48 protein-coding genes and 1 tRNA gene (2 of these 49 only partly in view) are annotated in these 57,671 nt (G+C 42.4%); 26 read left to right on the top strand and 23 right to left on the bottom strand.

Features of this window, described 5'->3' with window-relative positions; translation table 11 throughout:
* Both C7S20_RS03700 and atpD read right to left on the bottom strand, forming a co-directional pair.
* Nucleotides 1-278 carry the 5' portion of a F0F1 ATP synthase subunit epsilon gene (locus C7S20_RS03700; protein ID WP_162496973.1) on the bottom strand. It extends 139 nt beyond the left edge of the window, so 278 of the gene's 417 nt are visible here — the first part of the coding sequence; the start codon lies at nt 276-278; its stop codon lies beyond the left edge, outside the window.
* The gene (atpD, locus tag C7S20_RS03695; protein ID WP_107011211.1) at nt 253-1,761 is read right to left on the bottom strand and encodes a F0F1 ATP synthase subunit beta; all 1,509 of its coding nucleotides are present in this window, start codon (nt 1,759-1,761) and stop codon (nt 253-255) included. Before atpD ends, C7S20_RS03700 begins: the two co-directional genes overlap by 26 nt.
* 386 nt (nt 1,762-2,147) lie before the next feature.
* Here atpD and C7S20_RS03690 point away from each other — a divergent pair, with 386 nt between their 5' ends.
* The 8 genes from C7S20_RS03690 (at nt 2,148) to C7S20_RS03655 (ending at nt 12,798) form a co-directional block, all read left to right on the top strand.
* Complete coding sequence (locus C7S20_RS03690) at nt 2,148-3,167, top strand: hypothetical protein (protein WP_159039863.1); 1,020 nt, start codon at nt 2,148-2,150, stop codon at nt 3,165-3,167.
* 130 nt (nt 3,168-3,297) lie between these two features.
* Nucleotides 3,298-5,802, top strand: a complete 2,505-nt coding sequence (topA, locus tag C7S20_RS03685) for a type I DNA topoisomerase (protein ID WP_107011209.1) — start codon at nt 3,298-3,300, stop codon at nt 5,800-5,802.
* Between the two features lie 3 nt (nt 5,803-5,805).
* Complete coding sequence (locus C7S20_RS03680) at nt 5,806-6,966, top strand: formimidoylglutamase (protein WP_107011208.1); 1,161 nt, start codon at nt 5,806-5,808, stop codon at nt 6,964-6,966.
* 114 nt (nt 6,967-7,080) lie between these two features.
* Nucleotides 7,081-8,445, top strand: a complete 1,365-nt coding sequence (porK, locus tag C7S20_RS03675) for a T9SS ring complex lipoprotein PorK/GldK (RefSeq protein ID WP_107011207.1) — start codon at nt 7,081-7,083, stop codon at nt 8,443-8,445.
* Between the two features lie 67 nt (nt 8,446-8,512).
* Complete coding sequence (gene porL / locus C7S20_RS03670) at nt 8,513-9,172, top strand: type IX secretion system motor protein PorL/GldL (RefSeq protein WP_107011206.1); 660 nt, start codon at nt 8,513-8,515, stop codon at nt 9,170-9,172.
* Nucleotides 9,173-9,203: 31 nt separating this feature from the next.
* Nucleotides 9,204-10,745 (top strand): type IX secretion system motor protein PorM/GldM, encoded by a 1,542-nt coding sequence (porM, locus tag C7S20_RS03665; RefSeq protein ID WP_107011205.1) that lies wholly within the window; start codon nt 9,204-9,206, stop codon nt 10,743-10,745.
* Between the two features lie 11 nt (nt 10,746-10,756).
* A complete protein-coding gene (gene porN / locus C7S20_RS03660) occupies nt 10,757-11,650 on the top strand; it encodes a type IX secretion system ring subunit PorN/GldN (RefSeq protein WP_107011204.1) in 894 nt (297 codons plus the stop codon).
* Nucleotides 11,651-11,742: 92 nt separating this feature from the next.
* Complete coding sequence (locus C7S20_RS03655; protein WP_107011203.1) at nt 11,743-12,798, top strand: NAD(P)/FAD-dependent oxidoreductase; 1,056 nt, start codon at nt 11,743-11,745, stop codon at nt 12,796-12,798.
* Here C7S20_RS03655 and C7S20_RS03650 read toward each other — a convergent pair.
* Nucleotides 12,786-13,187, bottom strand: coding sequence for a DUF983 domain-containing protein (locus tag C7S20_RS03650; protein WP_107011202.1), 402 nt, complete (start codon nt 13,185-13,187; stop codon nt 12,786-12,788). The two genes, C7S20_RS03655 and C7S20_RS03650, sit on opposite strands and share 13 nt — an antisense overlap.
* 66 nt (nt 13,188-13,253) lie before the next feature.
* On the opposite strand from C7S20_RS03650, the gene C7S20_RS03645 reads away from it, so the two are divergent.
* The 7 genes from C7S20_RS03645 to C7S20_RS03615 all read left to right on the top strand — a co-directional run bounded on the left by C7S20_RS03645 (nt 13,254) and on the right by C7S20_RS03615 (nt 21,710).
* Complete coding sequence (locus C7S20_RS03645) at nt 13,254-15,161, top strand: ABC-F family ATP-binding cassette domain-containing protein (RefSeq protein ID WP_107011201.1); 1,908 nt, start codon at nt 13,254-13,256, stop codon at nt 15,159-15,161.
* 61 nt (nt 15,162-15,222) lie between these two features.
* The gene (locus C7S20_RS03640) at nt 15,223-16,359 is read left to right on the top strand and encodes an efflux RND transporter periplasmic adaptor subunit (protein ID WP_107011200.1); all 1,137 of its coding nucleotides are present in this window, start codon (nt 15,223-15,225) and stop codon (nt 16,357-16,359) included.
* 2 nt (nt 16,360-16,361) lie between these two features.
* On the top strand, nt 16,362-19,568 hold the full coding sequence (locus tag C7S20_RS03635) for an efflux RND transporter permease subunit (protein WP_107011199.1): 3,207 nt from the start codon (nt 16,362-16,364) through the stop codon (nt 19,566-19,568).
* Complete coding sequence (locus tag C7S20_RS03630; protein ID WP_423738326.1) at nt 19,546-20,883, top strand: TolC family protein; 1,338 nt, start codon at nt 19,546-19,548, stop codon at nt 20,881-20,883. The genes C7S20_RS03635 and C7S20_RS03630 overlap by 23 nt, the downstream gene beginning before the upstream one ends.
* Nucleotides 20,884-20,885: 2 nt before the next feature.
* On the top strand, nt 20,886-21,068 hold the full coding sequence (locus C7S20_RS03625; protein WP_107011197.1) for a CPXCG motif-containing cysteine-rich protein: 183 nt from the start codon (nt 20,886-20,888) through the stop codon (nt 21,066-21,068).
* Nucleotides 21,069-21,129: 61 nt separating this feature from the next.
* A complete protein-coding gene (locus C7S20_RS03620) occupies nt 21,130-21,483 on the top strand; it encodes a SpoIIAA family protein (protein WP_107011196.1) in 354 nt (117 codons plus the stop codon).
* Nucleotides 21,484-21,637: 154 nt separating this feature from the next.
* Nucleotides 21,638-21,710 (top strand) — tRNA-Met (locus C7S20_RS03615).
* Between the two features lie 193 nt (nt 21,711-21,903).
* On the opposite strand, the gene C7S20_RS03610 is transcribed toward C7S20_RS03615, so the two are convergent.
* The gene (locus tag C7S20_RS03610) at nt 21,904-23,097 is read right to left on the bottom strand and encodes an acetate/propionate family kinase (RefSeq protein WP_107011195.1); all 1,194 of its coding nucleotides are present in this window, start codon (nt 23,095-23,097) and stop codon (nt 21,904-21,906) included.
* Between the two features lie 317 nt (nt 23,098-23,414).
* Entirely contained in the window at nt 23,415-25,508 is a 2,094-nt protein-coding gene (gene pta / locus C7S20_RS03605; protein ID WP_107011194.1) for a phosphate acetyltransferase, read from the bottom strand.
* Between the two features lie 866 nt (nt 25,509-26,374).
* On the opposite strand from pta, the gene C7S20_RS03600 reads away from it, so the two are divergent.
* The 5 genes from C7S20_RS03600 to C7S20_RS03580 all read left to right on the top strand — a co-directional run bounded on the left by C7S20_RS03600 (nt 26,375) and on the right by C7S20_RS03580 (nt 34,068).
* Nucleotides 26,375-28,087, top strand: coding sequence for a serine hydrolase domain-containing protein (locus tag C7S20_RS03600; RefSeq protein ID WP_107011193.1), 1,713 nt, complete (start codon nt 26,375-26,377; stop codon nt 28,085-28,087).
* Between the two features lie 10 nt (nt 28,088-28,097).
* Nucleotides 28,098-29,798, top strand: a complete 1,701-nt coding sequence (locus tag C7S20_RS03595; protein ID WP_107011192.1) for a serine hydrolase domain-containing protein — start codon at nt 28,098-28,100, stop codon at nt 29,796-29,798.
* Nucleotides 29,799-29,848: 50 nt separating this feature from the next.
* Complete coding sequence (locus C7S20_RS03590; protein ID WP_107011191.1) at nt 29,849-31,147, top strand: hypothetical protein; 1,299 nt, start codon at nt 29,849-29,851, stop codon at nt 31,145-31,147.
* A gap of 23 nt (nt 31,148-31,170) precedes the next feature.
* A complete protein-coding gene (locus C7S20_RS03585) occupies nt 31,171-32,292 on the top strand; it encodes a hypothetical protein (RefSeq protein ID WP_107011190.1) in 1,122 nt (373 codons plus the stop codon).
* A 249-nt stretch (nt 32,293-32,541) separates the two neighbouring features.
* Complete coding sequence (locus tag C7S20_RS03580) at nt 32,542-34,068, top strand: lipase maturation factor family protein (RefSeq protein WP_107011189.1); 1,527 nt, start codon at nt 32,542-32,544, stop codon at nt 34,066-34,068.
* Nucleotides 34,069-34,110: 42 nt separating this feature from the next.
* On the opposite strand, the gene C7S20_RS03575 is transcribed toward C7S20_RS03580, so the two are convergent.
* Nucleotides 34,111-35,394 (bottom strand): chloride channel protein, encoded by a 1,284-nt coding sequence (locus C7S20_RS03575; RefSeq protein ID WP_107011188.1) that lies wholly within the window; start codon nt 35,392-35,394, stop codon nt 34,111-34,113.
* 452 nt (nt 35,395-35,846) lie between these two features.
* Between C7S20_RS03575 and C7S20_RS03570 the strand changes: the two genes are divergently transcribed.
* The 4 genes from C7S20_RS03570 to C7S20_RS03555 all read left to right on the top strand — a co-directional run bounded on the left by C7S20_RS03570 (nt 35,847) and on the right by C7S20_RS03555 (nt 39,690).
* Nucleotides 35,847-37,085, top strand: a complete 1,239-nt coding sequence (locus C7S20_RS03570) for a hypothetical protein (protein WP_107011187.1) — start codon at nt 35,847-35,849, stop codon at nt 37,083-37,085.
* A gap of 38 nt (nt 37,086-37,123) precedes the next feature.
* A complete protein-coding gene (locus C7S20_RS03565) occupies nt 37,124-37,303 on the top strand; it encodes a hypothetical protein (RefSeq protein ID WP_107011186.1) in 180 nt (59 codons plus the stop codon).
* Nucleotides 37,288-38,298 carry a hypothetical protein gene (locus C7S20_RS03560; RefSeq protein WP_107011185.1) on the top strand — a complete coding sequence of 337 codons (1,011 nt, stop codon included), beginning with the start codon at nt 37,288-37,290 and terminating at the stop codon, nt 38,296-38,298. The genes C7S20_RS03565 and C7S20_RS03560 overlap by 16 nt, the downstream gene beginning before the upstream one ends.
* Before the next feature lie 147 nt (nt 38,299-38,445).
* Nucleotides 38,446-39,690: a hypothetical protein gene (locus C7S20_RS03555; protein ID WP_107011184.1), complete on the top strand. Its 1,245-nt coding sequence runs from the start codon at nt 38,446-38,448 to the stop codon at nt 39,688-39,690.
* A gap of 63 nt (nt 39,691-39,753) precedes the next feature.
* On the opposite strand, the gene C7S20_RS03550 is transcribed toward C7S20_RS03555, so the two are convergent.
* The 17 genes from C7S20_RS03550 to C7S20_RS03470 form a co-directional block, all read right to left on the bottom strand.
* Entirely contained in the window at nt 39,754-40,482 is a 729-nt protein-coding gene (locus C7S20_RS03550; protein ID WP_107011183.1) for a rubrerythrin family protein, read from the bottom strand.
* Between the two features lie 37 nt (nt 40,483-40,519).
* Nucleotides 40,520-40,981, bottom strand: a complete 462-nt coding sequence (locus C7S20_RS03545; RefSeq protein WP_107011182.1) for a DUF2231 domain-containing protein — start codon at nt 40,979-40,981, stop codon at nt 40,520-40,522.
* 199 nt (nt 40,982-41,180) lie between these two features.
* Nucleotides 41,181-42,194 carry an LLM class flavin-dependent oxidoreductase gene (locus tag C7S20_RS03540; protein WP_107011181.1) on the bottom strand — a complete coding sequence of 338 codons (1,014 nt, stop codon included), beginning with the start codon at nt 42,192-42,194 and terminating at the stop codon, nt 41,181-41,183.
* A 105-nt stretch (nt 42,195-42,299) separates the two neighbouring features.
* Nucleotides 42,300-42,623 (bottom strand): hypothetical protein, encoded by a 324-nt coding sequence (locus C7S20_RS03535; protein WP_107011180.1) that lies wholly within the window; start codon nt 42,621-42,623, stop codon nt 42,300-42,302.
* A 6-nt stretch (nt 42,624-42,629) separates the two neighbouring features.
* Nucleotides 42,630-44,057 (bottom strand): NADH-quinone oxidoreductase subunit N, encoded by a 1,428-nt coding sequence (locus C7S20_RS03530; RefSeq protein ID WP_107011179.1) that lies wholly within the window; start codon nt 44,055-44,057, stop codon nt 42,630-42,632.
* Between the two features lie 18 nt (nt 44,058-44,075).
* A complete protein-coding gene (locus C7S20_RS03525) occupies nt 44,076-45,563 on the bottom strand; it encodes a complex I subunit 4 family protein (RefSeq protein WP_107011178.1) in 1,488 nt (495 codons plus the stop codon).
* Nucleotides 45,564-45,571: 8 nt separating this feature from the next.
* Nucleotides 45,572-47,491, bottom strand: coding sequence for an NADH-quinone oxidoreductase subunit L (gene nuoL / locus C7S20_RS03520; RefSeq protein WP_107011177.1), 1,920 nt, complete (start codon nt 47,489-47,491; stop codon nt 45,572-45,574).
* Between the two features lie 12 nt (nt 47,492-47,503).
* Nucleotides 47,504-47,821, bottom strand: coding sequence for an NADH-quinone oxidoreductase subunit NuoK (nuoK, locus tag C7S20_RS03515; RefSeq protein WP_107011176.1), 318 nt, complete (start codon nt 47,819-47,821; stop codon nt 47,504-47,506).
* Between the two features lie 31 nt (nt 47,822-47,852).
* The gene (locus C7S20_RS03510; RefSeq protein ID WP_107011175.1) at nt 47,853-48,470 is read right to left on the bottom strand and encodes an NADH-quinone oxidoreductase subunit J family protein; all 618 of its coding nucleotides are present in this window, start codon (nt 48,468-48,470) and stop codon (nt 47,853-47,855) included.
* A 4-nt stretch (nt 48,471-48,474) separates the two neighbouring features.
* Nucleotides 48,475-48,951, bottom strand: coding sequence for a 4Fe-4S dicluster domain-containing protein (locus tag C7S20_RS03505; RefSeq protein ID WP_107011174.1), 477 nt, complete (start codon nt 48,949-48,951; stop codon nt 48,475-48,477).
* A gap of 4 nt (nt 48,952-48,955) precedes the next feature.
* Complete coding sequence (nuoH, locus tag C7S20_RS03500; protein ID WP_107011173.1) at nt 48,956-50,008, bottom strand: NADH-quinone oxidoreductase subunit NuoH; 1,053 nt, start codon at nt 50,006-50,008, stop codon at nt 48,956-48,958.
* 10 nt (nt 50,009-50,018) lie between these two features.
* Nucleotides 50,019-51,140, bottom strand: a complete 1,122-nt coding sequence (locus tag C7S20_RS03495; protein WP_107011172.1) for an NADH-quinone oxidoreductase subunit D — start codon at nt 51,138-51,140, stop codon at nt 50,019-50,021.
* A 6-nt stretch (nt 51,141-51,146) separates the two neighbouring features.
* On the bottom strand, nt 51,147-51,623 hold the full coding sequence (locus tag C7S20_RS03490; protein ID WP_107011171.1) for an NADH-quinone oxidoreductase subunit C: 477 nt from the start codon (nt 51,621-51,623) through the stop codon (nt 51,147-51,149).
* Nucleotides 51,624-51,634: 11 nt separating this feature from the next.
* Nucleotides 51,635-52,198, bottom strand: a complete 564-nt coding sequence (locus tag C7S20_RS03485) for an NADH-quinone oxidoreductase subunit B (protein WP_107011170.1) — start codon at nt 52,196-52,198, stop codon at nt 51,635-51,637.
* A complete protein-coding gene (locus C7S20_RS03480; protein ID WP_107011169.1) occupies nt 52,189-52,539 on the bottom strand; it encodes an NADH-quinone oxidoreductase subunit A in 351 nt (116 codons plus the stop codon). Before C7S20_RS03480 ends, C7S20_RS03485 begins: the two co-directional genes overlap by 10 nt.
* Nucleotides 52,540-52,613: 74 nt before the next feature.
* Nucleotides 52,614-53,630 (bottom strand): 2-oxoacid:ferredoxin oxidoreductase subunit beta, encoded by a 1,017-nt coding sequence (locus tag C7S20_RS03475; protein ID WP_107011168.1) that lies wholly within the window; start codon nt 53,628-53,630, stop codon nt 52,614-52,616.
* 3 nt (nt 53,631-53,633) lie between these two features.
* A complete protein-coding gene (locus C7S20_RS03470) occupies nt 53,634-55,490 on the bottom strand; it encodes a 2-oxoacid:acceptor oxidoreductase subunit alpha (RefSeq protein ID WP_107011167.1) in 1,857 nt (618 codons plus the stop codon).
* Between the two features lie 223 nt (nt 55,491-55,713).
* Here C7S20_RS03470 and C7S20_RS03465 point away from each other — a divergent pair, with 223 nt between their 5' ends.
* Together C7S20_RS03465 and nifJ are read left to right on the top strand one after the other, a co-directional pair.
* A complete protein-coding gene (locus C7S20_RS03465) occupies nt 55,714-56,064 on the top strand; it encodes a 4Fe-4S binding protein (RefSeq protein WP_107011166.1) in 351 nt (116 codons plus the stop codon).
* Between the two features lie 29 nt (nt 56,065-56,093).
* A protein-coding gene (nifJ, locus tag C7S20_RS03460) for a pyruvate:ferredoxin (flavodoxin) oxidoreductase (RefSeq protein ID WP_107011165.1) crosses the window boundary here: on the top strand, nt 56,094-57,671 show its start. It continues 1,953 nt past the right edge of the window; 1,578 of the gene's 3,531 nt are visible here — the first part of the coding sequence; the start codon lies at nt 56,094-56,096; the stop codon falls past the right edge of the window.

Genomic DNA, 57,671 nt, shown 5'->3' with positions numbered 1-57,671 from the left:
CCAAGATCTACGCCTCCAATAGCATGCCTGGCGGAAACCATAACTTCCAAACCCGATTTTACCAGTATTCCTATATCAACCGCGACATAGGTGGTTTTACCTCCTGCCGTTTCATAGCTGAAGATCCCCGGTTCCAGTTCTGCCACACAGTCCAGCCGTTGCGGTAAAAATCCGTAGTGGCCTTCGGAAGTTTCAGCTACAATACGTTTTACATCCCTGACCTCGGCAAAGATCCGTGAGGGCAAAAGGATCTTAAGATGCATTAACTGGGTGTCCATCTTTCTTTTCTTTTTCAGGCGTTTTTTCCTTGTTTTTCTCTTCTTTCTTTTCCCCTTTTTCTTCGGAAGCAGACTCTCCTTTTTGAACTTCGCCTGCCTTGGTTTTGGCCTCTTCAATATTTCCTATCATATAGAAGGCGCTTTCAGGAAGATCCTTGAATTCGTCATTTAATATCCGTTCACAGCCATCGAGAGCGTTGTCCAGACTCACCGCCTTTCCTTCAATTCCGCTGAATTGTTCCGTAGCGAAAAACGGCTGCGTAAAGAAACGTTCCAGTTTTCGGGCGCGGTTCACCACATTTCTGTCATGAGCGGAAAGCTGTTCCAGTCCAAGCATGGCAATGATATCTTTAAGTTCTTTATACTGTGCCAGCGTCTGCCTTATTTCCTGTGCCAGCTGGTAATGTCTTTCCCCGATTATCCCCGGAGTTGCCATTTTTGAATCAGATTGCAGCAGATCGATCGCCGGGTATAATCCTTCTCCCGCTTTTTTTCGGGAAAGCACGATCGAAGCCGATAAATGTGAAAACGTGTGGACCGCGGCCGGATCGGTAAGATCATCGGCGGGCACATAAACCGCCTGGATGGAAGTAATAGCTCCGGTTTCAGTATTGGCAATGCGTTCTTCAAGTTTTGATAGTTCGGTGCCCATTGTGGGCTGGTAACCTAGCCGGGAGGGCATTTGGCCCATTAAGCCGGAAACTTCCATTCCTGCCTGGATGAACCTGAAGATATTATCGATAAGCAGTAACACATCACGGTTCTCATCATCCCTGAAATATTCGGCCATGGTCAGCGCGGCATGGCCCACACGGAACCTCGCTCCGGGCGGCTCGTTCATCTGCCCGAAAAGCATCACCATATTTTTGAGCAAACCGGCTTCCTTCATTCCGTAGTAAAGTTCATGGCCTTCACGGCAACGTTCGCCAATGCCGCAAAACATACTTATGCCTTTGCTGTTTTCCACCATATTATGGATGAGTTCGGTTAGTAAAACCGTCTTTCCCACCCCGGCACCACCAAAAAGTCCGGCCTTTCCACCGCGTTCCAAAGGGATCAGTACATCTATAGCCTTGATCCCGGTAACGAAAATTTCAGATTTTGTAGAACGCTTCTGAAGTGGAGGGGGAGTATTATGAATTTTGCGTTGTTCGGCATTTTTTATGGGCTCGCCGTGGTCGATGGTATTTCCGAAGACGTCAAACATACGTCCCACAATTTCTTTTCCCACCGGCACGCGCAATTCATTTCCGCGGCTTTCCACCTTCATTCCGCGGGCAAGACCCTGAGTTGGATTCAAAGCGATACCACGAACACGATGCACATCCAGCTGGGTGAGTATTTCGATGGAAATCTCATTTTCTTTTCCCGCATGCAGCAGATTGGAGATGGGAGGTATGTTATGATCGAAAAAAATATCGACGATCCCTCCCCTTACGGAAATAATCCTTCCATAGTTAATATTTTGAACATCGCCCTTCATCGCATCTGGCACTTCAATAAAAGTTCTTTGTTAATTCCGAAGAAAGACAGAATGACCGTTCCGGCAGAAACATTTAAGCAGTAAAGAAAATCCAACACGGAAAGACCGCAGCCAGATCTGTTTATTTATCATCGATCTATTGAAAAAATTTAGATGATAACACAGGAACAAAAACACTGATGAAGTTACGAGGAAGCAGAGAGAAAAACGCTGATATTTATCAGTCTTAAGCAAGAAAAATAGAGGGTTTCATTAAACCCGAATTAAACTATTTAGGAGGTTCTATATGTTAATAATAGTTCAAAAATTGGTATTTGGCAGTAAAAAATTCTTTCATTCGTTCGATTTTAGATAATATTGATATTAAATCAGGTAACACCAGCGAAATGAAGTTTTCTTTAATCGGAATTTTATGCGGAATACTCCTTATTACCAGTATTTCTTGCAGCTCTGATGAAAATCCTAATGGGGATATAAAACTTGCCAGCAAAGCCTATCTTTTTGCAACAACCGTAAATGGCATCGTAAAGCGTTATGACATCAATGACGGCAGTAATAAACCCAGTATTAATATTTCATCTACTTCAGCGAGCAAAATAATTGCTGAGGGAATAGCTTCATTTGCTGTACTTTCCCTTGAGCCCGGGCGTATAGAATCTTATGAAAATCTTTCTATTCCGGATAAAACGGGTTCTATTGATGCCAATACTGATTTCACAAGCACCGTCACTTTTCAACATCCTACCGACCTTGAAAAAAGCGAAGGATTTTATGTGGTTTCTGATACCACTGATTTTGACGGAGATCTGCAAACTGAGGAAGGGAGAATCCTTATTTTCAAAAAGTCTGAAACAGGTTTTGAAATACGGAATATGGTGCTGACTGATTTTAAAGTAGTGGGAATGGAATTCGTGGGAGAAGATCTTTATGTGATCAAATCTCATTCAAATAAGGTGGCCGTTTTTCGAAATTTCCTGGATTCCTACCAGGTTTTTTCCAGGGCGGTGGCAGAAAAAACGGTGCGCATAGAAGGAGCCTTGCAATTGAGCAGCCTTGATTTTGAGAATGGAACCATGTTTCTTGCCGATATGGGAGACCCCGGTATTAATGGAGATGGTGCGATTCACAGCATTACCGGTTTTGAATCGAAATTCGTCAATACTCCGGGGAGCAATATTATTCCTGCTGTGGGCCAGTTGGTGATTTCAGGGAATAATACCCAGTTAGGAAATCCCGTAGATATAAAATATGATGCTTCCTATAATGCCGTTTTTGTTGCGGAAGCCGCTAGTGCAGGCGGAAGGATCATTGCCTTTAATCGAGCAGATTCTGTTGAAGGGAATATTTCTCCCGATCTTAGTTATAAGCTTTCCGGAGTCACTTCTGTAGATTTTTACACTGAATAAAAATTTTTAAAAAGCTTTAAAATCCCTTTATTTTCAATGGGTTGCAAGCATTTTGAACCTTGATTTCTTTTTGGCCTGCCCATGAGATTAAAAATTTGACATACTTTTGCAACGACAAACTCAAAAATTTATGGCAAAAAATTTAGTGATAGTAGAGTCCCCGGCGAAGGCAAAAACCATCGAAAAATTCCTGGGCAGCGACTACAAAGTGGCTTCCAGCTTCGGGCATATTGCCGATTTGCCTACCAAGGAGATCGGTGTGGATACCGAAGGGGATTTTACGCCTAAATATATCGTTTCGAAAGATAAAAAGGATGTGGTAAAGAAGCTGAAAAGTCTTGCCAAAGCAGCAGAAACTGTATGGCTGGCGAGTGATGAAGACCGTGAGGGGGAGGCTATTGCATGGCATCTTTCTGAAGAATTGAAGCTGAAAAATGATAAAACCAAACGAATCGTTTTTCATGAAATTACCAAACCCGCGATCTTAAAGGCTATTGAAAATCCACGAAGTATAGATTATAATCTTGTAAATGCTCAGCAGGCCCGTCGGGTACTTGACAGGCTGGTTGGTTATGAACTATCTCCTGTTCTATGGCGTAAAGTCAAGGGAGGTCTTTCAGCAGGAAGGGTTCAGTCTGTTGCTGTGAGGCTTATTGTGGAAAGAGAGCGTGAAATTCAGGATTTTGAAGCTCAGGCTTCTTACAGGATCGACGCAGAATTCGCTACCGAAGACGGCAAATCTTTTAAAGCCCGTATTCCCAAAAATTTTGATACGAAAGAGGAGGCGGAACAATTCCTGAAAGATAATATTGGTGCGAACTTTAAGGTGGCTGAACTCACTACCAAACCGGCGAAAAAGAATCCGGCGCCACCATTTACCACTTCCACCCTTCAGCAGGAAGCGGCCCGAAAACTCTATTTTTCGGTGGGTAAAACCATGACGCTGGCTCAGCGATTGTACGAAGCGGGGCATATTACCTATATGAGAACCGACAGCGTGAATTTATCTGATGAAGCACGCGAGGGAGCTAAAAAGGAAATTTCAAAGGCATACGGCGATAAATATTCAAAGCCGCGTCAGTTTAAAGGTAAAGCAAAGGGCGCGCAGGAAGCTCACGAGGCGATACGACCTACCAGTTTTCAAAAACACAGTATCTCTGCGGAAAGGGATCAGCAAAGGTTATATGAACTAATTTGGAAAAGGGCCATTGCTTCCCAGATGAGCGATGCTCAGTTGGAGCGAACTAATGTTAAAATAGATGCCGATAAACATGATAATCAGTTCACTGCTAACGGAGAGGTACTGAAATTCGATGGTTTCCTGAAGGTTTATCTGGAAGGAAGCGATGAGGAAGACGAAGAGCAAAGCGGAATGCTTCCGGCATTAAAAGAAAATCAGGCACTGCTAAACAATTATATTACGGCAACTGAAAGGTTTACGAGGCCGCCTTACCGTTATACCGAGGCTTCCCTTGTTAAAAAACTGGAAGAATTAGGCATCGGCAGGCCATCAACTTATGCGCCGACCATTTCTACGATCCAGACAAGAAATTATATCGAAAAAGGATCTATTGAAGGTAGCGAGCGCAATTATGTTCAGTTTAAACTGAAAAATAATAAGCTTTCTGAGAAAACCTTAACCGAAACCGTGGGAAGCGACAAGGGAAAATTGGTTCCTACAGCTACCGGAATGGTGGTCAATGATTTTCTCGTGAACCACTTTTCAAATATCCTGGATTATAATTTCACTGCCCGGGTCGAGGAAAGTTTTGATAATATCGCTGAAGGGAATCAGGAATGGAAGGTGATGATGAAAGATTTTTATAAAGATTTTCATCCGCATGTTCAGGATGTTGCCAGGAATGCCGATCGGGAAGTAGGCGAGCGGATACTTGGGGAAGACCCTGAAACAGGTAAACCGGTGAGCGTGCGTTTGGGGAAATTTGGTCCCATGGTGCAAATTGGAAGCGTCGAAGATGAGGATAAACCTAAATTTGCCAGTCTGAGCCCGGACCAGAATTTGGAAACCATTACTTATGAAGACGCCATGGCACTTTTTGAACTTCCTAAAAAGCTGGGGGAATATAAAGGCGAAGCAGTTGAGGTGAACAACGGCCGTTATGGCCCTTATGTAAGGTTTGGAAAAAAATTCGTTTCGCTCGAAAAAGGAGAAGATCCTTTAAATGTTGATTTTGACCGTGCAATGGAGCTTATTAAAGAGAAAGAAAAAGCCGATGCCCCGATCGCGGAATACAAAAATAAACCCGTACAGAAAGGTGTGGGAAGATTCGGGCCATTTTTGAAATGGAACAATATGTTCATCAATGTGAACAAAAAATATGATTTTGATAACCTTTCTAATGCCGACATTGAAGAATTGATCGAAGACAAGCTGAAAAAGGAACGGGAAAAGATCATACATAACTGGGAAGAAGAAGGTATTCGAGTGGAAAAAGCACGTTGGGGACGTTTCAATGTCATCAAGGGAAAAACGAAAGTCGAACTTCCAAAAACTACAAAAGCTGGGGAATTGACGCTGGATGAGGTGAAAGATATTCTTGAAAAAAGCGGAAAAGGCGGGAAAAAGACAGGTCGGAAAAAAAGTGCTAAAAAGAAAACCACGAAAAAGAAATAGGCTATGGAGATCGATTTTCTAAGTCCGATAAGCCAGGACTTAATAGATGAGGTTAAGCAATTAAATCCTCAATCCATAGGGGCTCAATTAAGATTACATACCGAAAGGTCGGGTTTACCCGAGCTGGAAGGAGTTCAAATTGCCATTTTTGGGGTCACCGAAAACCGCCGCTCGCTTAGAAAAAATGAAACTCCTGCTTTCGATGAACTGCGAAGGGCTTTTTATAAATTATTTCCGGGAAATTGGAAATTAGATATGGCTGATCTGGGAGACGTGGAAGCCGGCGCTACCGTTGAGGATACTTATTTCGCTGTTCAGACTATCGTTGAAAGCCTTATAAAAAAAGATATTTTGCCCATTGTTTTAGGTGGAAGTCAGGATCTTGTTTATGCACAATATCGCGCTTATGATAAACTGGATCAGATGGTTAACCTGGTGAATATCGATTCTAAATTTGATCTTGGCGATGCCGATAAGCCGATTAACAGTCAAAGTTATGTAGGAAAAATCGTAGTAGATAAACCTTATAATTTATTTAATTATTCGGCCATAGGATATCAAACTTATTTTAATTCTCAGGAAGAAATCGAGTTGATGGAAAGGCTGTTTTTTGAAGCCTATAGACTTGGAGAGGTAACATCAGATTTATCTTTGATGGAACCCATTTTCAGAAATGCCAATCTGGTGGGGCTGGATTTGGGATCGATAGATTCGGCTTCTTTTCAGAATGCTTATTTCCAGACCCCTAATGGTTTTAATGGAAGGGAGATTTGTGCATTAGCCAGATACGCCGGAATTAGTGATAAAGTTTCTTCTTTTGGAATCTACGAATACCAGTTGGGGCTTGGAACTCTGGCGAATACCCTGGTAGCAGAGATCATGTGGTATTTTATCGAAGGAATGAATTATCGCACAAATGAAAATACTATTTCTGCAAAAAAAGAGTTTATTAAGTATCAGGTGCCGATTGATGATGAGATTCTGGTCTTTTTTAAAAGTCCTGTGAGTGGTCGCTGGTGGATAGAAATTCCTTTTTTAGATCACGTAAATACTAAATTAAAAAGGCATACGTTATTACCATGCAGCGAGGACGATTATCTTGAAGCCTGTAATCAGGTAATCCCTGAAAGATGGTATAAAGCCAAACGAAAAAACGAAGTTTAAAAAATATTCAGGCAATTTTTTGGTTTAGGGTATTTTTATCTTAAATATTGTTTTTTAAAAAATATTTAGATAGGTTTACTGCCTTAAATCAAAATGTCTTAACCTAAGAGAACTATGAAGAAGTATATTTCGCTCATTGCTGTTCTGGCCTTGCTTTCGAGTTGTGGTCGAGGCGATCGTGGACAGCTAGTAGGTGCGGAGGGGAAGAAGTGGAATCCGGAGAAGCCTTATGGTATGACATTGATTCCGGGCGGTTCTTTCATCATGGGTAAATCTGATGATGATATAGCCGGCCAAAATAATGCGCCGCCAAAAACAGTTTCGGTACGTTCATTTTATATGGATGAAACCGAAATCACCAATGCGAAATATCGCCAGTTTGTGAATTATGTGAGAGACTCTATTGTACGGGTTAATCTTGCAATTATGGCGGAAATGCAGGGTGCTACCCCCGGGGATGATGGAATAGGTGAATATGCTTTTGCTGATGCAGATCCCGAAAATCTTACCCCTTATCAGGAATATATGCTGAATAGCTACGGTCAGGGAGGTCCTACCGATGATTATGAAAACAGAAAATTAAATACCGATATAGATATAATTTGGGATACTTCTGAATACCCAGATGTTTATTATGCCGAAGTGATGGATTCGATGTATATTCCTCTTGATCAGGTGTACAACGGCCAACGCACTATAGATGTTAAAAAACTGAAATTCAAGTATTCTTATATGGATATTCAGGCTGCTGCTAAAAAGAAAGGTGATAGAAGTGATTTTATTCGTACTGAAGTAGTACCAGTTTATCCAGATACCACCGTTTGGATCAAAGACTTTAATTATTCCTACAATGAGCCTATGCACAACGATTATTTCTGGCACAGCGCTTACGATGATTATCCGGTAGTAGGGGTTTCATGGAAGCAGGCAAGGGCTTTTACCCAATGGCGAACAAAATATCATAATGATTATCGCAGGAAAAAGGGAGAAGCTCAGGTTCCTACTTATCGTCTCCCTACCGAAGGTGAATGGGAATATGCTGCCCGTGGCGGCCTTGAAGGAGCTTCATACCCATGGGGTGGGCCTTATACCAAGAATGACCGGGGTTGTTTTATGGCCAATTTTAAACCTCTGCGGGGAGATTATGCAGCCGATCAGGCGCTTTATACCGTAGAAGCCAAATCTTACGATCCCAATGATTACGGGCTTTACAATATGGCGGGGAATGTTTCGGAATGGGTGGATTCTTCATACGACCCAAGCTCTTATGAGTTTATGTCAACAATGAACCCAACGGTAAATAATCCTGATGACGCACGTAAAGTGGTACGAGGTGGATCCTGGAAAGATGTCGCATATTTCCTTCAGGTAAGCTCAAGGGATTATGAATATGCCGATTCGGCCAGAAGCTATATCGGTTTCAGAACCGTGCAGGATTATCTGGGTACAGACGTTACGCTGAATCAGTCTAACCGGTAATTAAAAAGAATTAAAATCAGAACTTAAACCTATATTAAATCATTTAAGAAAATCTAAATCAAAAGTTATGGCAAAATCAAGAGCATCAAAAAAGGTGACCAACATGGTGTATGGTCTTGGAGCGTCTGTGGTTATTCTGGGCGCCCTGTTTAAAATCATGCACTGGCCGGGTGGTAACGCAATGTTGATTATTGGTCTGTGTGTTGAGGCATTAGTTTTCGCATATTCGGCCTTTGAACCAGTAGACGATGAACTGGACTGGTCATTGGTATATCCCGAACTTGCCGGAGGTGAACCTACATCAAGAAAAAAGAATGCACTCGCAGAGGCTCAGGAGGCAGAAGGCTTGCTTTCTAAAAAACTTGACGAGATGTTAAAAGAGGCACGAATAGACGCTGGTCTAATGAGCTCTCTTGGAGAAAGTATCAGAAATTTTGAAGGAGCAGCTAAAGGAATAGCCCCAACCGTAGATTCTATGGCTTCTCAGAAAAAATACAGCGAAGAACTTAGTGTGGCTGCAGCGCAGATGGAAACCCTGAACAATATTTACAAAGCTCAGGTAGAATCGGCTTCACGTCAGGCTGAAATCAATAATGAGGTTGCCGAAAATGCAGGCAAACTTAAAGCGCAGATGGATTCACTTGCTGAAAATATGGCTAATCTTAATAATGTTTACGGCGGAATGCTTACTGCAATGAACGGAAGGCCTGCAAATGCAAGAGTCTAATTATTAACTAAATTAAAAGCATTAATTAGACATGGCATCTGGAAAACAATCGCCACGGCAGAAGATGATCAACCTGATGTATCTGGTTTTCATCGCTATGATGGCACTAAATATGTCCAAGGAGGTACTCACGGCCTTCGGGATCATGAACGAAAAGCTCGACAAGACGGCTTCGACCTATACCGAAAGAAATTCGGCATTGATGGCTGGACTTGCAACCAAAGCAGAAGAACAACCTGGAAAGTATACTTCTATTAAGAAAGATGCCGACAGGATCCATGAATTATCCACCGACCTCGCGCAGTATATCGAAGGGATCAAAAAGGAGCTTATTACTTCTGTAGAAGATCCTACAGATTATGAGGAAATGGATAAATCAAATGTGATGGACGAAATGTTCTTCGCCAGCGGAAGGATCTCTCCCAAAGGAGAAGAATTTCTGAACAAAATCCAACAATACAGAGAGGGTGTATCTGAAATTTTAAACAGCAGGTATAACACTATTGCGCAAAAAGTGAATGTGCAACAGGAATTTGCGACCGAACCTCAAAACGTTGAGGGCGCTAAAATACCATGGTTACAATATAAATTCGAAGGCTTTCCTTTAATTGCTTCTATCACTCAACTTACTCAAATTCAGGCCGATGTAAAAAGTACCGAAAGTGAAATACTTTCTTCCATGTTCTCCGGCCAGTTGCAAAGTGATGTATCCCTTACCAATTACCAGGCTATTGTAGTGCCTGATAAAACCGCTTTTTTCTCTGGAGAAAACTTTAAAGGAAAAGTTGTTCTTGGAAGGGTTGACAAAACGCTTCAGTTCGAGAATGTTATCATAAACGGAAAAAAAGTGGAGAGCACTGAAGCTGGCCAGGTAATGCTGAATTTTCCTGCCGGAAATGTAGGTGAGCAAAAAATTACCGGAGAACTTCAGTTTCAGGAAGGTGACTCTATCGTCAAAATTCCTGTGAGCAGTTCTTACGCTGTAATTCCCAAACCTAATTCTGCGGTAATTTCCGCTGATAAAATGAATGTGGTATATCGCGGGGTGCAGAACCCTATGACTATCTCCATTCCGGGAGTGGGAAATGTTTCAGCTAATGCGCCGGGGCTCAGGCCTGCATCTGGAGCTGGAAGTTATGTAATGGACGTTACCACGCTTCAGGCAAGAGAAGTTACCATTAATGTTAGTGGAAAACTTCCCGGCGGTGAAACGGTTTCCGACAGTAAAACTTTCCGTGTAAAAGATATTCCGAGACCCGTGGGAACCATTCGTGGTGAGGACGGTTCGGTTTCTATGCAACGTAATAGCCTTGAAATAGCCAACGTAGGAGCTACATTACCAGACTTTGACTTTGATCTTAAATTGAATGTAACCGGATTTAAATTTAAAGTTCCCGGTCAACCCACGATTATTGTGAATGGTAGCCGACTGGATGACAGAGCCAAATCTGCTTTAAGACGTGCTGGTCGTGGAGAATCTGTACAGATTTACGATATTGAAGCTCAGCTTGCAGGAAATTCAAGTTATAAACTTAAAAAAGTGGCTCCTGTAGTTATTGAACTTACAAATTAAAATTTAGAACAATGAGCTGGAAAGGATTTTTAGTAAATGGTTTTATGATGATGACGATAGCCGCCTCTTTCGGTCAGGCTAATATCCTTAATGCCGATTCGCCTGAGGAAATTGGTAAGAAATCTGAAGCTCAGGCGCGGGTGGACCGCGAAGATAAACCTCTTGAATATGGTTATGTGGGAGATCGTGATATACTCTGGTCTAAAGGAACCTGGGAGATCATTGATCTTGATGAAAGAGTTAATTTTCCTTTATACTACCCCATAGATACCAACAATATTGGCCAGAACAGGAGATCGCTTTATGATGTACTTATTGGCGCTATTAAGCAGGGAAAGATCAAAAATATCTATGCCGATTCTTATTTCAACGAAAAAAGAACCTTAAAGGATATTCGGGCAACCCTGTCTAAAATTGATACTACCGATCTTGGTATTGAACAATACAATGCGGGTGAAGAGGTTGACCAGCAATATATAGATCGTCGTGACCTTGGAGCAGCAGATATCCAGGAGTATCATATCAGAGGGCTTTGGTATTTTGACAAAAGACAGGCTGAACTCAAATATCGTTTACTCGGAATTGCTCCCGTGGCACCTGATGTTAACTTTATTGATACAGGACAAACAGACCTTGTGGAACTTTTCTGGGTCTGGTATCCCGATGCAAGAAAAGTGCTAAACGAAGCACTTGTGTTTACTGGTGGGAATACCGCCCAAACCATTTCTTTTGATCATTTGTTGAATGCACGAAGATTTAATGGGGTGATCTACAAGGAAGATAATGTTTACGGAGATCGCGCCATTGATGAATATATCACAGATAACGCATTTATGCAATTGCTGGAATCACAGCGCATAAAAGAACAAATAAGAAATTTCGAACAGGATGTTTGGAGTTATTAAAGCTGAAAATCATTATTTGCAAGAAGGCTGTCTGAAAAGGCGGCCTTTTTTATTTTCTTGAATTTTAACCAACGGCTTAATATCTTTGCAGCATGATCGATTATATCATTGTAGGCTTAGGCCTCGGCGGGATTGCTGTTGCTGAAGAACTGGAAAAAAGAGGAAGACGATTTATTGTTTTTGATGACGCTTCCCAAAATTCATCTTATGTGGCCGGAGGAGTTTTTAATCCGGTAATTCTGAAAAGATTTACCCTTGCCTGGAAAGCTGATGAGCAACTGAAAATTTCAATTCCGGTCTACAAAGATCTGGAACAAAAACTGGAAGAGCGTTTTATATATAACTGGGATATCTATCGAAGATTTCATTCTGTAGAAGAACAGAATAACTGGTTTGTGGCAGGAGATAAACCGCGCTTACAGCCTTTTCTCGATCCTGAATTAAAAAAGAATACCAACCCCAATCTTAATGCGCCTTTTTCTTTGGGCAGGGTAAGAGGAATTGGCAATATAGATACTGAAACATTGTTGGATGCCTACCGGGATTATCTAGAGGAAAAAGATTGTTTAAGAAAAGAAAGTTTTCTATATGAAAATCTCGTCAGGGAAGATGCGAAGTGGCATTATGACGGAATAGAAGCCACTGGAATTATTTTTTGCGAAGGCTTCGGAATAAAAAAGAACCCCTTTTTCAATTATCTTCCGTTAAGGGGTAATAAAGGGGAATATATGACCATCTATGCGGAGGATCTCGACCTTGATTTTGCTGTAAAATCGAATATTTTCCTGGTGCCGGTTGGAAATCATCTGTACAAGGTGGGAGCGACCTACGATCCTAATGATAAAACTCCTGAACCAACTGTAAGGGCCCGGGAAAAACTTACTGCCGAAGTAAAGGCTTTAATTAATTGCGATTTTGAAGTGGTAGACCAGGTAGCCGGTCTTCGGCCTTCAGTGGTTGATCGCAGGCCTTTGGTGGGAAAGCATCCGGAAAGACCAAATCTTTTTTGTTGTAATGGTTTTGGAAGTCGGGGCGTGCTTTTAGCCCCAGCTATGTCCAAGCAGTTAATAGCTTTTATTGAGGATAAAAAAAGTCTTGACCCTGAAGCTGATCTTGACAGGTTCACGAAAAAATATTATCGCTCCTGAGCCTTTTTTTTCCCGGCATTCTCATCATAACTGAAAAAGAAATTGATCCAGATATTTCTTGAAAGTCTCATGATCACCGGCATAAAAACTATGAGCGTACCTACAATCGCGAAAAAGGCAGTTAGCGGACCTGAGCCGAAAAAGAAATAGGAAATTATAAATGCGGCTACCGCAAATGCGATTCCCACAGCATAGCTAACATACATTGCTCCATAGAAAAAAGAAGGCTCCATCTTGTATTTTGTGCCACAATTAGAACAACGCTCATGCATTTTGAACACCTTCCCAAGTTTATAGGGATTGTCTTCAAAATACATGCTTTCTTCATGACATACGGGGCAGGTACCGGTTATAATGCTGTATAACTTAGTTCCTTTAAGGAAATTCATCTGATTTTTTTTGCATTACAAATTTAAGCATCTTTGCACCAATCTAAAGTTACATTTGTTACAATAATGCTCAATATTCATAATCTTTCAGTTTCGTTCCAGGGGGAATATTTATTTAAAGAAATCAGTTTCAGGCTTGGAGCCGGGGACAGGGTGGGCCTTATTGGGAAAAACGGCGCCGGAAAATCTACTTTGTTGAAGATCATTGCGGGAGAACAGGAATATGATTCCGGACAAATAGCGAAAGAAAAGGATATCAAAATAGGCTTTCTTAAGCAGGATCTTGAATTTGAAAAGGGACGCACGGTCCTGGAAGAGGCTTACCAGGCTTTTGAAGAGATCAAAAAGCTGGAGAACCGGATGTCTGAGATCAACGAACAACTGGCTACTCGTACCGATTATGAGAGCGAGGGCTACAATCAGCTTATTGAAGATCTAAGCGAGATCACCCATCAATATGAGATCATTGGCGGTTATAATTATAAGGGGGAGACCGAAAAGGTGCTGCAGGGGCTTGGTTTTGAAAGAGAAGATTTCAGTAAGCTTACCGAAACATTCTCCGGAGGATGGAGAATGCGTATCGAGTTGGCAAAACTTCTGCTTCAAAAAAATGATATCCTTTTACTGGATGAGCCCACCAACCACCTTGATATTGAAAGTATCCTCTGGCTGGAAAGCTTTCTGAATAATTATCCCGGTTCGGTAATGCTGGTTTCGCACGATAAGATGTTTTTAGACAACGTCACCAACCGAAGTATTGAAATTTCGCTCGGTAATATTTATGATTACAGAAAACCTTATTCCGAATTTATTGAATTCAGAAAAGAATTAAGGGAGCAACAACTGGCTGCACAGAAAAATCAGCAGAAAGAAATCGAACAAACCGAAAAGCTTATCGATAAGTTCCGTGCCAAGGCGACCAAAGCTTCCATGGCGCAGTCGCTGATGAAAAAATTAGATAAAATTGACCGCATTGAGGTTGATGAAGATGACAATGCGGTGATGAGCGTTAACTTTCCGGTTTCGGTAAATCCGGGGAAAGTGGTTATTGAAGCGGAACACGTGGAGAAATCTTATGGTGATAAAAAGGTGCTGCGTGATGTAAACCTACTGATCGAACGACAGAGCAAGATCGCATTTGTGGGCCAGAACGGACAGGGAAAAACTACGTTGGCCAAGATCATCGTAGGCGAGATTCCTCATGATGGAAAGCTAAAACTGGGACATAACGTCCAAATTGGTTATTTCGCCCAGAACCAGTCTGATTACCTGAATGGAGAAAAAACCGTTCTTCAAACCATGGAAGATGCCGCCAATGAAAGCAATCGCACTAAAGTACGGGATATGCTGGGCGCGTTTCTCTTCAGAGGTGACGAGGTCGAAAAAAAGGTAAAAGTGCTTTCTGGAGGTGAAAGGAACCGTTTGGCGCTTTGCAAGATGCTTCTGGAGCCATTTAATGTGCTGGTAATGGATGAGCCAACTAACCATCTCGACATTAAATCTAAGAATGTTTTAAAAGAAGCGCTCAGAAATTTTGAGGGAACGCTGCTCCTTGTTTCGCATGACCGGGATTTCCTTCAGGGACTTACCGAAACGATCTATGAGTTCCGAAACCATAAGATCAGGGAATATTTGGGGGATATAGATTATTACCTGGAACAGCGCAAACTTCAGGATATGAGACAGGTGGAGAAAGCCGATAAAAAAACAACGGTAAAAGATAAATCTTCAGCTAAAAAAACTTCTTTTGAAGATCAAAAGGATTTAAAACGCTTAAAAAACCGACTGAGTAAAACAGAAGCGAAGATCACCAAACTTGAAAAAGAACTTAAGGCAAAAGACAAAGAGCTGGCACAGAATTATCAGGCGGTTGCCACAAAACCCGATTTTCTCTCGAATTATAATAAAACAAAAAAGAAGCTTGAAAATTTGATGGAAGAATGGGAAGAGCTTCAACTTCAACTGGAACAGTAGAAGTTTTTCAATATTGAAAAGCTTTTAAACCAAATAGACTCTAATCAGTCTTATTAATAATATGGAAAAAAGAAATATCATTCTGTCAGTCCTGGGGATCGTTTTGGTCATTCTTGCGATTTTTGGAGCAAAACTGATCATAGACAGTAACGTAAAGGAAGCGCCGCCGGTAAAAAAAACAGTAAAAAGTGTATTTATTGATACCGTTAAAAATAAGACCATTCCCATTGTACTGCCGGCTAACGGGAATATAACTGCTCTTCATAAACTGGAGCTTTACTCTGAGGTACAGGGAATTTTCAAGTACAGCAGCAAGGATTTTCGGCCCGGCCAGAAATATAAAAAAGGGCAGGTACTTTTAGGGGTCAACTCTGAAGAATACAGCGCCAGCGTCCAGTCGGCGAAAAGTGATCTTTATAACAAGATCACCTCCATAATGCCTGATCTCAGGCTGGATTATCCCGATGCTTTCCAGAAATGGGAAAAATATCTCAATACATTCGATATCACTAAACCGGTTCCGCCGCTTCCTGAAACCACTTCGCAACAGGAAAAATATTTTATTACCGGCCGCGGAATAATTTCAGCTTATTACAATGTTAAAAATCTGGAAGAAAGGCTTTCAAAATATACTATTATTGCCCCTTTTGACGGAATTCTTACTGAAGCACTTGTCAATAGAGGAACGCTCATCAGGCCAGGCCAGAAACTCGGGGAGTTTATCGATCCCAGTGTTTATGAACTGGAGGTTTCCGTAGCTAAAAAATTTGGCGATCTGCTTCAAATAGGAGAAAAAGTGAAACTTTCAAATCTCGAAGGCACTAAAACCTATGAGGGAACGGTGAGCAGGATCAATGGCAAGGTGAATCAGGAAACCCAGAGTATCAGGGTTTTTATACGTGTTGACAATCCTGAGCTGAGTGAAGGCATGTATCTGGAAGCGCATCTGGATGCCAAAAATGAGAAGAATGCCATAGAAATTCCCCGGGAGTTACTGGTTGAACGGTCAAAAGTATTTGTGGTTAAAGACAGCACTTTGCAACTTGTAAATGTGAACCCTGTTTTCTTTGGTGATAATACCGTGGTGATAAAAGGTCTGGAAGACGGTACCCGAATTTTGTCTGCGAACGTTCCTGGAGCTTATTCAGGTATGCTGGTAAAAGTACAGGGACAAAGGTATCTTCTTAAAAAACAATAATCTTGAGGAATTTAATCAATTATTTTATCAGGTTCAGGGTTGCCGTTAATGTGGTGATCATGGCGTTCGTCATTTTCGGAATTATCGGTATCCTGAATATGCAATCCTCATTTTTCCCTTTACAGGAATCTACGATCATTAATATCAATATCAACTATCCGGGTTCAGCTCCTGAAGAGATTGAAGAAGGTATCATTTTGAAGATTGAAGATAACCTGAAGGGACTCGAAGGAATAGACAGGATCACCTCGGTAGCTCGTGAAAGCGGAGGATCTATTACCGTTGAGATCGAACAGGATGAGGATATTGACGTGATGCTTACCGAAGTCAAAAATGCGGTGGACCGGGTGCCGACCTTTCCTGGCGGAATGGAACCTCTGGTAGTATCAAAACAGGAATTCATCAGGGAAACCATCAATTTCGCCGTTAGCGGCGAGAATGTACCGTTGGCAACTTTAAAAAGAATTAGCCAGGAAATAGAAAATGATCTTCGACTTCTTGACGGGGTTTCGCAAATAAGTATTTCAGGTTTTCCGCAGGAAGAGATCGAGATCGCGGTAAGCAAAGATGATCTTCTCGCTTATGATCTCACTTTTGAACAGGTGGCACAGGCGGTGAGGAATTCGAACATTCTTTCTACCGGGGGAACTATAAAGACCGAAGCCGAAGATTACCTGATACGCGCCAATAACCGCGCCTACTATGCAGATGAACTCAATGATATAGTTCTAAAATCCAATACCACTGGAGAAATCGTGAAATTGGGCGATATCGCAAGGGTTCGGGACCAGTTTTCTGAAACGCCCAATGCTCTTTATTTCAATGGAAATGTGGCTGTGAATGTTTCGGTTAGCAATACCAGTAGCGAAGATCTTTTAGCGACCGCCGAAAAAGTAAATGATTATATAGAGAATTTCAACCAGAAGCACAGCAACGTACAGCTGGATGTGGTGAATGACGCTTCTATCACTCTTGGCCAGAGAACACGACTTCTGGTCGAGAATGGTTTGATGGGAATGCTGTTGGTCCTTTTCTTTTTATCCTTATTTCTAAATACACGGCTTGCATTCTGGGTGGCCTTCGGTTTGCCAATTGCCTTCCTTGGAATGTTCATTTTTGCCGGTTCATTAGGAGTGACTATCAATGTGCTTTCCCTTTTTGGAATGATCATCGTGGTAGGGATCCTGGTCGATGACGGGATCGTTATTGCTGAGAACATCTATCAGCATTCCGCGATGGGCAAAAATCCTATTAAAGCGGCCCTTGATGGAACCATGGAGGTCGTGCCTCCAATCATTTCTGCAATTATAACCACGGTACTTGCTTTTTCTACTTTTCTGTTTCTCGATAGCCGAATTGGAGAATTTTTCGGAGAAGTTTCAACGGTGGTTATTCTAACCCTCGTGATATCCCTGCTGGAAGCTTTAATAATCCTTCCGGCCCACGTTGCACATTCCAAGGCACTGAAAAAACGTGAACCCGATGAAAAGCCGAAAAAGGGTATTGCGGTCTTATTTGAAAAAATGAGGGGCATAAACAGAATTGGAGACAGGCTCATGTATTTCATGAGAGACAAGATCTATAGTCCCGTACTTCATTTTGTACTGCATCAGCAGGTTCTGGCTTTTGGTATCTTACTAACCGTTTTCATCCTGACCATTGGCGCAGTAGGGGGCAATGTGATAAGGATCACGCTTTTCCCCAGTATTGCAAGTGACAGGGTGAGCATTGATCTTTTAATGCCTGAAGGTGTGAATCCGGAACGCACCGATTCGATTATTTCAATGGTTGAAGATGCAGCCTGGAGGGTGAATGAAAAATACTCGAAGATCCAGTCAGGAGATAAAGAAGTGGTTCAAAATATCATAAAACGGGTAGGTCCCGGAAATAACAAGGCATCTCTTCAGGTGAATTTATTGCCCGGTGAAGAAAGGGATGTAAGTTCTCCCGAAATCACCAATGCCATACGGGATGAAGTTGGCCCTGTTTACGGCGTGGAAAATCTCACTTTTGGATCTGGTGGAAATTTTGGCGGATTGCCTATTTCTGTATCTCTTTTAGGCAATAATCTCAACGAATTACAGGCTGCCAAGGAAGAACTAAAACAAAATTTTGAAAATAATCCTCTTCTTAAAGATGTAACCGATAATGATCCTAAAGGGATCAAAGAGATCAATGTGAAACTTAAAGATAATGCCTATGCACTGGGCCTCGATCTCGGGGAAGTTATGCGGCAGATAAGAAACGGATTCTTTGGGGCACAGGCACAGCGATTCCAGCGCGGCCAGGACGAGATAAGGGTTTGGGTGCGATACAACCGTGAAAACCGGTCGTCTATAAATGATCTTGATGAAATGCGCATTGTTACTCCTTCGGGGAACAGAGTGCCTTTTGATGAGATCGCCAATTACGAGATCGTGCGGGGAACAGAATCCATCAGCCACCTTAACGGAATGAGGGAGATAAGGGTTTCCGCAGATATGGAAGATCCTAATGGCAGTTCTACCGATATCCTCGCTGATATCAGGCAAAATGTGATGCCGCCAATACTTGAAAAATATCCCAGCCTTTCGGTTTCTTATGAAGGACAGAACAGGGAAGCCGCAAAACTTACCAATTCAGCGAAACTGGTATTGCCCATTATCCTATTCCTCATTTATGCGACCATTGCTTTCACCTTCCGAAGTTACAGTCAGCCGTTTTTGCTGATGATAATGATCCCTTTTAGTATCATTGGTGTTGCCTGGGGCCACTGGATTCATGGTTTTCCTATTAATGTGCTTTCCGCTTTGGGAATTATCGCTCTGGTTGGGATCATGGTTAATGACGGGCTGGTGCTAATTGGGAAGTTCAATAGTTTTCTGCGGGAAGACGGCATGGAATTTAAACAGGCGCTTTATGAAGCTGGACGTTCACGATTCAGGGCGATCTTCCTTACCTCGCTGACGACTATCGCGGGTCTTGCACCCTTGCTGTTGGAAAAAAGCAGGCAGGCCCAATTTCTTAAACCCATGGCGATTTCAATTTCATACGGAATAGCTATCTCAACCGTGCTTACACTTTTTCTGCTTCCGCTGTTATTATCCATAAGCAACGGAATAAAAGTAGGTGGAAAATGGTTAAAAACAGGAAAAAAACCTTCTCGTGAAGAAATGGAACGAGCAATTAAAGAGAAAATAGAACAAGATGAACATGCCGAAAAACAATAGAATAATCTTCATTATTGCTTTTTTATGCTTTTCTGCCGGATGGGCACAGGCTCCTGTTCTAACAAAAGAAGAAGCAATAGCGCAGGCCCTGGAAGAGAATTTCGGAATAAGAATAGCAAGGAATAATGTAGATATTGCCGAAAATAACCAGAGTATTTTAAATTCGGGATATCTGCCTGCCTTAACGGGAAGGGCAGGAACGAATTATGCGCTTAACGACAGGCTCACAAAACCCGAAAATGACGATCCTCTTGAGCAGAACAATATTGAAAGCAATCAATACAATGCTTCCATAAACCTGGATTATACCTTGTTTGATGGCCTTGGTCGTTTTTATAATTATAAAAGTTTGAAAGAGCAATATGACCTTTCACAGCTGGAAGCCCGGCAGACTATCGAAAACAGCATATTGCAGATCATGAGCGTTTATTATGAAGTGGCGCGTTTAACTGAAAATATGGACGTTTTGCAGGAAACCCTGGAAATTTCCCAGAATCGTGTGACCCGGGCAAAATACCAGTTTCAATATGGGCAGGCAAACAAACTTGTGGTCCTCAATGCAAGGGTTGATGTAAATAATGATAGTATTGCCCTGATTGAAATGCAGCAACGGCTTAAAAATACCAAACGTGATTTAAATGTCCTGTTGAACCGTGAAATCACAGCTAATGAATTTCGCGTCGATACCACCGTAAATTTTATTCCTGCCCTTGAACTGGAAAATTTCTTAAGTCGGGCAGATGTGAATAATGTTTCGCTTCTGCAGGCCGAAAAAAGTTTAACCATCAGTGAATATGAAATCAAGATCAGTAAGTCGGGCTATCTTCCGGCTATTGGCTTAAATGGTTCTCATGGCTGGAACCGAAACAGAAGTGCTGCCACGGCCTTTTTTCCGGGATCTACCACAACCACGAATGGTCTTTCGGCGGGTGTAAGCCTGGTTTGGGATATTTTTAATTCCGGTAGGACGAGCGTGGAGATCCAGAATTCAAAGATTCGTTATCAGAATCAGGAACTGCTTAAAGAACAGTTGGAACTGGAAGTAAAACGGGATATCGCCAATGCCCTGGGCAATTATGAAAATAAACTTTACATTCTGAAAGTTCAGAAAGAAAACGTTGCTACCAACCTAAATAATTTCCAGCGTTCAGAAGAACAATATAAACTTGGGAGGATCACATCTATAGAATTCCGCCAGGCACAGATCAACTTACTGGATGCGAGGACGAGCCTGAACCTTGCTAAATATGATGCCAAATTAGCTGAATTACAGCTACTGCAATTAACAGGGCAACTGCTTAACGTAGAATTGTAGCTATGTACGAACATTTTTTTCAGTGTCCATATTGTTGGGAGGAGATATCGATTTTACTGGATCCTTCAGTCCAGGAGCAGACTTATATAGAAGACTGCGAGGTATGTTGCCGGCCTATTGAATTTCATGTTCGTTTTGAAGATCAGGAACTTATTCAATTTGAGGCTCAAAATATTGAGCAATAAAACAGCGATATGTACTCAGGTCTTTCGTAAAATTCCGTAATTTTAGTTTATATAGAAAATTATGGCAACAAGCTTTGAACTCGCAGGTCATGTGGTAGGGCTCATGATCGATCAGGATGTTACTTCTGAATACCTGGAAGAATTGCATGGTCTTATTCGGGAAAAACTTGAAGAAAATGAAAAAATTAATTTGTTTTGCGAGATAATGCCCGGCAATAATGTGGATCTCCTTCCGGTTTTCCAAAACCTGATTTTTAAATTTGAAAATTCAGGAAAGATCACCAAAATGGCCTTTGTTTCAGATATTTCCTGGTTAAATAAATTAATGGACCTCAATGATCTTTTTATTCAATCAGATTTAAGGACCTTTGAGTTTGCAGACAGGCTGGAAGCCCTTAGCTGGATTTCACAATAATTTATATTTAAAAAGTTTGGAAGAATCCTTTTTTCTGTCTTATATTTGCCATCCAATATCGCGGGATAGAGCAGTATGCTTCGGCAAGCTCAGAATAAAGTCCGCACATCGGGATTATAACCCGAAGCTTTGAAAAGATATTGTATTTATACATCGCGGGATAGAGCAGTAGGTAGCTCGTCGGGCTCATAACCCGAAGGTCACTGGTTCGAGTCCAGTTCCCGCTACTAGCAAAGACAAGGCTTTCGAGAAATCGGAAGCCTTTTTTTATTTCCTGAGGTAGAACATAGGTAAAACAATGGATCAAGAACATTTTCTAGGTTTTGACTTTTTAAGCAAATAGTTTTTCAAGCCGATATAAGAAGAAATCTGTCTTTCTTACTCCTCTTTTGGAATTTGCCGGGAAGTCATTTTGTATTATTAATTTCCATCTACCAATTCTTCCACCTGCTTTGCAATTTCCAGTTCTTCGTTCGTAGGGATCACCAGGATCTTGACTTTAGAATTTTCGGTGCTTATTGTCCTGAGGTCCCGGGAACGCTGGGAGTTCTTTTCAGAATCAATTTCGATCCCCAGGTATTCCATATCCTCGCAAACAAGCTCTCTTATCACATCGCTGTTTTCCCCAATTCCCGCGGTAAAAACAATCGCATCCAGGCCATTCATAGCTGCGGCATAAGCACCGATATATTTTTTGATGCGGTAGGCATTCATATTTAGGGCAAGCTGGCATTGCTTATCACCCTCTGCAGCTTTTTGCTGAATATCCCTGAGATCGCTATACCCGGTAAGGCCGTACATTCCGCTTTTGTGATGAAGAATATCGCTCACCTCCCTGGTAGAATAGCCCAGGTGTTCCACCATATAAAAAATAACCGATTGGTCTATGTCTCCGCTTCGGGTTCCCATAATGAGACCGTTAACCGGTCCGAAACCGAGTGAATGATCCACACTTTTTCCATCTTTAACAGCAGTAATGCTGCAGCCGTTGCCAAGATGGATACTGATGATCCTGGAATGTTCTTTTTTCAGGTATTTTACCGCCTGCTCTGATACATATTTATGGCTGGTGCCGTGAAAACCATACACCTGTATATGATTATCCTTATAAAATTCAGTTGGGATAGCATATTGTTTAGCTTTAGACGGAATAGTGCTGTGAAAGGCGGTATCAAAAACCGCCACCTGTGTTGCGTTGGGGAACAATTTTTCTGCTACCTCAATTCCCTTCAGGTTGTGCGGATTGTGGAGCGGTGCCAGGGAAAATAGATTTTTTACAGCCTTTTTCACTTCTTCGTCTATTACGATGGTCTTCGAGAAAGTATTTCCGCCATGCACCACGCGATGGCCGATAGCATCGATATCTTCGGAAGTTTCAATCACTCCGCTTTCTTTATTCATCAGCAAATCGGTCACCTTTTTTAAGGCTGCGCCATGATCAGGGATTTCCAGTTCTCTGGAAGTGGTAGAATCTTCAGTCTTGTAGTGTATTTTGGCACCATCCAGTCCTATTCTTTCTACCAGTCCGGAGGCCAGTACCTTTTCCGAAGGCATTTGTATAAGTTGAAATTTCAGGGAAGAACTTCCTGAATTTATGACGAGTATATTTTTCATTTTGCTTACTTCTATTGTTGACTTTTATTGTCTCTTGTCTAAGTATATTATTTTCAATTCAATTTACAACTTCAAACTTTTTGGCTTGTTCATTTTTTTGCTTGTCCAAAAAAACGAACCAAAAAAAGGACACTTTTTTATTAGGTGTTTCTAATTGTGCTCTCGCAAAATTAGAACCGGGCTGCCCCGGTTAAATTTTCTCCAGGGCTTCAAAAATTTTTAACGCCGGGGTAGCCCTACACTTAAAAAAAGAACCTCATTTTAGGATGCCTTTAGGTAAAAAAATAAAGCTTTCTTCGTGGCCTCAAAAATACTTATCAAATTCCCTGTGCCTGAATGGCCGTTAATACCACGGTGTTAAAAACATCGTCAACGGTACATCCGCGGCTAAGATCGTTCACCGGCTTGTTAAGCCCCTGGAGCATTGGGCCTATCGCTAAAGCTCCTGTTTCCCTTTGTACTGCTTTATAGGTATTGTTTCCGGTATTGAGGTCTGGAAAGATCAGTAAATTGGCCTGTCCTGCAACTTCAGAATCGGGTAATTTGCTTTTTCCCACGGTAATATCGACCGCTGCGTCATACTGAATAGGGCCTTCGATCTTCAGGTCGGGACGTTTCTTTTTAACTATTTCGGTAGCCTTACGAACACGGTCAACATCGGCTCCTTTTCCTGAAGTTCCCGATGAATAGGAAAGCATGGCAATCTTTGGATCAATTCCGAAGGCAACACAACTTTCCGCAGAAGAAATGGTGATCTCTGCCAGTTCTTCAGCAGTGGGATTCGGATTAATTGCGCAATCACCAAATACTGAAACCCGGTCTTCAAGACACATAAAGAAAACCGAAGAAACCACCGAAACTCCCGGCTTGGTCTTAATAAATTGAAGTGCAGGGCGTATGGTATGCTGAGTGGTATGCGCAGCTCCCGAAACCATTCCGTCTGCATCACCTTTATAGATCATCATGGTGCCGTAATACGAAACATCGCTCATCCAGTCGCGAGCCATATCCAGGTTCACGCCTTTGTGCTTCCTGAGTTCATAAAGTGTTTCCGCGTAATCCTGGAAACGGTCAGATTTGGTAGGATCGATAATATTTACTTTCTCCAGATCAAGATTAAGTCCCATTTTCATCAGTTTTTTCTTGATGAGCTCCGGATCGCCGAGTAAAGTGATCTCCACGAGATCCATCGCCACGAGACGGGATGCAGCGGTTAGGATGCGCTCATCTTCACCTTCGGGCAATACAATATGCTTTTTGCTTTGCTGGGCCCTTTTCACCAGGCTGTACTGGAACATACGTGGCGTCATTCCATGAGGCTGGAAGTTCACAAGCCTTTCCACCAACGGATCAAAGGAAACATAGCGTTCAAAAGTGCTGATGGTGGTCTGTATCTTTTGAATACTATCGGCGTAAATATTAGATTTTATGGCACCTACCCGATTGGTTACGTTAAAAGTACCGTCTTCTACCGAAATGATCGGAACTATTTGAGAGAGTCCGTCAATGAGCTTTAAAATTGAAGGTTCCGGGGTAAGTCCGCCGGTAAGGATAATTCCTGAAATACGCGGATAGTTACTGGAAATATTCGCTTGCAGGGCACCAAGGATAATATCGGCGCGGTCTCCGGGGGTGATCACCAGGCTTTCATTTTTAAGGGTGGTGAGGTAGTTTCGCAATTGCATGGCCCCAACGCCAAAATTCCCGGTCTGGTTGTCGAGAAATTCCTTTCCAAAGAGGATCTTTCCTTCCAGGGCGGTTACAATTTCTTTTAGCGTAGGATTATCCAGGGTATCTATAAGAGGGATAGCGAAAGCTTCTACGTTCTTCGGAAGGAAATTCTTCATGTACAGCTTCGCCGGTTCAACATTTTCTTCCTGAACCTTATTGCTCACCATAGCGATCACATCAACATCTTTATCTTCAAAAGCGTGATAGGCCATCTCGAGGTTTCCCATTAGTTCTTCCCAGGTCTTTTTTTGTCCGCTGGCCACGATAATTACCGGAAGCCCCAGGTTTTTGGCGATCACCACATTAACATCGAATTCAAAAACGCTGCCTTCGCCTGAAAAATCACTTCCTTCCACCAGGACGAAATCAAATTCTTCTTCGAGCTTTTTATATTTCTGAATGATGGTATCTATGACTTCTCCCGATTTTCCCTCATTTCGTTTATGGATCACTTCACTTCTGGTAAAGGCATAAGCTTCCTTATAAGCTAATTTTACATCGAAATAACTCAGGATGGTATCGATATGATTATCTTTTTCTTCTTTTTCAACATCATTAATAATAGGCCTGAAATAGCCAACTTTTGCTGTTTTTCCCAGCAGGGTTCTCATCAAACCCAGTGAGATCATAGATTTTCCGCTGTGGGGCTCCAGGGTAGCAATATAGATTCCTTTGTTCATGGTTCTCAATTTGAGGTACAAAATTAAGCTGAATAAGAAAGAAGCTATGATGCGCAAGGTTAAAATACTCTGAAATCTGATTAAAATCAGCAATTCGTAGGTTTGGGTGTTTTGACTTTAGTTTCTGTATAAGTGCAGCTTATTTAACTCTTTACTATCAAAAATTTCCTTTACAGCATCTTATTTTCCAAAACAGGTCACAAAGTTTTATTAATCAGTAAGTTGTGATTTTTTTAACCCTCGATCCTTAACTTTTTCTAAGGGGGGATTTTTCCCCTTTTTTAAAGGAAGACTTTCAATTAAGGATAATTATCATTATTATTAATAATAGAAATTCAATTTTTTTGAGGATTTATGACGGATCATTAAAAAAAAAGGACCAAACAGCAAAAAATTTGAATTCCCTTAATTCTATACCCGGAAACCTTTTACTGTTTTTAGGTATAAAGAATCACTACACTAAATAACGACAGAGCACTCTCCCCAATATATCGTCGACCTTAACGTCTTCGGAAAAGTAACTATGCCTCAAGGAACCACTTTTTAAAACTTCTGATTTGTATGTCAGAAAAGAGTGGCAGAATTTATACAGGATTACCAAATTTCAAAGCCGGAAAGAAAAGATTTTTTCCTGCTCATTATCATAAAAATTAAATATTATGAAATCACTAAACTACTCAACTTCCCCAAAGGGAAGGATTCCGGGACGGCAGACCTTTTGAGATTCTAAGTTTCGTATATGCTAAAATTGGAGATCACGGGCTTTAAAGTTTTCGAGGGCCGCACCCGAAACGTCCGCTTCAAGAAATTAAAATAACCAGATAGAAGTAAATCTTAAACACAACCACCAATTAAATAAGAAAATTATGAAAGCACAGACAGCAACTCTAATTATTGGCCTTTTACTCACCTTCCAAGGTGTATTTGCGCAGCCAGCAAAACAGGCCAACTTGAAGCAAAAAGAAGCGCAAATAGATTCCCTAATGGCCAACTTTGATCATGATGATACTCCGGGTGCGGTGATAGGAGTTGTTCAGGACGGCGAACTCATTTTTGCTAAAGGTTACGGCATGGCCGATCTCAATGATAGTATCCCTATTACTATCAACACCCGCTTCGATATTGGCAGCGATTCTAAACAATTTACTGCTTTCGCCTTAGCACTTTTGGAAAGCAGGGGCGAACTTTCATTGGATGACCCCGTGCAGAAGTACCTTCCTGAAATTCCTGATTTTAAACAGGAAGTGACCCTGAGACACCTGCTTACGCATACTAGCGGGCTACGGGAAACCTATGGCATGGCAGAATTGGCGGGGCATATCCCGGGGCAAGACCGTCTGGAACCTGAAGGTGCACTGGAAGTTGTTAAACGTCAAACTAAACTGGAGTTTCCTCCTGGCTCAGAGCACCAGTACAACAGTAGTGCTTACGTGTTGCTTTCTATGGTTGTGGCACGCGTCACGGGGACGCCTTTCGCAGACTGGATGCAGGAAAATATCTTCGAACCATTAGGAATGAATCAAACGCTAATCGAAAAGGACATCGAGCAGGTAATTCCGGGTGCCGCAGATTCATATTACAAGGCCAAGCACGGAGGTTATCGAACGGCTTTTAGCAACCGCGTTTATCAGGGCGCCGCAGACATTTACACAACCGTAGGTGATCTCGCAAAATGGTTAAATAATTTCCATACGGCCGAACTTGGAGGCTGGGGGGTGCAGAATAGAATGCGCGAACGATTTGTTTTTACTTCAGGTGACACGAGTGATTACGCACTTGGCCTTGGCATAAACAAGTACCGAGGTCTAAATAGGATCAGCCACACTGGTAGTCATGCCGCTTTCAAATCGGTGATTAGCTATTACCCAGATTTGGATGCAGGCGTGGTAGTAATGAGAAACGATGACATGGGAACTGTAGCAGATAAGGTAACTGATATTTTCTTTAAAGAACACCTGGAGCCATCAGAGCAGGCAATTGAGCCTCTAAGTTTTGGAGAGGGAATAAAGGTTGATTCCCTATTACTCAAAAGATATGTCGGCACATACCGAGCACCTAAAAGCTTTGTTCTCCCTTCACTAACCTGGAAATATAAAGATGGGAAACTTTTCAATGTGTTTCCAGACGAGAATGTTCCCATGATAGCCGTATCTGACTCAGTATTTCAACTTGCGGAAAGTTCAAACAGGATAAGCTTCCATCAAGCGCGTGATGGAAGTGTACCAAGTGCAACCATCATTAGCAATGAAGACTCACCGGTGCTCCGCCGCGTCAAGCCGTGGCATCCTTCTGAGATAGAGCTGCAGGCTTTTACCGGAAAATATTATAGTCCTGAGTTAGAAACTCTTTACACCCTGGTCGTGGAGAACGACAAACTTATTGCCCGGCACCGGTGGAATGGAAATATCCCCCTTATGCCAACGGAGCAGAACAAATTTTTGGGGGGACTACCTTTACAGGATGTTCGCTTTGAACGGGATGTAGAAGGACAAATCAAAGGCTTTATGGTCTCGGTGGGACGTACGCGCAATGTATGGTTTGAGAAAATAGAATTAAACATGTATAACGATCACTTTTAACCACACAGATATGAAAACACTAAATATAACATTCTTATTTATCCTTTTTGTTTTCCAATATTCATTTGCCCAAACCAAACAACCGGTAACTTTAAAGGGAAAAGCCGAGAAGGTCGATTCAATTATGGCCGATTATGACCGTAACGATGCACCCGGCTGCGCCGTAGGCGTCGTGCAGGATGGCAAGCTCATTTTTGCAAAAGGATACGGCATGGCCGACCTGGAGCATGATGCGCCTATAACTCCTGAGACTAATTTTTATCTTGCGAGTGTTTCAAAACAGTTTACGGCCTTTGCTGTAGCCCTTCTGGCAGATGAAGGTAAACTTTCCCTGGATGATGATATCCGTAAATGGATTCCCGAGCTACCCGATTATGGCCAAACAATTACCATTAAAAATCTACTCCATCACACTAGCGGGCTAAGAGACTTTCTAGCACTTCTATCGATTGCAGGTAGACCCAATGATGGAAGATTAACAACAAATGAGACATTAAATATCATAAGCAGACAACAAGAATTGAACTTTCAGCCGGGTACGGAATATCTTTATAGCAATACAGGTTATTTCCTTCTAGGTGTTCTCGTGGAGCGTGTGAGTGGTCAGTCTCTCAAAGAATTTGCTGAAAAACATATTTTCGGCCCACTCGGAATGAAACGTACTACATATAGGGATAATCATAACATGCTTATTGAAGACAGAGCGATGGCTTATGAAAAAGATTCAACTTCCGGGTTTGGATATCAACTAAACATGCCCGGTTTTGATGTGGTTGGTAGCGGAGGGGTTTATTCAAATATCGAAGATCTTGCTCGTTGGGCTGATAATTTGGAAAGCCATAAAGTTGGCGGAGAAAAAGTAGCAAATATGATGCTTACCCGGGGAATTCTCAAAAATGGTGATACCCTCGATTATGCCCTTGGGTTAGGGATAGGAGATTATCGTGGCCTGCGCACTGTTGGACATGGGGGAGCATATGAAGGTTACCGTACTTATCTAAGGCGCTTTCCAGATTATAATTTTACTGTCATCACCCTTTGTAATAGAAGGGATGGGAATGCCGGAAAAAGAGCACTTCAGGTCGCTGATATATACCTCGAAAATTACATGGAACCGAAAGAACATGGGAAATCCATTGCTAATCGGGAAACAGTGCATGTCGCTCCTGAACTACTGGAGAATTATGCGGGTACGTATCGGGCGCCAGAGAACTTCCCTATTCCCGCAATAATTTATGAGACTTCACATGGACAACTTTTTGAAACTTCATTACCAGGAGAACACATTCCGCTTGTAGCACTTTCGGATACCCTGTTTCAGTATGAGGATGGAAGCGCCCGCCGGGTAAGTTTTAAGCGGAGAAGTGATGGAACTGTAGAGCAATTGATTCTTATCAGTGAAGATGACCAACCGATGCTGAAGCGTATCGAATCCTCGCATCCCACAATGGATAAATTGCAGGATTATACTGGAAAATACTATAGTTCTGAACTGGAAAGCTTTATAAAGCTTGATATCAACAATGGAATCCTAATGACAAAGGACCGCCGGGGCGGGGATTTACAGCTTAAACCCATAGAACAGGATGTATTTGCGGGCGAATATCCACTACTTAAAATTCATTTCAAGCGTGATATAAATGGAAAGATCACTGGCTTTAAAGTTTCCGCGGGCCGCACCCGAAACCTCTGGTTTGAAAAACAGAAGTAATAAGATCGGAAATCTGTCTCAATAACAAACACCAATTAAATAAGAAAATTATGAAAGCACTAACATTCGATTTTTTAACTATTACTATTCTCTTTAGCTCACTAATATGGTCTGGAGAAAGCATTTCCAAAAAGGAAAAAGCAGATAATTATTTTGGTACCTCTAAATCCATTAATGACAGCTATTTCATAGACGTCAAAGCCCTCGACTATGCCTTTGGTATGCCCGAGGAAATCAAATCGGGCTGGGTGACCTTCCGAATGGAGAATCTGGGAACTGAGGAACACGCTGCTTTGATTATGCCTGCTACTGACAGCCTCGACTTTGGGGCTGCAAAGGATCTTGTGAAGGAAGCTATTAAACTGGGCACTGATCGGGACTGGCACTTTTCAAGCCTTAGCCATGGCCGATCCCCTGAATTCGAGGTTCTTTCTCCCGTGTCTCCTAGTCATACTGGCCAGACTACAGTTCATCTTGACCCCGGCGTCTATTTCATGTGGTGTCCACTGGAGACATCGAAGGGGGTTATTCACGATCAGAAGGGGATGGTGACCGCTTTTCGCGTGATTAATGGCCCGGTGCAGACGCAGAAGCCAGAGGCCGATACTGAGATTACCTTGTCTGCATGGGCGATCTCTACTGACGGACCTGTCGGGGCTGGCCACCATACCTTCAGTGTGCGCTCTGTTGGCGACCCTTATCCTTACTTACAGCTAGCTCGCTTAAAGAAAACACAGACCATTGAGGATGTTGCTGCCTGGCTTGCCAGTCGCCATCATGGGGGTTCTTCTCCGTTTGAGTTTGTCGGGGGAACTGGAGGAACAAGTGAATCTTGCTTTTTTAGTGTAATGCTCAAGCCGGGGCGTTATGCCCTGGTGTCACCCTTCAGCGGAGTAGCAGGATCAAGAGCTGAAATTATAATTCCCCAGAAAGGTATGGCACCGGCCATCTCTCCTGAACCAGTGAATCCGCCAGTTGAACTCTCGTTCCCTGGTACGGATTCTATTATTCCTCTTCCGTCCGGGCGAACTCTTGTAACGCTGGAGAACCGGAGCGATAGTGTTAGTCTGGACTTTGTCAAGCTTAGGAAAGGCTTTACTGAAAAGGAATTTTATACATTCTGGAAGCCTGCTGGCCTTGGGGACAGAATCCGGGAGGCCTCCTTTGATTCTATACCCCAATTTGGTCTTGCTTACGACCTGCCTGAAGCGGGTGAGCGTAAAGAATTTAGCATCGATTTGCCAAAAGGCACTTATTTCTTAGTCCCTTTCATACGAGAGCATTATTCAGGTAAACGTTCACTCAACGATTCTGAAATGGACATGATCCAGAAGATCATGGTTCAATAAAGAAATAACTAATCAAGTAAACCATGAAAACAAAAACTATCAAATTTTTATTTTTAATTATCCTCAGTTCACTTTTATCCTGTGGGGAAAGTAGTTCAAAAAAAGAAAAAATTGCGAACGCTTCAGGTGAACCTAAACCGGCTGATTCCAGTTATATTGTGGATGTGACGGAGATGGACTACGCTTTTGGAATGCCAGAGGAAATTAAATCGGGCTGGGTGACATTTCGTATGAAGAATAAGGGAAAGGAGGAGCACCTAGGTCTCTTACAAAAATTACCCGACAGCCTCAATAGTTTAAGTGTTTCAACTGTTCGCGAGCGCTTTCTGGAGGACTCTCTACCAATGGGAGATTGGAAAGCAGGTCCCGGAATCCTGTCACCGGGACGAACAGGAAAGACTACCGTCTACCTCAAGCCTGGACTATACATTCTATGGTGTACAATTAGAACTCCTGAAGGAACTCCACATTACAAGAAGGGGATGCTGCGCAGTTTCCGTGTAACGCAGGAGTTGGGCGGGGAAAAGAAGCCTAAAGCGGATGTTAACATTACCGTTTCGCGGTATGCTTATTCAACGGACCAGCCAATCGGGCCTGGAACCCACACTTTCAATGTTCAGTTTGCCGATGACGGAATTTTTGATGTTTTCATAGCCCACCTTAAGGAAGACCAGGATATGGAAGATGTTTTCAACTGGCGACTCCGGGCACCGTCACCCGTGGAGTTCCTGGGGGGAACTGAACAGCAGCCGGGTCTTTTTCAGGTGGACCTGAATCCTGGGCGATATGTTTTTTACTCTACTCAGGGGGGGCTCGATGGATTAGCCGAAGAAATTACTATTCCTGAGGAAGGGAAGGCACCTGCCATCTCTGGTAATCCTGTTAATTCGCCCATCTCGTGGTCGTTATCGGACAGCGATTCTGTTCTTACGGCTCCTGAAGGACGGACTCTCGTTACATTTGAGAACAATAGTAGTCACCGGATTGATTACTTATGGTTTTGGTTAAAGCCAGAGTTTTCAGAAAAGCAGTTTTTAGAATACATACAACCTGGAAATCTATGGAGCAGAGGTGGGCCAGGGTATACAAAACCGATTCCAGCCAATGGTAAAAAGGATTTCCCTGACTGCCGGAGAGCAAAGTAAGGCAAATTACCATCTTTGGAAAGGCGTCTATTTTCTAGTTCCATATGTGAAAGAGCATTGGCTCCCCGTTCGGGCCTTAGCTCCTGGAGAGTCACGTCCTCTCACCCAAGACGAAATGGACATGATCAAGAGAATTGTAGTACAATAAAGTAATTGTACTTTTTCAATTTATCTATTCTAGAAGTTCTCTCCTTCCGAAATCTTTTTTGAAAATTTATTAACTTATACTAATAAAAATTCGGGAAAGCGATGTCCTCTCTTTTCGAACTATCAGGTAAAAAACGGACTTACTGGCTCACGCGCTTTATGATCTTGCGACTGCTGGGCATAGTGTATGCCGTGGCTTTTCTTGTCGCCATACAGCAAATTATTCCGTTAATAGGTGTTAACGGACTCACTCCGGTTGGGATCTATTTACAGGAAATCAGTACTGCCCTGGGATCGCAAAGTGCGGCTTTTTGGAAACTGCCTTCACTTTTCTGGTTCTGGCATTCTGATACTGCCCTGCTTACTGTTTCCTGGATAGGATTCATCCTTTCCTGCCTGGTGGCGCTGGGTTTTGCTAATGCCATTATCATGGCTGCTCTCTGGATATTATATATGTCTATTGTTCATGTCGGGCAGATCTGGTATGGTTACGGCTGGGAAATTCAGCTATTGGAAACCGGATTTCTGGCAATTTTCCTTTGTCCTTTAGTGGATATGCGGATGTTTCCAAAACGAAAAGCTCCACTACCTGTCATTTTTTTATTTCGTTTTCTAATATTTCGGATCATGCTCGGTGCCGGAATGATAAAACTCCGCGGAAGCAAATTATGGAGCAATGCCACGGCTCTTTTTTATCATTTTGAAACCCAGCCTCTGCCTGGGCCGCTGAGTCGGTGGTTTTTCTTCTTACCTCATTTTATCCTGAAAATCGGGGTCTGGTATAACTGGCTGGCCGAACTTGTTGCTCCTTTTTTCGCTTTCGGACCACGTATTACGCGTCACATAGCGGGAATAGTTATGATAATGCTTCAGGTGATCCTGATCCTGAGCGGAAATCTTTCTTTCCTGAACTGGCTGACCATAGTACCTGCACTCGCCTGTTTTGATGACGGATTCTGGGCAACAATTCTGCCCGGATCTCTGGTGCGCAAAGCAGAAGAAGCAGAAAACCACTCGGAAGAATCCAAACCGATGAAAATAACTTCCTGGGTCGTGGTGGCTTTAGTGGCGGTTTTGAGCATTCAACCGCTTATGAATATTCTTTCGCCCACGCAAATTATGAATACTTCTTATGACCCTTTTGACCTGGTGAATACCTACGGAGCTTTTGGTACCGTTGGTGAGATCAGGTATAATGTGGTATTTGAAGGAACTAATGATGAGCAACCAGATTCTTCGGCTAACTGGAAGCCGTATATTTATAAGGGGTTGCCCGTACGCCTGGATGAGCGGCCTCCACAGGTGGCCCCATACCATTTGCGGCTGGACTGGCAAATGTGGTTCGCTTCTATGGCTTCTCCCTCGCAATATCCATGGACGCTGAATCTGGTATGGAAATTATTGCAAAATGATCCTTCTACACTTGAACTTTTTGAGAAAAATCCTTTTCCAGACGGGCCTCCTAAATATGTGCGGGCGGTATTATATACCTATCAGTTTGCGAAGCCTGATAATAAAGAAGGCAAGTGGTGGAAACGCGAGCGGCAGGGGCTTTGGCTTCCGGCCTTTTCCACATCCAGCAAAGATCTGCTCCTTTACCTGAAGGAACGAGGTTGGGTTAAAGAATAATAAGCTGGTAAAAAAGTCATTTTTCCGCAGAAAATTAACTAATCAAGCCGCCGGGGTATCTAAATGTGCTTTTTTGCTTCGGAAGCTGTACACCGTATAACTGCACATCCATTTGGCGAGATATTTTGCAATAAAAGTGGCAAGGAGAATGGGAACAAAAAGGATGAATCCGCCGTTGACGATACTGCAGGTTAGGAATAATGCTGTAAGCGGGGCGTGAATGGCTGCACTCAACATGGCAGCTCCTCCCAGCAAGGCAAAATTCAGCACTATGAGATCGGTCCCGAGATAATAATTAGAGGTAACCGCTACCAACATTCCCAGGAAAGAACCGGCAACAATACTTGGCGCAAAAACACCCCCGTCTCCGCCTGCCGCGAGCGTAACCGAAGCGACCAAAGGTTTTAGGATCACCAGTGCCAGCAGGAGTGCCGCTATACCTGCGGAAAAAGGTTCGCTGGCAAGTTTTTCCAGTAAATTGGGAATAGCGTGATAGCTGTCTCCATAGAGTTCCGGAAGAAAATATAAGGTAGCTCCCACCGCCAGTGCCATAAGATTGGCGCGTACCAACTTGTCCTGGCTGCCAAATTTCTGTTTGATAAAAAGCACTATTTTGGTAAAATAAACAGCAAGCAATCCGGCGAGCAGGCTTAAGATGATCATAAAGGGAAGTGCCTCCATTTTCCAGTTAATAACGGAAAGGTCGAAAAGCCTTTCCCCATTAAAGAAGTGGATGTAAAGCCACGAAACCAGTACGGAAGAGGAACAACTGATTATTATTGTTTTTGTGAATTTGTGAGAAATCACTTCCACCGCAAACAGGAAACCGGCTATGGGGCTGCCAAAAAGCGTAGCGATACCCGCAGCGACACCGGCACAAATCAGTTCAGTTTTGTACGCCTGAGCGGCTTTACTTTTGCGATGTGTTGAATTTCCTATAGCAGCAGTTGCGACTACCGTGGAAACTTCAATTCCTGTAGAACCCCCAAAAATAACCGTCAGGAATCCATTAAGGTAGTGAGAGGAGATCTTGTATGGAGGCAACTGATTTTTCCTGCGCCTAAATGTTTGAAAGATCTCTTTTATACCCTTGTTCTTTTTTCCCTTAAAAAAATACTTGCGTGTGAGAAATATCAGACTGATCCCAATCGATGGGAAAAAGAAGTAGAACCACGGCCAATCCTTAAGAAATTCCAGGAATTGCTCCTCTACCACAGCCGTGAAATATTTTAGGCTTTGCGCTAAAAAAGTAGCGGCTAAACCCACAAAAAGAGCATAAAGAATGAGTCCGCCGTAACTTTTATAAATCACTTTCTTCCTTTTCATTCTATTTGAGGCAGTAGATCAAGAGGTGTTTAAATTTCAGCTAACCGCAAATATATGGTAAAACTAAAAGTAGGAAAGTAGCTTTCTAATAAGTTTGGGAATATTTTGATCCTCGCAAAATAAAGGCAGGAAAAAACCTTAAAATCGAACTTAGCGAACCGAAGGAAAACCGGTTATTCTCTCGCGTTTCATTCTAATTTCTTTTAAGCCTTTTTTTTGGAATTTAACAGAGGTAAATCGTCTTATGCAATGCTGGAAATATTTTCTCCAGGTCTTTTTTTCAGAAAAATATTTCAGAAGTCAATCACGCATTCCTAACCGTAAAGGAGAGGTTAATTCTTTAAAACATTCAAGGGGGGATTTTTCCCCTTTTTTTAGTGAAGTTTTGTTTATAGCCTGAATAATCAATTACTTATAAATAATTGACAATTAACCAACTAATCAATTTCATTATGAAAATTATCAGAAATAAAATTTTCCTACTTTTTTTGATCCTCATTTCCGGGCCATTTACTATAAATAAGCTTAAAGCACAGACAACTCATATAGAAAAGCCTTCCCCTTATATGGTAAATATTAAGGCCATAGATTATGCTTTTCAAATGCCCAACGAGATAAAGTCGGGCTGGGTTACTTTTAAATTTGAAAATATGGGCCACGAAATGCATTTTGCAATGATGCTCAAATTCAAGGACGGGGTCACCGAAGAGGACTTTCTTAAATTTTCGGCTGATCCCAAAAAAGAAACTTTTGAAAAATACATAAAGGAACCTCCAGTAGCTGTTGGGGGTCCTGGTTTTCATGCGCCGGGTCAGGAAAGTGAATATACCATAAATCTTGAACCTGGGAATTATGGGATTATTTGCAATACCAGAACGAAAGAGGGAGTGCCTCATCGCAGTCTGGGGATGTATAAATATTTTAAGGTAACAAAGGAAGATTCGGGAGCCGAAAGACCAGTCGCCGATCTGAAACTTTCCTTAGAACCCTATGTGATTAAAGCAGACGGTCAGTTGCAAAAAGGCAGGCAAACCATAGAGGTTACGCATGCCGGTGGAGACAGCTTCGATGTACATCTTGCCAAACTAAACGATACTTCTACTATTGCCAACACGATTGAATTTTTTGACCATTTAAGGGAACCTTCCCAGACTTTGTTTGAAGGAGGTGCTGAACAAAAAGAGGTGGACAAAAAGAGCTATGTAACCGTCGATTTTGAACCTGGAGATTATGCGTTTCTTTCTCATGAATATTCCGCTTTGGGGATGTATAAGAAATTTTCTGTTCCTCAAAATGATCAAATTGCTTTACATGATACACCTGAAAACAGGAGAGAGGTTGAAGTGAAAGTGATGGATAATTCTATTAAAGTACCCAACACCCTCAAGGCAGGACCGATGAAATTCATTCTTAATGATGCTACCAACGAGGATCATGAGATTGCCATTGGCCGGCTGGAAAATGATAAAGATTTCGAGGATTATAAAGAATATATTAAAGAAATGACTCGTAGCAGAAATGATAAAAATCCTGAAAATCCGCGTACTGGTTATAAAATATACTTCCAGGAAACCCCTGAAATAAATTTAAACTTAAAACCGGGAACATATGTGGTTTTTTGTGACCATGTAAATCCAGATGATCATTACCATATTTCCGACGGGGAACTGGCCAGCTTTGAGGTAAAATAAGCACCTCTTCCAAAGTTTTTAATCCAATACATTTCATTATGAAAAATTATAAATCACTGATTTTTTCATTCCTCTTTATAGCTCTCAGCTTAGTTTCAGCCTGTAAAAATAATTCAGAGAATGATGATCGCGAAGCGATGGAAAAAACTCAGAACGACCCTCGTGATGTCGTAGAGATAAAGGCTATAGATTATGCTTTTCAATGCCTGATTCCATAAAATCTGGCTGGGTGACCTTTCATTTTACAAATGCAGGTACCAAAACCCACGTGGCAAGGATTGCCCGGCTTAAAAATGATATCAGCCGTTCAGAATTTGACTCGATACGTGCAGCCGGCGAATTTCCAGAAGAAGCGGCACATTCCGGAGGCCCTGGCTTACACAGCCCCGGCGAATCCAGTTCTTATACCACGTATCTTGAGCCGGGAAACTACGAGGTCGCCTGTTTTCTACGAACCAAAGATGATAAATTACATGCCAATCTTGGAATGATGCGTTACTTCCGCGTCACTGAAGAGGTAGGCAATGATTCACCACCAGAATCGGACATGCAGATAGACCTGGATGCTTATCACCTCAAAACTAAAGGAGATTTACATAAGGGCAGGCAAACGGTCCGCATTGATGGTAAAGAAGGCAAATTTGATGTTCATCTTGTTAAGCTGGAAGATGAATCTACGATGAAGGCCATGCTTGACTATTTTGAAGATCTTACTGATCCCACCCTGGCTAATTTCCTTGGAGGTACTGAAGAGGGCAATATCTCTTATTTTACTGTTGATTTAGAACCCGGAAACTATATGTGGGGATCTGATGAATATGGGAAGTGGGGAATGTACGAGGGTTTTGAAATTACTCAGGATGATAAATTCCACATTACTAAAAATCCCTCGCAAGAACCAGTCATTCAAGAGGTCACTTTTAATCTTGATTCTTCAGGTATCAAGGGTCCAAAAAAACTATCCTCAGGAAAAACCACCTTCAACATTCATTTAAGTGATACAACAGCTCATCGGATAGGTTTAGCAAAACTTAAGGAGGGTAAAACCAAGGAGGATGTTTATAACTGGATTAAAACTGCAGTTGTGGAAAAGAAATATTCAGGGCCTCCGCCTTTAGAAACTCATCATCACTTAAGAGTTGGTAAATTCCCATCGGCTGCCGGAAAGCAGGATCAGTCTATTACTGTTGGCAGGTTGTTACCCGGTAATTAAATACTGACTTGCTATGACAAAACAGGGGAGGATCTTCATGTTTTGAACGGCGGATTAGCAGAATTTCATGTTGAATAGTTTCGAAAAGGGACTTTACTTAATGAGAGCGTGCCAACTTGTAAGTATTACCTCAACCAATCAATTATTATGAAATACACTAAAATTAAAATTTCACTTCTTTTAACGATCCTAACTTTTCCTTTTGGCCAGGCGAGTCTGAAAGCACAGACAACTCAAATAGAAAAGCCTTTTCCTTATATAGTAAATATTAAGGCCATCGATTATGCTTTTCAAATGCCCAAAGAAATAAAATCGGGTTGGGTTACTTTTAAATTTGAAAATATGGGCCACGAAATGCATTTTGCTCAGATGTATAAATTCCCAGACAATGTTACCGAAGAAGGGGTTCTTAAATTTATGGCTAATCCCAGCAATGAAATATTTGAAAAATATATAAAAGGAGATATAACTTTAATAGGAGGTCCCGGATTTCATGCTCCCGGCCAGCAAAGCCAATATACCATCCAGATAGAACCGGGGACATACGGTATTGTATGCAATACCAGAACCAAAGAAGGTGTACCGCATGCAGATTTAGGAATGTATAAATATTTTAAGGTAACAAACGAAGATTCGGGAGCCGAAAGACCAGTCGCCGATTTAAAGCTGTCTTTAGAAAAGTATGTGATCAAAGCAGATGGCCAGCTGCAAAAAGGCAGGCAAACCGTTGAGGTGACGCATATGGGTGGGGACAGATTTGATATGCATCTTGCCAAACTAAACGATACTTCTACTATTGCCGCTACTCTTAAATTCTTCGATCATTTAATGGAACCTTCCCAGACTTTGTTTGAAGGAGGTGCTGAACAAAAAAAGGTAGACAAAAAAAGCTATGTAACAGTCGATTTTGAACCTGGAGATCATGCGTTTCTATCACATGAATATTCCGCGATAGGAATGTTTAAAAAATTCACGATTCCTGAAAATGGAAATATTGTTTTTAACGATAATCCTGCTGAAAGAAAAGCAGTGGAAGTAAAAGTGATTGATAATTCTATTGAAGTGCCCCATACACTCAGTGCCGGACCGAAGCAATTTAATCTTTCCACTAAAGATGATTCACATTTTGTACAGATCTTTCGGCTTGAACCCGGTGAAACGATACAGGATTATCTGAAATTCAAAAAAGAAGAATATGAAATGTATAAAGCTCATAAAGAATTTAGCAAAGAGAATCCTACCCTTGGATATTACGCAAATTTTAAGGATAGTAAAAAAATAAGATTGAATTTAAGGCCGGGTACCTATGGTATAACTTGCTTCCAGACAGATGAAGATGATAAATTCGATCATATGAGAAATGGAGAAGTTCAGCAGATCATTGTAAAATAGAAAAGCCAAAGCTCCGGGTACAGTATCAGAGCTATGGCTAATCAATCTTAACCAACAACTACTCTATAATTCGTCAATTTTTGTAAAGGTGTCAGAATTTGCAAGCGTGATCTCGCAGCGTTTGGGAGCATTGCGGGCATAGGTGTTTCCGCAAACAGGGCAAACGTAATACACCTTCGCAAGGGAATTCAAATGGTTGGTTTCCAGATCGGCCAAAGCAGCTTTATAAAAATCTCTGTGCTTCTTTTCCACATTATATGCGTAAGTAAAGCTCATTTGAGCCATGTAATTTCCAGCTTCGTTAGCATCTTTGATAAAGCCAGGGTACATAGATTTGGCCTCATAGCTCTCACCGCCAATAGCATTCTTTAGATTCTCCCTGGTATCTTTAAGAGGGTATTCGGGTATAACATTTGGCACTTTGATGCCTTCCATTTCCATTATGGTTTGGTGGTTGCCTGCGTGAACTGTCTCGGCCATAGAGACTGTCTTAAAAAGAAGCGCAATATCGTGGTATCCTTCTTCCTCGGCTTTTTTACTGAAAGCTTCATATTTTGCTATCGCAGTTCTTTCCCCTTTATAAGCATCCTGGAGATCTTTGGCTGCTTTACCTGTAGGATCAAGTTTTTTATTCTCAATATTCACAGTTGCTGCCTTAGATTTGTCTGGAAGAGCTTTGTTTTGTATCGTGGTATCACGAAGTTCTATTTTCCTGGAATGGTCTTGACAAGATTGCACAAGCAGGCCTAGGAATACAAGAAGCGCAAGGTTTATTTTTATTCTTTTCTTCATAATTAGAAATTTTTGCAGGGCTGTTCTACCCTTGATGTTACTGTACTTTTTCGTTAAATTCAGGTAATTTCAGCTCCAGGCCAGCGCCGTGTTCATAAACCAGCGAACCCCCTTTGTTGCCTGTGTTGATGATGGAACCAATTAATGCTGCAAAAAAGAGAATACCTAGCCATTTTGTCCAGGGACGATCGTATTTTATGAATAGTAAAATCGCACGATAAACCACGGTGATCATCGCAATCCAAAGCATAATAAGCGCTGCTTCCTCATGATTTTCGATGGCTTCAGCTAACCTGCCGGTTTCGATACCTTCCGCGGCATAGCTGCCACTAATATAGGCTGCAATGGCTCCAACTGCACCGATAAGTAGTAGGTAAAATGCTATCTTTCTAAAGAGTTCTCTGTTGTAAAACAATGCAATGATTTCAGATAAAAAACCCGCCATCAATAGTGCGATGGGGAAATGAATTATCATTGCGTGAAGGTGTGCTGCTGTCATTATTCTTAATTTTTAAATTCAAAATAAAAGTATTTGAATACTCTATTAATATGATTAGCAGCTCCTTAAGATTGGCTTAAAATAAGAGCGGGAAAGGAAATCAATTACGCAGGCACCAGCTTCATTTTTTTCTTCGGAAGCTTGTATATATTATAACAACAAAATTTGGCCATTTATGTTGAAATATTTTTAGGAATAGCTATTTCTCAGCCTGAATCTCCTTCATAACTTCTGAAAATATCCTATATGAATTTACCCGGTCCCGGTGATCGTAAATATGCGAAGCCACCATGATTTCATTAACACCGGTTTTCTGAAGGAATTCTTCTGTTTTTTGTTTTACCTTTTCTTTGCCTCCAATAAAGGCATACTTCAGCATTCGTTGAAAGGCAGGATCCTGTGAGATTTGTCTAAGCTGCTCTGTCATTTCAATGGGAGGTTGCATATAATCAATATTTCCGGTCATCACGCCAAGCATAAGTCGGATGAGAGTAGTGGAAAGTTTTTCAGCTTCGGTGTTAGATTCCGCGGCAATGACATTGATACAGGCTATGCTGTAAGGCTGCTGGAGTTGGGCAGAAGCTTCAAATTCATTGTAGTAAATATTAAGGGCTTCAAAAAGTTGTGCCGGTGCAAAGTGACTGGCGAAAGCATAGGGCAATCCCAGGCGGGCTGCAAGATGGGCACTGTCGGTACTGGACCCGAGAATGTATAGAGGAACTTCAACGCCTTCGGCAACCGTAGCCCTGACCTTGGCCCGTGCATTTTCAGCGGAAAAATATTTTTGAATTTGTTTTACTTCTTCCGGAAAATGATATACCGCCTGCATCCTGTCAGAACGAATAGCATGAGCGGTTACCTGATCTGTTCCGGGAGCTCGACCCAGGCCCAGATCAATACGACCGGGATAGAGCGAACCCAGGGTGCCGAATTGCTCAGCCACAATAAGGGGCGAATGGTTAGGGAGCATAATTCCGCCGGAGCCTACTCTTATCTTTTCTGTTCCGCCGGCGATATGGCCAATTAATACTGCGGTGGCTGAACTGGCGATGCTCTTCATATTGTGGTGCTCTGCCAGCCAGAAGCGGTGATAACCTTCTTTTTCAGCTTTTTGGGCAAGATCAAGGCTGTTCTTAAAAACTTCGGCAGGGGTAGAACCTACTCCTACGGAAGCTAATTCCAGAACAGAAAAAAGAGGTTTTTTTATAGACATAAAGAGATAAGATTTTAGCATTATTTATTCAAAAGTACAAAAGCCCTGCAGAACAAACTGCAGGGCTTTCTCCTGCAAACACAGGAATCGACCAAAAGAGAATCTTTATTTCTTATCCCAGTATTGAGGAGCTGTATTTTCACTTTCCTGGTTCCAGTATTCCGGATTGACTTTATGGCCATCGAAAGTCTTCAGCTTTCGTTCAAAAACCGCCACCACCGGATTAAAAGTGATATCGGTAACTCCTACTGTGTAAAGCTGAGGTTCTTCTTCGCTTTTTCGTTTTTCCTCTTCCACGATCACCTCTAAACCATTATGTTCAAGTAAATTCTTAAGGAAATCCTTTCGGCTTTTATCGATCTTTTTTTCGATAAAACTAACCCGAATGTCGCCAATGCTGCCAAATGTATGTTTGCCGTCCAGTGCCATAATTTCTTATTTAAAGATCCCACTTAATTGAAAAATATAATCGTATAGCGGACTATATAATCCCAAAATCAGAATTCCGACAACGGTTATTACTAGTCCTAATTTCATATATATTTTATTTCTGAAAAAGGGAATTGGATCGTCGCCTTTTCTTAAGAACATCGCTCTCATAACCAGCAAATAATAGTAGAGCGAGATCGTTACATTCACGACTGCCAGGAACACCAGCAGGTAATATCCCTGGCTGGCCGCGGCGGTAAAGAGGAAAAATTTTCCGAAGAATCCTGCCACCGGTGGAATTCCTGCCAGAGAGAACAAGGCCAGCATCATCACCAGGCTGAGTTTAGGATTGGTTCTATATAAACCTTCATAATCTTTCATATTTTCCCTTCCGGTTTGCAATGAAATGGCCTGAACCACTCCAAAGGCCGCCAGGTTAGAAAAGATGTAGATCGTTACGAAATAAACCACGGTAGCTGTGCCTAACTGGGTGCCTGTTATTAATCCTAAAAGAATAAATCCGGCTTGCGCAATGGAAGAAAAAGCCAGAAATCTTTTCATATTTTCCTGCCGCAGGGCGAAGAGGTTACCGGTGAACATTGTCGCCAGTGCCAGAACATAGATGAGGTTTTCCCAGACCTCCATTAAAGGTTTTAAAACGCTGAATAATAAGATCATCATAATAAAAACAGCGGCTCCTTTTGAAATTACCGAAAGGTAGGAGGCAATGCTTATTGGAGCACCTTCATACACATCGGCGGTCCAGAAATGGAAAGGAACCAGCGAGATCTTAAAGGCAAGTCCCGCGAAGAATAATATAAAACCAAGTAATGTGAGATTATTTAGGCTGATATTCAAAATGATCTCGTCAAAAAAAATAGAACCCGCAGTGGCGTACAGCATCGAGATCCCGAATAGGGAAACTCCTGAAGCCAGTGCTGCCGAAAGTATCAGCTTGATCCCTGCTTCGCTGGATTTTCTTTTGAGAACCTCAAATGCAGCAAGAGCCGCGACGGGAAGTGTGGAAAGTTCCAGCCCGATGTAGAACATCAGAAAGTCTCCGGCTGAGATCATAAAATACATTCCGAATAGAGAAGCGAACAACAGAATAAAGAATTCAGTGCCACGGTCATTGCTGGTCATTTTCTCCTTCACCCAGTCAGCCGACTGCAGTAAAAGGATCAAAACTCCCAAATTGAGCACGTTTTTGAAGAAATGAATGAGATCATTGCTTCGGAACATTCCTCCAAAGAGTTTGCTTTCGGCTAAAGGAAAAAATCCGGAAAGCGTATGTAACCCAAAGAGCAACAGCGCAAGAGAAACGATGCTGTTCTTCCTGCTTGCCGGAATGAAAATTTCGGCGATCAAAAGGATCATTATTATGGCGAGCAGCGTAAGCTCGTGGCGCATCAGGAAAAAACTATTAAAGTCCATTTCAATTCTTTTTAAAAGTTATAACACGCCCCGAATAAAGGGTTCGAGACTTTGCATGATCATATTACTAAGCCATAGCGGGGCCACCCCAATCCCTACAATTGGGATGAGTAATAATAAAATCCCCGCTTTTTCATACCAGGTCACTGCCGGTAATTTGAGGTAGGCCGTATTTTTCACGGGTCCCATCAGCATAATTCCCACCACCCTGAGCACATAGACCGCAGTAACCACGATAGCCGATACGGAAACGATAGTAAGAATTCTGTGGAACATATCGTCGTGAAGGAAGGCGCCCATAAAAATATTCATTTCGGCTACAAATCCGCTGAAACCTGGAAGTCCTAATAACGCCAGTCCCGTGATCACATAAATTGCCGAAATAAAAGGAATGACTTTAAGCAATCCCCCAAGTTTGGTGATATCCCGCGTATGGGTTCTGCCATAGATCATCCCGATAAGTGCGAAGAAAAGGGCGGTCATAAATCCGTGCGATAATGACTGTAAAATAGCTCCATTCCAGGCGGTCTTGTTCAGCATCAGCAAGGCGAAACTTACCATTCCCAGGTGGCTTACCGAGGCGTAGGCGTTGATATATTTCAAATCGGTTTGTCGCAGGGCGGCAAATGCTCCATAGATCACTCCTGTAGCCGATAAAATGATGAAGAACCAGGACCAGGTGAGGGCACCCTGGGGCAACAGGAACATGGCTATCCGGAAAATCCCGTAGCCTCCTAGTTTCATTAAAACGCCGGCGTGCAGCATAGAAACGGCAGTTGGTGCAGAAGCGTGGCCATCGGGAGACCAGGTATGGAATGGGAATAAGGCTCCCAAAACCGCGAATCCTATAAAAGTTAATGGGAAGAATAGTTTTTGTGCTTCATAAGGAATATTCACTTTCGCGATCTCGAGGATATTGAAGGTTAAAGCTCCGCCGTCGGCATTGGAATTGAAATAAATACCGAGTATTCCAACCATTAAAACTGCGGAGGCACCCATGAGCATCAGAGTAAGTTTCATTGCCGAATATTCTTTTGGTCCTGTTCCCCAGATTCCAATAAGAAGATACATCGGGATCACCGCGATCTCATAGAAAACGAACATGGTGAACAAATCTATGGAAATGAAGAACCCATAAACGCCTGTGGATAATACGATCAGCGAGACAAAGAATTCCTTGGGAAGATCTTCGATTTTCCAGGAGATGAATACACCAGCTAAGAGTACTATTGAGGTGAGCGTAATAAGAGCTACCGAGATTCCGTCCACGCCAATACTGTAATGAATGTTGAGTTGTTCAAACCAGGTGAGATCCCGCGTAAAGAGCATAATTGAATCATTTACGGCCCTTTCCCTGGTATAAGCGAAGATGAGGTTTATTGCCATTCCCAGCTGGATGATCCCGCCGATCATCGCGATCAAACGCGCCTGTTTTAGTCCTTTTGAGAATACCAGGGCCAGGATGACCAGGACGGGAACTATTACGAAAAGTGATAAAATGTCCATAATACTAATTAGTTAGTCCATATATAAATGAATACAAAGGCGAGAATCAGCGCTCCGGCAACAAATCCAAAAGCGTAATCCTGAACTCTTCCCGATTGGATCCCCCTGATCTTTTGGGAGATCAGCACCGTTTTATTACCAATTCCTTCCATAGTTCCATCAACGAATTTTTTATCGAAAAACGCTATGGGTGCAGCTACATTCTTGAAGAAGACCTTTCGGGCCATGAACAGGTAGATCTCATCAAAATAGAATTTATGGCTGGCCCAGGTATAAAAAACTCCAAATGCATGTGCCAACCTGGAGGCCAGGTCGTTTTCCTTTTTATAAAATGCCCAGGCCATGATAATTCCGATCAGGCCTACACTAACTGCAATGGCCGCAAGCGGAAGATTTAAATGAGATTCGAAACCAACTTTATCGGCAGTTACCAATTCACTGAAGGGAACAAATCCGCCGATCAATGTCAGAAACGCCAGCACAAGCAACGGAATGGTCATCGATAATGGGGATTCGTGAGGAGTATGTTCATATTGGGTATCCTTACCCCAGAAAATTCCAAAGTAGATCCTGAACATATAAAAAGCGGTGAGTCCGGCTACGAAAACCTCGATCAAATAGATAAACTGACTGTTCTCATAGGCCGCCAAAAGGATCTCGTCCTTACTCCAGAATCCAGCCAAAGGTGGCACTCCGGAAATTGCCAAAGCAGCGATCAAAAAGGTGATGTTCGTCACAGGCATGTATTTTCTTAATCCGCCCATATCCTTCAGGTAATTGCTGTGAACGGCGTGGATCACCGAACCGGCTCCGAGGAATAAAAGCGCTTTGAACATGGCGTGGGTGAATAAATGGAACATCGAAGCCATAAATCCGACTCCTTCATGCCCGTCAAAACCTGAAACTCCCAAAGCCATCATCATATAACCGAGTTGCGACATAGTCGAGAAAGCGAGCACTCGTTTGATATCGGTTTGGGTAATGGCGATGATCGCGGCAAATAACGAAGAGAAAGCACCAACATAGGTGACTATCTTGAGAGCAAATCCGTCTTCAACTAAATAATACATCGGGAAAAGTCGGGCAACCAGGTAAACACCGGCAACTACCATCGTAGCGGCATGTATTAATGCTGAAACCGGAGTCGGACCTTCCATCGCGTCCGGCAGCCAGATGTGCAACGGGAACATAGCCGATTTTCCCGCGCCACCCATAAAAATGAGGATTAGTGCCCAGGTAATTACCGAAAGTCCCATAAAGGAAGTGGAGGCCCAGTTAAGAAGAACGGCTCCTTCAGGATTGGTAAGTTCCTGAAAATCGAAAGTTCCGGTATAAAAACCTATTATAAAAATTCCGATAAGGAAGCCAAAATCGGCAAAACGGGTGACGATAAATGCTTTTTTCGCGGCAGCAATAGCTGAGGTTTTGGTATAATAATATCCGATGAGCAGGAATGAGGAAACACCAACCAGTTCCCAGAAAATATAGATCTGGAACAGGTTAGTTGCGAGTACCAATCCCAGCATGGAGAAGCTGAACAGTGACAAATAGGCAAAGAAACGGGTATAGCCATCGTCACCTTTCATATATCCGCGGCTGTAGATATTTACCATTAGGGAAACTGTGGTCACCACCACCAGCATCATTACCGAAATAGGATCGATTAGATAACCCATATCGATGTGTAGGGTCTCGGTGAAATGCATCCAGGTGATCTTATCTACAAAGGTTTGGAAAACTCCGTCTGCTTTTCCGTAGACAAAGAAATACCGGAATGCCGTATAATAGGAGAGCAATGCCGAAACGGCCAGGCCGGCAACCCCGATATATCCCGAAACGGCGGGTTTTATCTTTTGGTTGAAAATTCCCAGTACCAGGAAAACGGCCAGAGGCACAAGCGGAATTAAAAGTATATAGCTAAGGTTCATAATTTCCGAATTTTAGTACTTCATTAATTCAGTGTCTTTCACTTCCACCGATTTCACTTTTCGGTACAGATTTATGATGATCGATACCGCAAGAGCTGTTTCAGCTGCGGCTACCGAAATGATGAAAATGGAATAAACCACTCCCTCCAACACATCGGGGAAGAGATATTTGTTGATTATCACAAAATTCACCACCGATGAATTCAGGATGAGCTCTACGGAGATCAGCATGGAGATGAGGTTTCTTCTCGTGATGAATCCATAGATTCCAATAAAGAAAAGGGTCGAGGTGAGGGTGAGGATTTCAGTTATACTTACTCCTGGGATCATGGTTTTATTTTTTAATATTATTGTATTCCTTTTATTCGGTTTCTACCGTAGCTTGTTCCTTCAGGATCTCCTTCAGCTGAATTTCCTGTTCTTTTTGAAGGATCACTTCCTTCTCGGTCAAAGGAGTTTTATGCTTTGGATGGGTTTCGATATTTTTTCCGCCTTTGGCGATAACAATCGCACCAATCATTACAGCCAGCAACAAAACACTGATCACTTCAAAGGGAAGAATGAACCCGCCGGGACCATAATCCAGTAATTTTTCACCGATCTGCGCCGTAGTGGTAGTCACTGCTTTTCCGGCTACTTGAAACGGGTAGGAGTAGATGGTAGTAAGAAAAACAGCAAGTCCGGACGCGCAGAGAAGGGCCGTTAGGATTTGCCTTTTCTTAGAGGTTACTTCCAGCTGCATTTCAATATGATGTACCAGCAAAACCGAAAAGATGATAAGTACGATCACACCGCCGGCATAAACGGTGAGCTGTATGGCCGCGAGAAAGTTATAGTCGGCAAGAAAATAGATCCCTGCAACGCCAATTAACACAAACAGCAGGTAAACCACAGATCGCAACATTTTACGGCTGCTCACCGAAGCGATGGCGAAAATGACCATTATGGTTGCCAGGAGATAAAAAATGATTTTTTCCATAATCTTAATCTTCTACTCCGGCCCGTACTTTGGAGCCGGGTTTGTTTAACACTCGGGTTAGCTGAGTTCTGTCATAGACCGAATTTTCAAAATTCTGAGCCCATTTTATAGCATCGTTAGGGCAGGCATCAATGCATAATCCGCACTGGGTGCACATACCAAAATGATAGATATGTTTGTCTATGATCTTTTTCTTTTTTCCGGTTTTCTCATCGATAACCCTGTCCCAGATGATCTCAATACTTCCGTTAGGGCAGGCGATCTCACATTTCTGGCATCCGGTACAGCTGTGCTCATTTTGTTCGTCATGCGGCATCACTACTTCACCGCGAAAACGTTCGAACATCTGGAGGGTATCCCGGTTTTCAGGATATTTTTGAGTAATAGCGCCTTTTTTGGAATGCAGGAAGTAATTTCCGGTGACTTTCATCCCGGTGAGCAGTGTTTTTACTCCGTCATATATGTTTGAAAAATAACTCATAATCCTAAAATTGAAGGGTTAGGCCCAGCCAAACGATCAGGGCCATGATCACGATATTTGCCAGGTTGATAGGCAACAGGTATTTCCATTCCAGGGTTAAAAGCTGATCTACCCGAAGCCTCGGAAAGGTCCAGCGAAACCACATCATCAGGAATACTAGTACAAAAGTTTTCAATAGGAACCAGAATACACCCAGCCAGGGAATGGATTCGGTTATTCCGAAAGGCGATAACCAGCCGCCAAAGAAAACAGTGGTGGCGATGGCCGCGATGATGAACATATTGATGAATTCTGCCAGGAAAAAGTAGGCGAACTTCATTCCGGAATATTCGGTATGAAAGCCGGCGCCGAGCTCAGACTCTGCTTCAACCATATCAAAGGGAGCACGGTTTGTTTCCGCGGTTCCGGCTATCATATATATCATAAAAGCAATTATTGCAGGAATATGTCCCTGCACAATAAGCCATCCGTTTTTCTGTACTTCCACAATTTCTGAAAGCTGAAGGCTTCCGGTAAGCAAAACCATAGTCAGTAGCGAAAGTCCTATAGAAAGTTCATAGCTTATGGTTTGAACACCACTCCGCATCGCACCAATTAATGAGTATTTATTGTTGCTGCTCCAGCCTCCCAGCAGAATTCCTATCACACCAATTGAAGAAATAGCTATTAAGAAGAATAGGCCGATATTGAGGTCGTAAGCCTGCAGGTTTTTGGTAAATGGGAATATTCCCAACGCCATTAATGAGGTTATGATCACAAAATACGGAGCAAGATTATATAAGAATTTATCGGCTTTAACCGTTCCCGTGAGTTCTTTTGTGAGTAACTTAAGAGCATCGGCCATGGTTTGCAATAATCCCTGGTAGCCTACGCGGTTTGGTCCGATTCGTAACTGAAACCATGCAGCCACCCTTCTTTCCAGTAATACAAGGTAGAGGCCTAAAACTGCAAAAAGAGTAAGATAAGTTAAGGCAATCAGGACCATTTGGGTGAGCCCGGTGATCTCTGCAGGAATCAAACCTACGATCCATTCATGTATAAATAAGGCTATTTTCATTGTTATAGATTTAACGGTCAATATCCGGTACCACAATATCTATGGTCGCCATGGTAGCAACCAGATCTCCTATCTTTCCACCCACGGTGATATGGTTAAGCAGGGAAAGATTGGAAAGTCCCGGCGAACGGAATTTCATGCGGTACGGATTTTTGGTCCCGGTACTTACTATGTAAATTCCAAGTTCCCCTCTTGCGGTTTCCACTTTCTGGTAATATTCTCCTTTCGGAAGTTTGATCACCGCGTTGGTGGCGACTTTATGTTCACCTTCGGGAATATTGTCAATAAGCTGTTCGATAATGGAAATAGACTCCCACAATTCCTGAATTCTCACCAGGTAGCGGGCAAAAGAATCTCCATCGGTATGTAAAGCTTCATTGAATGTCACCCGGTCAAGGGCGCTGTACGGATGATATTTTCTAACATCACAGGAATAACCCGAAGCACGTCCTACAGGGCCTGAAGCTCCATAAGAAATAGCATCCTCGATGGCCAGAACACCCACTCCTTTTGTCCTTTTCTGAAAGATCACATTGTTGGTAAGTAGCCGGTCATATTCCGGAATTTTGGTTTTAAAATGAACGATAAAATCTTTCACTCTCTTCACAAAATTGGGGTGGATGTCCTGCATAAGTCCGCCGGGAATATTGTAATTCATGGTTAGGCGGGCGCCGCAGGTTTCCTCAAAAATATCGTTGATCATTTCCCGGTCCCTGAAGCCATAGAAATAGGAAGTTAGAGCACCAACGTCCATTCCCATAACTCCCCACCAGAGACAGTGTGAAGAGATTCGTGTTAATTCGTCTAAAATGGTCCTTATCACCTTAACCCGGTCAGGAACTTCAATTTGAAGAGCATTTTCCACGGCGAGGCATACCGCTTCATTATTGATATGGGCAGAAAGGTAATCCATCCTGTCGGTGAGATGTACGATTTGCTGATAACTGTCGCTTTCGCACATCTTTTCAATAGACCTGTGGATATACCCAAGATCGGGTTCTACTTTTTTAATGATCTCCCCATCTATGGTCAAAAGCAATCGAAGAACGCCATGGGTAGCAGGGTGCTGCGGCCCCATATTGATGAAGTATTCTTCAGATTTAAAATTGTTATTTATTGTGGCGGTTTCCATGACATCCTATTTTACGACCATATTTTTTTCATCGGTGAACTCCTTCCGAAGCGGATAACCTTCAAAGTCTTCATAAAGAAAGAGCCGCTTCAAATTGGGATGATTTTTAAACCTTATTCCGAAGAAATCATAAGCTTCACGTTCATGAAAATTAGCGGTTGCCCAGATATCCTGCACTGAATCTATAACGGGATTTTCCCTGTCTTCAATTTTAGCACGCACCACCATAATATGCCGGTAATCGGTAGATTCAAGATGGTACACCACTTCGAGCTCTTTTCCCCAGTCGATGCCGGTAAGGCAAAAGAGGTAATCAAAACTCGTATACCTGTTAATTTTCAGGTAATACATCATTTCATGGAGGTAATCGGGATGGATACTCACATTGAGGTACTGGGAACCTTCTTCGCTAAATTCGAGTTTCACGGCGGCAGGATCATTAAACCAGCCGGTGATGAGTTCCTGAAGTTCTTGATTGGTCATGACTTTTAATTTTAAAGTCCTTCATCAAAACCTTCCACAGGATTTTTCTTTTTAAGCCTGCTTTCGGTTTTTATTTTCTTTTGAAGCATCAGCATTCCCTCCAGTAAGGCTTCTGGCCGTGGAGGACAACCTGGTACGTATACATCTACCGGGATTACGTGATCGGCTCCTTTTACCACTGAATAAGAATTGTAAAAGAAGGGGCCTCCAGAGATAGCGCAGGCTCCCATGGCGATCACATATTTCGGTTCGGCCATCTGGTCATAAAGGCGCCTTAGAACCGGCGCCATTTTGGTAGTAATAGTTCCGGCAATGATAATAAGGTCGGCCTGTCTTGGGGATGGCCGGGCGACCTCAAAACCAAAGCGGGAATAATCGTGACGGGCAGCGCCGGTTTGCATCATTTCTATAGCGCAGCAGCTGGTGCCGAAATACAGCGACCACAGCGAATTAGCGCGACCCCAGTTTATGATCTTGTCCAGTGAAGTTACAAGTATATTGCCCCCGTTTCCTGCGGGGATCACTTCACCGGGAAAATCCTTCGGAATTTCTTTATTATTGACTGCTATTCCCATTTTAAAGCTCCTTTTTTCCACGCATAAGCCAGACCTGTCCCGAGAATGATGAGGAAGATGAGTATTTCAATAAAGGCTGTGCCACCTATCTTCTGAAAGACCACGGCCCAGGGAATTAAAAATGCAACTTCAACATCGAACACAAGAAACAATATGGCAAACAGGTAGTATCCCACTTTGAACTGGACCCAGGTGGGTCCGATGGTTTTCATACCACTTTCATAAGGTTCCTTTTTCTGAGGATTATCTGATTTTGGGGAGATTAATTTTGAAATGAAATTCGCACCGGCTACGAGAAGAACCCCGGCGAGAAAGAATACTATGATAGCTTCTGAACCCATGATTTTAGGCTTTGAATATGTATTAAATGTACCAGTATTAGGGGAGGTAGAAACTGACCAAAGTCAGTTATTACCTACTTTACTTCATAGGTTTCTCCGGAAAAGAAAAGGTCGCTTGTACTATGAAAAGAAGATTTTGATTTGATCTCTTCGGTTAAGGCATTTTCTCTTTCTTCAAGGGTGATATCATCAAAACTCCTGATGATTCCGGTTACTAAAGGATACTCCATACGGATCAGCATTTGATGAAGGGTTGGATCTTTTTCCTTTGCGTCGTGAATGAGAATATCTTCTTCAGTTATTCCATTTTCACCAACGTTAACCACTTCCAGTTTAAGGCCGTTAAGGACAAGTCCCTTATCGCGTTCTTTTCCAAAGATCATGGGCTTGCCGTTTTCAACGTACAATTGTTTGTCTTCACGTACGGTCTTGTCTGTATATTTCAGGTAACAGCCATCGTTGAAGATGACGCAATTCTGCATGACCTCGATCAAAGAGGTGCCTTTGAACTTCTGTGCTTCCACGAAAGTTTCGGTCATTTCTTTTGGAGTATTTCCCGAAATTCTCGCGAAAAACCTTCCGTGAGCTCCAATTGCCAGTTCGCCCGGTGAGAAGGGAGGCTGGGTATTTCCGTAAGGCGAAGATTTCGTTTTCTGCCCGACTAAAGAAGTTGGTGAAAATTGTCCTTTTGTGAGTCCGTAGATCTCATTGTTGAAAAGGATAATATTGAGATCTATATTCCTTCTGAGAACATGTATAAAATGATTTCCGCCAATCGCCATACTGTCGCCATCACCGGTGATCACCCAAACACTAAGATCTGGATTTGCCAGTTTCACGCCTGAAGCGATCGCGGGAGCTCGGCCATGGATCCCATGCATCCCATAAGTTCCCATATAATAAGGGAAACGAGAGGAACAGCCAATCCCTGAAATGAAAACAACGTCTTCTTTTTTAACGTCCATCTCGGGAAGCGCTTTTTGAACGGAGCGAAGGATCACATAATCATCACAGCCTGGACACCATCTAACTTCCTGGTCATTGGCGAAGTCTTTATAGGTGTATTTGTTATTTAGAGTTGCAGTTTCCATAATCTAGATAAGGCTTTTAAATTTTTCAACAAGTTCAGAATTGGCAAAAGGCAATCCCTGTATTTTGTTATACTGTAAGAATTCGATATCGAAAATGTTCATTCGAAGTACATTGGCGAACTGACCGCTGTTAAGTTCACACACGATCACTTTTTTGAACCTTCGGAAGGTTTCTTCAGTGTTCTTTGGCAGCGGATTGATATAATTGAAGTGAGCGAACCCGATATTGCGATAGCCTTCTTCAAATAATTCTTTTACAGCCGAATGAAGCGCACCGTATGTTCCGCCCCAGCCTACTACCAGCAGGTCACCTTCATCGGTGAATTCAGGCATTATTGGAGGGATATAATTCTGCACTCTTTTCACTTTTTCCGCACGTGTTCTAACCATTATTTCATGATTTTCAGGTACGTGCGAAACATCTCCTGTTACTTTATCTTTTTCGAGTCCGCCAACGCGATGTTCGAGGCCGGGAGTTCCCGGAATCGCCCAGTTTCTTGCCAAAGTTTCCGGATCCCGGTCATAAGGATGCCAGTTTTCTTTAGCTTCTTTGATCAAATGATTTTTGATCTCGGGCATTTCTTCTACAGTTTTGATCCTCCAGGGGCCAGAACCGTTAGCGATATATCCGTCGGTTAAGAGAATTACGGGAGTCATATGTTCCACTGCGAGTTTCGCGGCTTCATAAGCATAGTTGAAGCAATTAGCAGGAGTACTTGCAGCGATCACGATCACCGGACTTTCTCCGTTACGCCCAAATAAGGCCTGTAACAGGTCAGATTGTTCTGTTTTTGTAGGCAATCCTGTGGAAGGTCCGCCACGTTGTACATTCACGACAACAAGCGGTAATTCTATCATCATAGCCAGGCCTATTGCTTCTCCTTTAAGAGCAAGACCGGGTCCTGAAGTGGTGGTAATTGCAAGATCACCCGCGAAAGATGCTCCAATTGCCGAAGTTACTCCGGCGATCTCATCTTCAGCCTGAAAAGCTTTCACACCAAAATGTTTGTGTTTTACCAGTTCGTGAAGGATGTCGGTCGCAGGCGTGATAGGATAAGATCCAAGGAATAATTCCCGCCCAGATTTTTCTGCGGCTGCCAGGAAGCCCCAAGCGGTAGCGGTATTTCCCATGATGATCCTATAGGTTCCTTTCGCCATTTTTGCAGGAGAAATACTATAGGAATTAGGAATAAGTTCTATGGTTTCCGCATAGAAATATCCGGCGTTGAGTACCTTTTTATTAGCCTCAATTAGATGTGGTTTTGTTTTGAATTTTTTCTTGAAAAAATCGATGGTATGTTCGGGAGAACGGTTATACAACCAGTAAACCATACCAAGGGCAAACATGTTCTTGCTACGGGTAATACTCTTATTATCGAGACCTTCCACGTCTTTCAGCGCCTCTTTGGTTAAAGAAGTCATCTGTACCTGGATCACCCGGTAATTCTCAAGACTGCCGTCTTCCAGCGGATTTTTTTCATAAAGGGCCTTTTCCAGGTTCTTTTTGGTAAATGAATCGGTATCTACTATTATAGTATGCCCGGGTTTTACCGCGTAGAGGTTCGTTTTCAGGGCCGCGGGGTTCATGGCCACGAGAAGATCTACATTATCTCCCGGTGTACTTACTTCAACGCTTCCTATATGTACCTGGAAGCCCGAAACTCCGTAGAGGCTTCCCTGGGGAGCCCTTATTTCAGAAGGATAATTAGGGAAAGTGGCCACATCATTTCCAAACATCGCTGAGGTGTCAGAAAACTGTGTCCCGGTGAGTTGCATTCCATCTCCTGAATCGCCAACGAATCGAATTACGACGTTGTTCAGGGCTTGTGCTTGAGGTTTTTTCTTTTCTAAAGTTATCATATTCGGCTTATTTGAGGAAGATCAGTTAACAACCGATTTTTCAAGATATCGGTATCAAATTTAAAAGCAGTATAGGCTAATAAATATGATCGATGTCATATTAGCCTAAGATTCAGAGGCTGAGATATTTTTTCTGTTTTAACTGAAATATGATGAAAGTCATATTAATGCAGGTAAGGGCTGGGTACATTTATACGAAAATTTCAATTAAAAATTTACGATTATGGCACTTACAATAACCGATGAATGCATCAACTGTGATGCCTGCATTGCAGAATGCCCAAACAACGCGATCTATGAGCCAGATCAAAACTGGTCTTATTCAGATGAAACTGTGTTAAGCGGTACGGTTACAACCCCATCAGGAAAGGAAATCGACGCTGATGCTGAGAACGAACCGCTTTCTGACGAATTCTACTTTATTATCGCCGAGAAATGTACCGAGTGCAAGGGATTCCATGATGAACCTCAATGCGCCTCAGTTTGTCCTGTGGATTGTTGTGTTCCCGATGAAGATCATCGTGAGACCGAAGAAGAACTCCTTGCAAAGAAAGAGTGGCTTCATGGTGCGTAACTGATTACCAATAATTTAAAAATGGAGTGATGACTAAGGAAAGCCCTAAGCTCATTTGCGACGCTAATGAAGCGGTAGCACGAGTGGCACACAAAACTAATGAAGTCTGCGCGATTTATCCCATAACGCCGGCCTCCCCAATGGGAGAACACGTAGATATTTTTAGTTCAAAAGGAAAGAAAAATATCTGGAACAATATCCCAAGAATTGTTGAAATGCAAAGTGAAGGAGGCGCAGCCGGGGCCGTTCACGGTTCCCTGCAGGCAGGCGCACTTACCACTACTTTTACGGCTTCGCAAGGCTTGCTGCTTATGATCCCCAATATGTATAAGATAGCAGGGGAATTACTGCCTTCAGTCATTCATGTGGCGGCAAGAACTGTTGCCACCCATGCGCTTTCCATTTTTGGTGACCATTCTGATGTGATGGCAGCCCGTCAAACAGGATTTGCCATGCTTTTTGGAGGTTCCGTTCAGGAGGCCCAGGATTTCGCCCTGATCTCACAGGTGGCGACCTTAAAATCTCGAATCCCGTTTCTGAATATTTTTGACGGTTTCAGGACTTCTCATGAAATTTCCAAAATAGATGGAATTCCCGATGAAGTTATCAAAGCGATGATGCCCGAAGATAAGATCATGGAGCATAAAAAACGCTCCCTGGATCCCGATTCTCCGGTAATTCGCGGTACTTCTCAAAACCCTGATGTATTCTTCCAGGCCAGGGAAGCCGCAAATTTGCATTATCAAAAAGTTCCCGGAATCGTCCAGGAGGTGATGGATGAGTTCTTTGAACATACCGGCAGACGCTATAATCTGTTTGATTATGTAGGCCACCCTGAAGCTGAAAAAGTGATCATTATCATGGGTTCTGGTGAAGGAGCGGTCAAAGAAACAGTTGATACCCTGCTGAATTCTGACGAAAAAGTAGGCGCTTTATTTGTTCGTTTATACAGACCATTCTCTATTGAACATTTCATAGATAAGTTGCCGAAAACGGTTAAAAAAATAGCTGTTTTAGATCGAACCAAAGAGCCCGGAAGCACCGGTGAGCCCTTATATCTTGATGTAGTAACCGCTTTTGCTGAAAGCGAAAGGGAAACTCCTGTAATTGTTGGTGGCCGCTACGGATTATCTTCTAAAGAATTCAATCCGGCGATGGTAAAAGGAATTTTTGATGACCTGGAAAGGCCAAAACCAAAGAACCACTTTACCATTGGTATCAATGATGATGTGACCCATACGAGTCTGCTTTATAATCCTGTATTCAAAACCAAAAAGACCACTTTTAACTGTATGTTCTACGGTTTGGGATCAGATGGTACCGTGGGCGCGAATAAGAACTCGATTAAGATCATCGGGGAAACTACCGATAATTATGTGCAGGGATATTTTGTTTATGACTCCAAAAAAGCCGGCGCTCAAACCGTTTCTCACCTGCGTTTCGGGCCTGAGCCAATTTATTCCAGTTATCTTATAAATACAGCCGATTTCCTTGCCTGCCATCAGTTCAATTTCATTGAGAAATATGATATTCTGAAAAAGATCAAAAAAGGCGGAACTTTCCTTTTGAACTCCCCATTTTCAAATGAAGAGATCTGGAATGAGCTT

Source organism: Christiangramia fulva, from assembly GCF_003024155.1.
Classification (GTDB): Bacteria; Bacteroidota; Bacteroidia; order Flavobacteriales; family Flavobacteriaceae; genus Christiangramia; species Christiangramia fulva.
Note: the sequence above shows the minus strand (reverse complement) of the source record. Positions and strands in the feature narration are given on the sequence as shown.

Coding starts and splice junctions, on each gene's coding strand:
- C7S20_RS03645 (WP_107011201.1), top strand. CDS start 13,254: ATGCTCAATATTCATAATCTTTCAGTTTCGTTCCAGGGGGAATATTTA.
- topA (WP_107011209.1), top strand. CDS start 3,298: ATGGCAAAAAATTTAGTGATAGTAGAGTCCCCGGCGAAGGCAAAAACC.
- C7S20_RS03475 (WP_107011168.1), bottom strand. CDS start 53,630: ATGGAAACTGCAACTCTAAATAACAAATACACCTATAAAGACTTCGCC.
- C7S20_RS03640 (WP_107011200.1), top strand. CDS start 15,223: ATGGAAAAAAGAAATATCATTCTGTCAGTCCTGGGGATCGTTTTGGTC.
- C7S20_RS03630 (WP_423738326.1), top strand. CDS start 19,546: ATGAACATGCCGAAAAACAATAGAATAATCTTCATTATTGCTTTTTTA.
- C7S20_RS03610 (WP_107011195.1), bottom strand. CDS start 23,097: ATGAAAAATATACTCGTCATAAATTCAGGAAGTTCTTCCCTGAAATTT.
- C7S20_RS03595 (WP_107011192.1), top strand. CDS start 28,098: ATGAAAACACTAAATATAACATTCTTATTTATCCTTTTTGTTTTCCAA.
- C7S20_RS03565 (WP_107011186.1), top strand. CDS start 37,124: ATGAAAAATTATAAATCACTGATTTTTTCATTCCTCTTTATAGCTCTC.
- pta (WP_107011194.1), bottom strand. CDS start 25,508: ATGAACAAAGGAATCTATATTGCTACCCTGGAGCCCCACAGCGGAAAA.
- C7S20_RS03510 (WP_107011175.1), bottom strand. CDS start 48,470: ATGGAAAAAATCATTTTTTATCTCCTGGCAACCATAATGGTCATTTTC.
- C7S20_RS03600 (WP_107011193.1), top strand. CDS start 26,375: ATGAAAGCACAGACAGCAACTCTAATTATTGGCCTTTTACTCACCTTC.
- nuoH (WP_107011173.1), bottom strand. CDS start 50,008: ATGAAAATAGCCTTATTTATACATGAATGGATCGTAGGTTTGATTCCT.
- C7S20_RS03535 (WP_107011180.1), bottom strand. CDS start 42,623: ATGGCACTGGACGGCAAACATACATTTGGCAGCATTGGCGACATTCGG.
- C7S20_RS03540 (WP_107011181.1), bottom strand. CDS start 42,194: ATGTCTATAAAAAAACCTCTTTTTTCTGTTCTGGAATTAGCTTCCGTA.
- C7S20_RS03505 (WP_107011174.1), bottom strand. CDS start 48,951: ATGAGTTATTTTTCAAACATATATGACGGAGTAAAAACACTGCTCACC.
- atpD (WP_107011211.1), bottom strand. CDS start 1,761: ATGAAGGGCGATGTTCAAAATATTAACTATGGAAGGATTATTTCCGTA.
- C7S20_RS03690 (WP_159039863.1), top strand. CDS start 2,148: ATGAAGTTTTCTTTAATCGGAATTTTATGCGGAATACTCCTTATTACC.
- C7S20_RS03625 (WP_107011197.1), top strand. CDS start 20,886: ATGTACGAACATTTTTTTCAGTGTCCATATTGTTGGGAGGAGATATCG.
- nuoL (WP_107011177.1), bottom strand. CDS start 47,491: ATGAACCTTAGCTATATACTTTTAATTCCGCTTGTGCCTCTGGCCGTT.
- C7S20_RS03555 (WP_107011184.1), top strand. CDS start 38,446: ATGAAATACACTAAAATTAAAATTTCACTTCTTTTAACGATCCTAACT.
- porL (WP_107011206.1), top strand. CDS start 8,513: ATGGCAAAATCAAGAGCATCAAAAAAGGTGACCAACATGGTGTATGGT.
- C7S20_RS03545 (WP_107011182.1), bottom strand. CDS start 40,981: ATGACAGCAGCACACCTTCACGCAATGATAATTCATTTCCCCATCGCA.
- C7S20_RS03465 (WP_107011166.1), top strand. CDS start 55,714: ATGGCACTTACAATAACCGATGAATGCATCAACTGTGATGCCTGCATT.
- C7S20_RS03650 (WP_107011202.1), bottom strand. CDS start 13,187: ATGAATTTCCTTAAAGGAACTAAGTTATACAGCATTATAACCGGTACC.
- C7S20_RS03485 (WP_107011170.1), bottom strand. CDS start 52,198: ATGGGAATAGCAGTCAATAATAAAGAAATTCCGAAGGATTTTCCCGGT.
- nuoK (WP_107011176.1), bottom strand. CDS start 47,821: ATGATCCCAGGAGTAAGTATAACTGAAATCCTCACCCTCACCTCGACC.
- C7S20_RS03655 (WP_107011203.1), top strand. CDS start 11,743: ATGATCGATTATATCATTGTAGGCTTAGGCCTCGGCGGGATTGCTGTT.
- porK (WP_107011207.1), top strand. CDS start 7,081: ATGAAGAAGTATATTTCGCTCATTGCTGTTCTGGCCTTGCTTTCGAGT.
- C7S20_RS03570 (WP_107011187.1), top strand. CDS start 35,847: ATGAAAATTATCAGAAATAAAATTTTCCTACTTTTTTTGATCCTCATT.
- C7S20_RS03480 (WP_107011169.1), bottom strand. CDS start 52,539: ATGGGTTCAGAAGCTATCATAGTATTCTTTCTCGCCGGGGTTCTTCTC.
- C7S20_RS03585 (WP_107011190.1), top strand. CDS start 31,171: ATGAAAACAAAAACTATCAAATTTTTATTTTTAATTATCCTCAGTTCA.
- C7S20_RS03575 (WP_107011188.1), bottom strand. CDS start 35,394: ATGAAAAGGAAGAAAGTGATTTATAAAAGTTACGGCGGACTCATTCTT.
- C7S20_RS03470 (WP_107011167.1), bottom strand. CDS start 55,490: ATGATAACTTTAGAAAAGAAAAAACCTCAAGCACAAGCCCTGAACAAC.
- C7S20_RS03590 (WP_107011191.1), top strand. CDS start 29,849: ATGAAAGCACTAACATTCGATTTTTTAACTATTACTATTCTCTTTAGC.
- C7S20_RS03680 (WP_107011208.1), top strand. CDS start 5,806: ATGGAGATCGATTTTCTAAGTCCGATAAGCCAGGACTTAATAGATGAG.
- C7S20_RS03525 (WP_107011178.1), bottom strand. CDS start 45,563: ATGGACATTTTATCACTTTTCGTAATAGTTCCCGTCCTGGTCATCCTG.
- C7S20_RS03550 (WP_107011183.1), bottom strand. CDS start 40,482: ATGAAGAAAAGAATAAAAATAAACCTTGCGCTTCTTGTATTCCTAGGC.
- C7S20_RS03490 (WP_107011171.1), bottom strand. CDS start 51,623: ATGACCAATCAAGAACTTCAGGAACTCATCACCGGCTGGTTTAATGAT.
- C7S20_RS03495 (WP_107011172.1), bottom strand. CDS start 51,140: ATGGAAACCGCCACAATAAATAACAATTTTAAATCTGAAGAATACTTC.
- C7S20_RS03530 (WP_107011179.1), bottom strand. CDS start 44,057: ATGGACTTTAATAGTTTTTTCCTGATGCGCCACGAGCTTACGCTGCTC.
- porN (WP_107011204.1), top strand. CDS start 10,757: ATGAGCTGGAAAGGATTTTTAGTAAATGGTTTTATGATGATGACGATA.
- C7S20_RS03620 (WP_107011196.1), top strand. CDS start 21,130: ATGGCAACAAGCTTTGAACTCGCAGGTCATGTGGTAGGGCTCATGATC.
- porM (WP_107011205.1), top strand. CDS start 9,204: ATGGCATCTGGAAAACAATCGCCACGGCAGAAGATGATCAACCTGATG.
- C7S20_RS03580 (WP_107011189.1), top strand. CDS start 32,542: ATGTCCTCTCTTTTCGAACTATCAGGTAAAAAACGGACTTACTGGCTC.
- C7S20_RS03560 (WP_107011185.1), top strand. CDS start 37,288: ATGCCTGATTCCATAAAATCTGGCTGGGTGACCTTTCATTTTACAAAT.